Annotated in this window: 48 protein-coding genes (1 of these 48 only partly in view); 21 read left to right on the top strand and 27 right to left on the bottom strand. The window is 46.8% G+C overall.

What is annotated here, in order from left to right; all coding sequences use genetic code 11:
- The 3 genes from AAKU64_RS01490 to AAKU64_RS01480 all read right to left on the bottom strand — a co-directional run.
- Positions 1 to 371, bottom strand: the 5' portion of a protein-coding gene (locus tag AAKU64_RS01490) for a YceI family protein (protein WP_354361114.1). Its footprint begins 199 nt before the window's first position; only the first 371 of its 570 coding nucleotides appear in the window; the start codon lies at positions 369 to 371; its stop codon lies beyond the left edge, outside the window.
- 152 nt (positions 372 to 523) lie between these two features.
- A complete protein-coding gene (locus tag AAKU64_RS01485; protein ID WP_354361112.1) occupies positions 524 to 1,090 on the bottom strand; it encodes a YceI family protein in 567 nt (188 codons plus the stop codon).
- A 52-nt stretch (positions 1,091 to 1,142) separates the two neighbouring features.
- Complete coding sequence (locus AAKU64_RS01480) at positions 1,143 to 1,670, bottom strand: cytochrome b (protein WP_354329461.1); 528 nt, start codon at positions 1,668 to 1,670, stop codon at positions 1,143 to 1,145.
- 275 nt (positions 1,671 to 1,945) lie between these two features.
- Here AAKU64_RS01480 and AAKU64_RS01475 point away from each other — a divergent pair, with 275 nt between their 5' ends.
- Positions 1,946 to 3,139: a sterol desaturase family protein gene (locus AAKU64_RS01475; RefSeq protein ID WP_354361110.1), complete on the top strand. Its 1,194-nt coding sequence runs from the start codon at positions 1,946 to 1,948 to the stop codon at positions 3,137 to 3,139.
- Positions 3,140 to 3,213: 74 nt separating this feature from the next.
- Here AAKU64_RS01475 and purB read toward each other — a convergent pair whose 3' ends face one another.
- The gene (gene purB / locus AAKU64_RS01470; RefSeq protein ID WP_354361108.1) at positions 3,214 to 4,641 is read right to left on the bottom strand and encodes an adenylosuccinate lyase; all 1,428 of its coding nucleotides are present in this window, start codon (positions 4,639 to 4,641) and stop codon (positions 3,214 to 3,216) included.
- A gap of 309 nt (positions 4,642 to 4,950) precedes the next feature.
- On the opposite strand from purB, the gene AAKU64_RS01465 reads away from it, so the two are divergent.
- The gene (locus tag AAKU64_RS01465; protein WP_354329457.1) at positions 4,951 to 5,559 is read left to right on the top strand and encodes a glutathione S-transferase family protein; all 609 of its coding nucleotides are present in this window, start codon (positions 4,951 to 4,953) and stop codon (positions 5,557 to 5,559) included.
- A 146-nt stretch (positions 5,560 to 5,705) separates the two neighbouring features.
- Here AAKU64_RS01465 and bfr read toward each other — a convergent pair whose 3' ends face one another.
- From bfr to hemP, 5 genes are all read right to left on the bottom strand, one after another.
- Positions 5,706 to 6,182, bottom strand: a complete 477-nt coding sequence (gene bfr, locus AAKU64_RS01460; RefSeq protein WP_354361106.1) for a bacterioferritin — start codon at positions 6,180 to 6,182, stop codon at positions 5,706 to 5,708.
- 364 nt (positions 6,183 to 6,546) lie between these two features.
- The gene (locus AAKU64_RS01455; RefSeq protein WP_354361104.1) at positions 6,547 to 7,227 is read right to left on the bottom strand and encodes an energy transducer TonB; all 681 of its coding nucleotides are present in this window, start codon (positions 7,225 to 7,227) and stop codon (positions 6,547 to 6,549) included.
- 43 nt (positions 7,228 to 7,270) lie between these two features.
- A complete protein-coding gene (locus AAKU64_RS01450; protein ID WP_503012684.1) occupies positions 7,271 to 7,558 on the bottom strand; it encodes a (2Fe-2S)-binding protein in 288 nt (95 codons plus the stop codon).
- Positions 7,559 to 7,621: 63 nt separating this feature from the next.
- Entirely contained in the window at positions 7,622 to 7,939 is a 318-nt protein-coding gene (locus tag AAKU64_RS01445; protein ID WP_354329453.1) for a hypothetical protein, read from the bottom strand.
- A 117-nt stretch (positions 7,940 to 8,056) separates the two neighbouring features.
- Positions 8,057 to 8,266 (bottom strand): hemin uptake protein HemP, encoded by a 210-nt coding sequence (hemP, locus tag AAKU64_RS01440; protein ID WP_354329451.1) that lies wholly within the window; start codon positions 8,264 to 8,266, stop codon positions 8,057 to 8,059.
- Positions 8,267 to 8,641: 375 nt separating this feature from the next.
- Between hemP and AAKU64_RS01435 the strand changes: the two genes are divergently transcribed.
- Positions 8,642 to 9,295, top strand: coding sequence for a hypothetical protein (locus tag AAKU64_RS01435; RefSeq protein WP_354361102.1), 654 nt, complete (start codon positions 8,642 to 8,644; stop codon positions 9,293 to 9,295).
- A gap of 283 nt (positions 9,296 to 9,578) precedes the next feature.
- Here the strand turns inward: AAKU64_RS01435 and asd are convergent, their stop codons facing one another.
- The gene (gene asd / locus AAKU64_RS01430; protein WP_354361100.1) at positions 9,579 to 10,445 is read right to left on the bottom strand and encodes an archaetidylserine decarboxylase; all 867 of its coding nucleotides are present in this window, start codon (positions 10,443 to 10,445) and stop codon (positions 9,579 to 9,581) included.
- Positions 10,446 to 10,775: 330 nt separating this feature from the next.
- On the opposite strand from asd, the gene AAKU64_RS01425 reads away from it, so the two are divergent.
- From AAKU64_RS01425 to dacB, 3 genes are all read left to right on the top strand, one after another.
- On the top strand, positions 10,776 to 11,324 hold the full coding sequence (locus tag AAKU64_RS01425) for a peroxiredoxin (protein WP_354361098.1): 549 nt from the start codon (positions 10,776 to 10,778) through the stop codon (positions 11,322 to 11,324).
- Positions 11,325 to 11,410: 86 nt separating this feature from the next.
- Positions 11,411 to 11,929 carry a carboxymuconolactone decarboxylase family protein gene (locus AAKU64_RS01420; protein WP_354361096.1) on the top strand — a complete coding sequence of 173 codons (519 nt, stop codon included), beginning with the start codon at positions 11,411 to 11,413 and terminating at the stop codon, positions 11,927 to 11,929.
- Between the two features lie 364 nt (positions 11,930 to 12,293).
- Positions 12,294 to 13,787 carry a D-alanyl-D-alanine carboxypeptidase/D-alanyl-D-alanine endopeptidase gene (gene dacB / locus AAKU64_RS01415; RefSeq protein WP_354361095.1) on the top strand — a complete coding sequence of 498 codons (1,494 nt, stop codon included), beginning with the start codon at positions 12,294 to 12,296 and terminating at the stop codon, positions 13,785 to 13,787.
- A 40-nt stretch (positions 13,788 to 13,827) separates the two neighbouring features.
- Here dacB and AAKU64_RS01410 read toward each other — a convergent pair whose 3' ends face one another.
- The 3 genes from AAKU64_RS01410 to AAKU64_RS01400 all read right to left on the bottom strand — a co-directional run bounded on the left by AAKU64_RS01410 (position 13,828) and on the right by AAKU64_RS01400 (position 16,711).
- Positions 13,828 to 14,409: an FMN-binding protein gene (locus tag AAKU64_RS01410; protein WP_354361093.1), complete on the bottom strand. Its 582-nt coding sequence runs from the start codon at positions 14,407 to 14,409 to the stop codon at positions 13,828 to 13,830.
- A 90-nt stretch (positions 14,410 to 14,499) separates the two neighbouring features.
- Positions 14,500 to 15,480: a DUF6662 family protein gene (locus tag AAKU64_RS01405; protein ID WP_354361091.1), complete on the bottom strand. Its 981-nt coding sequence runs from the start codon at positions 15,478 to 15,480 to the stop codon at positions 14,500 to 14,502.
- Between the two features lie 25 nt (positions 15,481 to 15,505).
- On the bottom strand, positions 15,506 to 16,711 hold the full coding sequence (locus AAKU64_RS01400) for a TIGR03118 family protein (protein WP_354361089.1): 1,206 nt from the start codon (positions 16,709 to 16,711) through the stop codon (positions 15,506 to 15,508).
- Between the two features lie 129 nt (positions 16,712 to 16,840).
- Here AAKU64_RS01400 and AAKU64_RS01395 point away from each other — a divergent pair, with 129 nt between their 5' ends.
- Both AAKU64_RS01395 and AAKU64_RS01390 read left to right on the top strand, forming a co-directional pair.
- Positions 16,841 to 19,027, top strand: a complete 2,187-nt coding sequence (locus tag AAKU64_RS01395) for a TonB-dependent siderophore receptor (protein ID WP_354361087.1) — start codon at positions 16,841 to 16,843, stop codon at positions 19,025 to 19,027.
- Between the two features lie 91 nt (positions 19,028 to 19,118).
- Positions 19,119 to 20,309, top strand: coding sequence for a PepSY-associated TM helix domain-containing protein (locus tag AAKU64_RS01390; RefSeq protein ID WP_354361085.1), 1,191 nt, complete (start codon positions 19,119 to 19,121; stop codon positions 20,307 to 20,309).
- Between the two features lie 44 nt (positions 20,310 to 20,353).
- Here the strand turns inward: AAKU64_RS01390 and AAKU64_RS01385 are convergent, their stop codons facing one another.
- Positions 20,354 to 21,304, bottom strand: a complete 951-nt coding sequence (locus AAKU64_RS01385; RefSeq protein WP_354361083.1) for a MurR/RpiR family transcriptional regulator — start codon at positions 21,302 to 21,304, stop codon at positions 20,354 to 20,356.
- Between the two features lie 365 nt (positions 21,305 to 21,669).
- Positions 21,670 to 23,289, bottom strand: coding sequence for an FMN-binding glutamate synthase family protein (locus tag AAKU64_RS01380; protein WP_354361081.1), 1,620 nt, complete (start codon positions 23,287 to 23,289; stop codon positions 21,670 to 21,672).
- Positions 23,290 to 23,655: 366 nt separating this feature from the next.
- Between AAKU64_RS01380 and AAKU64_RS01375 the strand changes: the two genes are divergently transcribed.
- Complete coding sequence (locus AAKU64_RS01375; protein WP_354361079.1) at positions 23,656 to 25,383, top strand: methyl-accepting chemotaxis protein; 1,728 nt, start codon at positions 23,656 to 23,658, stop codon at positions 25,381 to 25,383.
- A 231-nt stretch (positions 25,384 to 25,614) separates the two neighbouring features.
- Here AAKU64_RS01375 and AAKU64_RS01370 read toward each other — a convergent pair whose 3' ends face one another.
- Entirely contained in the window at positions 25,615 to 27,855 is a 2,241-nt protein-coding gene (locus AAKU64_RS01370) for a TonB-dependent receptor plug domain-containing protein (RefSeq protein WP_354361077.1), read from the bottom strand.
- A gap of 202 nt (positions 27,856 to 28,057) precedes the next feature.
- Here AAKU64_RS01370 and AAKU64_RS01365 point away from each other — a divergent pair, with 202 nt between their 5' ends.
- Both AAKU64_RS01365 and AAKU64_RS01360 read left to right on the top strand, forming a co-directional pair.
- Positions 28,058 to 28,867: a substrate-binding periplasmic protein gene (locus AAKU64_RS01365; protein WP_354361075.1), complete on the top strand. Its 810-nt coding sequence runs from the start codon at positions 28,058 to 28,060 to the stop codon at positions 28,865 to 28,867.
- A 717-nt stretch (positions 28,868 to 29,584) separates the two neighbouring features.
- Complete coding sequence (locus tag AAKU64_RS01360; RefSeq protein ID WP_354361073.1) at positions 29,585 to 32,833, top strand: alpha-1,6-glucosidase domain-containing protein; 3,249 nt, start codon at positions 29,585 to 29,587, stop codon at positions 32,831 to 32,833.
- 264 nt (positions 32,834 to 33,097) lie between these two features.
- Here AAKU64_RS01360 and mnmA read toward each other — a convergent pair whose 3' ends face one another.
- Positions 33,098 to 34,198 carry a tRNA 2-thiouridine(34) synthase MnmA gene (gene mnmA, locus AAKU64_RS01355; protein ID WP_354361071.1) on the bottom strand — a complete coding sequence of 367 codons (1,101 nt, stop codon included), beginning with the start codon at positions 34,196 to 34,198 and terminating at the stop codon, positions 33,098 to 33,100.
- A gap of 56 nt (positions 34,199 to 34,254) precedes the next feature.
- Positions 34,255 to 34,755: an NUDIX hydrolase gene (locus tag AAKU64_RS01350; protein ID WP_354361069.1), complete on the bottom strand. Its 501-nt coding sequence runs from the start codon at positions 34,753 to 34,755 to the stop codon at positions 34,255 to 34,257.
- Between the two features lie 467 nt (positions 34,756 to 35,222).
- On the opposite strand from AAKU64_RS01350, the gene AAKU64_RS01345 reads away from it, so the two are divergent.
- The 4 genes from AAKU64_RS01345 to AAKU64_RS01330 all read left to right on the top strand — a co-directional run bounded on the left by AAKU64_RS01345 (position 35,223) and on the right by AAKU64_RS01330 (position 38,627).
- Positions 35,223 to 36,338, top strand: coding sequence for a Re/Si-specific NAD(P)(+) transhydrogenase subunit alpha (locus tag AAKU64_RS01345; protein ID WP_354361067.1), 1,116 nt, complete (start codon positions 35,223 to 35,225; stop codon positions 36,336 to 36,338).
- A gap of 63 nt (positions 36,339 to 36,401) precedes the next feature.
- Complete coding sequence (gene panD / locus AAKU64_RS01340) at positions 36,402 to 36,764, top strand: aspartate 1-decarboxylase (RefSeq protein ID WP_354329415.1); 363 nt, start codon at positions 36,402 to 36,404, stop codon at positions 36,762 to 36,764.
- A gap of 94 nt (positions 36,765 to 36,858) precedes the next feature.
- A complete protein-coding gene (locus AAKU64_RS01335) occupies positions 36,859 to 37,182 on the top strand; it encodes an NAD(P) transhydrogenase subunit alpha part 2 (protein ID WP_354361065.1) in 324 nt (107 codons plus the stop codon).
- On the top strand, positions 37,182 to 38,627 hold the full coding sequence (locus AAKU64_RS01330; protein ID WP_354361063.1) for an NAD(P)(+) transhydrogenase (Re/Si-specific) subunit beta: 1,446 nt from the start codon (positions 37,182 to 37,184) through the stop codon (positions 38,625 to 38,627). Before AAKU64_RS01335 ends, AAKU64_RS01330 begins: the two co-directional genes overlap by 1 nt.
- 100 nt (positions 38,628 to 38,727) lie before the next feature.
- Here AAKU64_RS01330 and AAKU64_RS01325 read toward each other — a convergent pair whose 3' ends face one another.
- The 5 genes from AAKU64_RS01325 to ocd all read right to left on the bottom strand — a co-directional run bounded on the left by AAKU64_RS01325 (position 38,728) and on the right by ocd (position 44,295).
- The gene (locus tag AAKU64_RS01325) at positions 38,728 to 39,468 is read right to left on the bottom strand and encodes a hypothetical protein (RefSeq protein WP_354361061.1); all 741 of its coding nucleotides are present in this window, start codon (positions 39,466 to 39,468) and stop codon (positions 38,728 to 38,730) included.
- Positions 39,469 to 39,567: 99 nt separating this feature from the next.
- Positions 39,568 to 40,029: a TssQ family T6SS-associated lipoprotein gene (locus AAKU64_RS01320; protein WP_354361059.1), complete on the bottom strand. Its 462-nt coding sequence runs from the start codon at positions 40,027 to 40,029 to the stop codon at positions 39,568 to 39,570.
- A complete protein-coding gene (locus tag AAKU64_RS01315) occupies positions 40,013 to 41,614 on the bottom strand; it encodes a serine/threonine protein kinase (RefSeq protein ID WP_354361057.1) in 1,602 nt (533 codons plus the stop codon). Before AAKU64_RS01315 ends, AAKU64_RS01320 begins: the two co-directional genes overlap by 17 nt.
- A gap of 596 nt (positions 41,615 to 42,210) precedes the next feature.
- Positions 42,211 to 43,122 carry an arginase gene (gene rocF / locus AAKU64_RS01310; protein ID WP_322119778.1) on the bottom strand — a complete coding sequence of 304 codons (912 nt, stop codon included), beginning with the start codon at positions 43,120 to 43,122 and terminating at the stop codon, positions 42,211 to 42,213.
- A 108-nt stretch (positions 43,123 to 43,230) separates the two neighbouring features.
- Entirely contained in the window at positions 43,231 to 44,295 is a 1,065-nt protein-coding gene (gene ocd, locus AAKU64_RS01305; RefSeq protein ID WP_354361055.1) for an ornithine cyclodeaminase, read from the bottom strand.
- A gap of 245 nt (positions 44,296 to 44,540) precedes the next feature.
- Here ocd and AAKU64_RS01300 point away from each other — a divergent pair, with 245 nt between their 5' ends.
- A complete protein-coding gene (locus tag AAKU64_RS01300) occupies positions 44,541 to 44,996 on the top strand; it encodes an Lrp/AsnC family transcriptional regulator (RefSeq protein WP_322119776.1) in 456 nt (151 codons plus the stop codon).
- Positions 44,997 to 45,177: 181 nt separating this feature from the next.
- Here the strand turns inward: AAKU64_RS01300 and AAKU64_RS01295 are convergent, their stop codons facing one another.
- Genes AAKU64_RS01295 through AAKU64_RS01280 form a run of 4 tightly spaced genes read right to left on the bottom strand, consistent with a single transcriptional unit; the run spans position 45,178 to position 49,510 of the window.
- Entirely contained in the window at positions 45,178 to 46,356 is a 1,179-nt protein-coding gene (locus AAKU64_RS01295; RefSeq protein ID WP_354361053.1) for an FAD-dependent monooxygenase, read from the bottom strand.
- Positions 46,353 to 47,687 carry an aminopeptidase P N-terminal domain-containing protein gene (locus AAKU64_RS01290; RefSeq protein WP_503012686.1) on the bottom strand — a complete coding sequence of 445 codons (1,335 nt, stop codon included), beginning with the start codon at positions 47,685 to 47,687 and terminating at the stop codon, positions 46,353 to 46,355. Before AAKU64_RS01290 ends, AAKU64_RS01295 begins: the two co-directional genes overlap by 4 nt.
- Before the next feature lie 16 nt (positions 47,688 to 47,703).
- Positions 47,704 to 48,450 (bottom strand): N-acetylmuramate alpha-1-phosphate uridylyltransferase MurU, encoded by a 747-nt coding sequence (gene murU, locus AAKU64_RS01285; protein WP_354361049.1) that lies wholly within the window; start codon positions 48,448 to 48,450, stop codon positions 47,704 to 47,706.
- A gap of 19 nt (positions 48,451 to 48,469) precedes the next feature.
- A complete protein-coding gene (locus AAKU64_RS01280) occupies positions 48,470 to 49,510 on the bottom strand; it encodes an aminoglycoside phosphotransferase family protein (protein ID WP_354361047.1) in 1,041 nt (346 codons plus the stop codon).
- A gap of 328 nt (positions 49,511 to 49,838) precedes the next feature.
- On the opposite strand from AAKU64_RS01280, the gene AAKU64_RS01275 reads away from it, so the two are divergent.
- The 5 genes from AAKU64_RS01275 to pgi all read left to right on the top strand — a co-directional run bounded on the left by AAKU64_RS01275 (position 49,839) and on the right by pgi (position 57,284).
- A complete protein-coding gene (locus AAKU64_RS01275; protein WP_354361045.1) occupies positions 49,839 to 52,037 on the top strand; it encodes an LPS-assembly protein LptD in 2,199 nt (732 codons plus the stop codon).
- 109 nt (positions 52,038 to 52,146) lie between these two features.
- Positions 52,147 to 53,541, top strand: coding sequence for a peptidylprolyl isomerase (locus AAKU64_RS01270; RefSeq protein ID WP_503012683.1), 1,395 nt, complete (start codon positions 52,147 to 52,149; stop codon positions 53,539 to 53,541).
- Complete coding sequence (gene pdxA / locus AAKU64_RS01265) at positions 53,541 to 54,569, top strand: 4-hydroxythreonine-4-phosphate dehydrogenase PdxA (RefSeq protein ID WP_354361043.1); 1,029 nt, start codon at positions 53,541 to 53,543, stop codon at positions 54,567 to 54,569. Before AAKU64_RS01270 ends, pdxA begins: the two co-directional genes overlap by 1 nt.
- Before the next feature lie 145 nt (positions 54,570 to 54,714).
- Positions 54,715 to 55,512, top strand: coding sequence for a 16S rRNA (adenine(1518)-N(6)/adenine(1519)-N(6))-dimethyltransferase RsmA (gene rsmA, locus AAKU64_RS01260; RefSeq protein ID WP_354361041.1), 798 nt, complete (start codon positions 54,715 to 54,717; stop codon positions 55,510 to 55,512).
- A gap of 125 nt (positions 55,513 to 55,637) precedes the next feature.
- Positions 55,638 to 57,284 carry a glucose-6-phosphate isomerase gene (pgi, locus tag AAKU64_RS01255; RefSeq protein WP_354361039.1) on the top strand — a complete coding sequence of 549 codons (1,647 nt, stop codon included), beginning with the start codon at positions 55,638 to 55,640 and terminating at the stop codon, positions 57,282 to 57,284.
- Positions 57,285 to 57,671 lie beyond the last annotated feature (387 nt).

The raw sequence follows: 57,671 nt of genomic DNA, 5'->3' as shown, positions 1-57,671 counted from the left end.
AATGTAAATTCACCTTGTACAGAGACTGGTGTATCGCCGTTGAATTTAACAGCAGTACCTTTGTATGTCGCTGTAGGGAATTTTTCTACATTAAACATCTCTGCTGATTTGGCATGACCATTCATTTTCTCATGACCGAAATCGATGGATGTCGTGTCGATCGTGATGTCAACTGCGCCTGTTTTTGCTGCTTTATCCAGAGTGATTTTGCCGCTGGATTTGTCAAATTTGCCGCGCCATACTGACAGACCGCCGAAATGGTCTGCTTCAAAGCTTGGGTAGGTATGGTTTGGATCGATCGTGTAGGTATCTGCAAATGCGGGAGCGGCACAAACGACTAAGGCTGCGGCGACAAGTTGGCTTAATTTCATGGTGATGTCCTTAAATAAAAATACTGGTTTGGGAGTAATAAGACTGCGTAAAACGTAAAACTTGTTCTAAAAAATACTAAGCGAAATGACAAACTTAGTGGTCAATATTAATTGTCAATATTAACGATCAATACAATAAGAATTTCGCAATTTTATTGCGTTACTACGTGAAACTTAATGACTACTTCATCGGCAACCATGCCGGTATCTTTCCATTCGCCTTCACCAATATTGTAGGTGAGGCGTTTGATCGGCAGACTGCCATCAAACACTTGATTAGCACCTTCTTTTTTTACCGTCAGAGGGAAGCTGATGTCGGTTGTTTTGCCTTTGATGGTGAGCTTGCCGCTGACGTTGAGCACGCCATTGGCACCAGCCTTCATACTGGTGGAGACAAAACCCGCTTTAGGAAATTGCGCGGTGTTAAACCATTCTTTTTTAAGCACTTCTGCGTTGTACTGCGGATCACCCAAATCAAAGCTGGCAACATCAATATCGACCGTAGCGGTAGAGGCTTCTGGTTTTGCCGTGTTGTAATCGATCGCCGCCGAGAATTTTTTAAATTGCGCATCGACCGGGACATTCATTTGCTTAAATACAATGGTGACTTTGCTCTTTGCATTGTCGAGTTTTGCAATCGCCGCCAAGGCGGGCAAGCTGGCGGCAAGCAAAAGACTTGCGGTAATTATTTTGGTCTTTTTAGAAAAAGAAATACTCATAGCAGTGTTACCTCTATATGTTTATTTGCTAAATTTTTAGATAAATTAAATATTATTTGCCAGGTAGCATGCGCTGGAAAATACCGTCTTTGTTAATGATCAAATGTTTAAACGCTGCAGCTACGTGTAAGCAAAATACGACGAATAAAATCTTCGTCAAAATCTCATGCAGATCTTTCAAAATCGGTTTGAGTTCAGGGTTAGGGCCAATAATCGTGGGAAGTTGGATTAAACCTAAATACACCACAGGGTAGCCCGCAGCGGATGTGTAGAAGTAACCCGACAACGGAATGGCAAACATCAATATGTACAGCAGACCATGCAAGGCGCTGGCCGATTTTTTTTGCCAGCCTGGCATGCTGTCTGGGTAAGCTGGCACAGTGCTAAAGAGGCGCGTCAATAAACGTATTGCAACTAGACCTAAGATGGTGACACCCAACCATTTATGCCACGAAAAATATTTTAATTTGGTCGGACTAAACGACATGTCTGCCATCACATTGCCCAAAATAAAAGCCGCGATGATCAAAATGGCGACTAGCCAGTGTAAGAGAATGCTAGGACGGCTATAGCGTTGCATTTCTGTTCCCTGTTTAAAAAAGCAATTATGGTAATGGAAATTAGTTCGGACTAGAACTAAATTGGAGCTAATATATCAAAAAAAACCGGAACGTGCAGAACGCTTCAATTATCTTGAGTAGATTAGTCGGCAAACCACTTTTTTTCTATAAATTTTTCTCCTCCTTACTTCTTAAGTCATTTATCATTCCGGCTATATTGTTAATTAAATAATTACGCGTGTCATTTATCATTCCGGCTATATTGTTAATTAAATAATTACGCGTAAATTTAAAGATGAAGCCAAAGACACTTGAAAAAGCAATCGTAGATCCTGCCAGAGCCGTTATTAGTAATCTGAGTGGTGCAGTGAATGAGACAACGGATTTGCTGCATCAAAGCGGTCCTTTAAAACCTGGCACAGGGTTGGCGAGCGGCGTCATCGCGCTGAGCATTGCGTTTTTAAGCTTGCTGGGAGTGATCGCTTTCCATTTTCCTCAATATCTGACGACGCCAGAATTGCGGCGTCAATATTCTCCCGATCTGATCCGGCATATTTTGTTTGCGGGTTTGATTATTTCTGGTGTCATTAGTTTGTTAAATGTCTTGTTCAAGCAGCGACGCGGCCTGAATGCGGTCGCCGGGATATTGGTTTTGATCGCAGTTGCGCTCGGTGGCTCGCATGTTCCTGTCGCTGATTTCCCAGATCACACACCGTATATTGGCTTGGATTGGTTTATCTTAGATTTGCTCGGATCGACAGTGATTTTTGTGGCGATTGAAAAGCTTTTCCCTTTATACAGAGGGCAGATGATTTTCCGTCGTGAGTGGCAGACCGACATGGTACATTTTGCGATGAATCACTTTATCGTTGGCCTGGCTTTGTTGACCGTTAACTTTGCGATTCATCGCTTGTTTGGCTGGATGGCGCATGATTCTGTGCGTGGATTTATTCAGTCGATTTACTTTATACCGCAACTATTACTATGTATTTTGGCTGCAGATTTTGTGCAATATTGGACGCATCGCGCCTATCATGAGATTCCATTTTTATGGCGCTTCCATGCAGTGCATCATTCAGCCAAAACCATGGATTGGTTAGCTGGTTCCCGTCAGCACATCCTGGAGCTGATTGTGACGCGTGTCGGTGTCTTGGGTGCGCTGTATGTACTTGGCTTTGAGAAGACCGTGATGGATGCTTACATCATCGTGGTAGGGTTTCAGGCGGTGTTCAATCATGCCAACGTGCATTTGCCTTGGGGGCCAATTAAATATCTGATCGTGACCCCAGACTTCCATCACTGGCATCACTCATCAGATGATGTGGCGATTGATCGAAATTACGCAGCACACTATGCGTTTTTAGATCATATTTTTGGTACCGCGATTAAGGGGCAGAAGGGTTTCCCGGAGAAATACGGTGTGCAAGGTGACTATATGCCAGATGGCTATGTTAAGCAGTTGATGTTTCCGTTTAAATCTCAAAAATAGTTTTAGAAATTAAATGAAAAAATGGCGCATTGCTTTTGCAAATGCGCCATTTTTTTGCCGTTTGTCGTAATTTTCTAAATCGCTTTCGCCAATTTCGCAGCAATACCAATGTAATTTGCTGGTGTCATTTCTAACAGCAAATCTTTGGCTTCTTGTGGAATCGCCAGACCGGTAACAAATGCCCGCAAAGCGTCTTTAGAAATCCCTTTGCCGCGTGTCAATTCCTTCAATTGCTCGTAAGGATTTTCTACGCCATAACGACGCATCACCGTTTGCACTGGCTCTGCTAGAACTTCCCATGTTGCATCCAGATCGCTGGCTAAACGCTCGTGGTTGGTTTCTAGCTTGTTTAAGCCACGCAGGCAGCTATCGTAAGCGAGTAAGGTGTAACCAAGTGCCACGCCGATGTTGCGCAGGACGGTGGAATCCGTCAAGTCACGCTGCCAGCGCGAGACCGGGAGTTTTTCGGATAAATGTTTGAGTAGTGCATTCGCTAACCCTAAGTTACCCTCGGAATTTTCAAAATCAATCGGATTGACTTTGTGCGGCATGGTGGATGAGCCAATTTCACCTGCCTTGGTTTTTTGCTTGAAATAACCAACCGAAATATAGCCCCAGATATCACGATTTAAATCTAACAAAATCGTATTTGCGCGTGCAAAGGCATCAAACATTTCTGCCATGTAGTCATGCGGTTCGATCTGAATGGTGTAAGGGTTATAAACCAGACCTAGGCGTTGCTCAATTACGTTTTTTGAAAAACTTTCCCAGTCATGCTTGGGGTAGGCTGATAAATGTGCGTTGTAGTTGCCGACCGCGCCATTCATTTTGCCAAGGATTTCTACCTGGGCGATACGTTGCGCAGCGCGTTGCAAGCGGGCTACGACGTTTGCCATTTCCTTGCCTAATGTGGTCGGGCTGGCAGATTGGCCGTGGGTGCGAGATAACATCGGCACGTCGGCGTTGGTATGTGCTAACACTGTTAATCGTGTGATCAGATTTTGCAATGCCGGTAGCATGACGCCGTCACGCGCACTCTTGAGCATCATACCGTGCGAGGTATTGTTGATATCTTCTGAAGTACAGGCAAAATGGATAAATTCTGCTGCCGCTTTCAATTCCTGTGTGATTGCCGCATCAATGGCCAGCGCGCGTACTGGCAGATGGCCGTAGCTGTCTGGTAATGGCAGTCCTACCGATTCTTTCAGCCAATATTCCACCGCTTTCACGTCATGATTGGTAATTGCTTCAATCGCCTTGATACGTGCTGCATCTTCTTCAGAGAAATCGCTGACGATTTTTTCCAACAATGTATTGGCTGCGGTCGAAAATGGTTTAATTTCTGCAAAGCCTGCTTGTGACAAAGCTTGTAACCAAGACACCTCAACTTTGACGCGATGATGCATGAAACCCGATTCGGACAAAGTGGCGCGTAGCGCATTGACCTTGCTTGCATAACGGCCATCAAGCGGGGAAAGGGCAGAGAGTGTGGAAAGAGACATGATTTTGGGATTGAAGTAACGGATTAGGTGAAAAAGCGAAGAATAGGATGTTGAATCGTCAAAAATAGATAATTGCATTGCGCAAAAAACAACAAAATGACGCGCTGGGCGATATGATCCAATTTTGTCATTCTGGTGCCGAAACAGCAGATTTCTCAAGGATTTTTGCTATTTTTTGCGCAGAATGCCCGATTTTACCACTAGCCCGCACTCATTACACTGGTCTTGCAGTCACTGTATATCTGCATCCTTGAGGGTGTAGACAGACCGCAATGCTATAATTTAGCCTAATAAATTCACAAAGTGCCTATGAAACTGATTGGTTCCCTCGGAAGTCCCTATGTAAGAAAAGTCCGCGTGGTGATGGCGGAAAAAAAGCTCGACTACACGTTGGTATTGGAAAATGTCTGGGCAGCAGACACCACAATCCAGCAATCTAATCCCCTGGGCAAAGTACCTTGCCTGTTGATGGAAGATGGCGGCGCTATGTTTGATTCGCGCGTCATTGTTGAATATCTCGATACCCTGACGCCTGTCGGCAAGCTGATTCCGGTCAATGGACGTGAGCGCGCTGAAGTCAAATGCTGGGAGGCTGTGGCGGATGGTATTGCCGATGCAGCGATTTTGGTCCGTCTTGAAAAAACGCAGCGGGCAGAAGCCTTGCAAAGCGCCGATTGGATTGCACGCCAGATGAGCAAAGTGACAGAAGGTTTAAAATCTATGTCCACGGGCTTGGGTGATGCACCTTTTTGTCTTGGTACGCATTTGACCCTAGCGGATATCAGCGTTGCATGCACCTTGGGTTGGTTAAGTTTCCGCTTCCCAGAGATTGACTGGCGCGGTGATTATCCCAACTTAGCGAAATTATTTGATAAGTTGTCGGAGCGTCCGTCATTTAAAGAGTCATTGCCGCAGTAAGCTAGTTTCTAACTTACGTTAAAAAACACGTATAAAAAAGGAGGTAAAAGCGTTTAAGCTTCTACCTCCTTTTTTTATATTTTTAAAAATGTCTGCCGTCGACAAATTTCGATAAGACATCCTAAAAATAACTTATTAAAACTAACTTACTCTGCGTCCAGCATTTGCGCTTGCAGATAGTTTTGCAGGCCAATTTTTTCGATCAATTCTTGTTGAGTCTCCAGCCAATCGATGTGCTCCTCGGTGTCGTCGAGTATCATTTGAAATAAGTCGCGCGACACATAATCGCCACCTAATTCGCAAGTTGCAATGCCTTCTTTAACGGTCTTTTGTGCTGCAGTTTCTAGCTTCAGATCACATTGCAGCATCTCTGGCGTGTCCTCGCCTATCATCAGCTTGTGCAAGGCTTGTAAGTTTGGCAGGCCACCTAACATCAGGATACGGTCTATCAATTTATCGGCATGTTTCATTTCGCCAATCGATTCTTGATATTCCTTCTTGGCGATTTTTTCAAAACCCCAATGCTTGTACATACGCGCATGCAAAAAATATTGATTAATTGCGCTGAGTTCATTGGTTAGCTGCGCATTGAGCAGCTTAATAACCTTGGCGTCACCTTTCATTGGGACCTCGAAATAGTTTGTTTGCGGGAGTTTGCAGTATAAGCGTATGTACAACATTTGTACGCTAGTTCTGATTTTTTTAACCCAGATTTTTCATTGTGACAGTAATAAGTATAGCTTTGAACGATGCATGTCATTTACGTCGCTACGAAGTGATAGCAGTCTAATAGAAAATCTGAATTTTATTATGCTCATGGTGAGTATATTTTAATTGTCCAAATATTATTTGGACGATAAGATGTTTTTATAAAAAAAATGGGGAGTATATGGATATGTAGGAGATTGCGCTGGCGGATATTGGCATGAATATCGGCATTAAACAGATTTGCCGTGATGCAAACCCGACGCGAGGCGACGGCGCAAATTAACTGTTTAGTGAGAAGCTAATCACGGCTGTTGCCAGCATCATTAATGGTTTGCCGTCTTCTACATAGGGTTTAAACAAGGCGCGCGAGATAGCGACGCGTGCTGCTTCGTCAAGGCGATTGGAGCCTGACGATTTTTGAATCTCCACTTTTTCTGCACGCCCTTTTTCGTTCACTAAAACACGTAGAACGACTTTGCCTTCTTCTCCCATTCTTCTGGACAGTGGCGGGTAATCGGCTTGCGGCGCTTGTATATATTCCACCCCGGTGACTACTTTAGGTAATGCAGGTGTCGTCGGAGCGACCGGTGTGCTGGTCTCCACCGCGACTTGGGTATGTTCTTGCGCCGGAGGGATGTTGGTGGTCTGAACGGATGGTGCCGTACTCGTCGCTACCACCACTTCAGGCGTAGGCGCGAAAACAGCTTGGTAGGGCATGAGTTTAGGCATGCTTACTTTAGGTTTCGGTTGCTCCGGTGCTGGCTCATTGGTCGCCACTAGGCTTACCATCAGCTCTTTTGGTAGAATCTGCACCGCGTTATTGAGCAAACCTGCATTCAACGCATAGATTAATCCGAGGTGCGCCAATACGATGCCAAGGATTGGCAACATACGATGGAGCGGTCGTTGACTTGGATTGGAATAGTCCATGGAAACCATTGTTGAGGTATTGCTAAACATTCATATCTCGTTTAATTGGGAATTACGCATTACCGCAGAAATATTAAGCCGCCAGCGCCTGCGGCTGAAAGCGCACTGGATGTAGTTGTTGCGCTTTGTTGATCGAAGAAACCACGCTAGAGGATTGGCATTCACGCAGAATACTGCGCGCGCAACTGGCGCATTTGCCGCAGCAAGTGCCAACATCTAAATGCGTGCGCAGCTCAGACATCGTAGTTAAACCCGCTGCCACTGCATTGCGTACTTTCTTTTCAGAGACGTTATTGCAAACACAAACGATCATGAAAACCTCTGGTAATAAAAATGGTAAAAATGAATCTACTAAGTTCAAACTGTGGCACTAAATCTAAATCTGACTCTCTGCGAATAAGTCGGTAAAAAGTTCTTTTATCTGCTATCTGCTGCCGGCCACCAGACGCGTGAACAAATTCAGTCGTCCTTGCGGTGGCAAACTTCTTTCAACCAAGCCCGCCCATTGCTCTGACAATTGCTGGCAAGTGGCTTTTAATACCGGTGCCAGATCAGGTAATTCTGCCAGCGCCTTTAAATGTCGTTCTATTACTGATGCCAATTTCAGGCACGCACCGCCATCTTTATTTTGTGCTGAACTCACCGTGTAATGCGACATCAGGTGCAACACGGCAGAGACTAATAATTCTGGCTGGGCCGGTTTGCTGGCAATCTCAAAAAAATCTGGATTTATGCTGGACATCAAACGCTCCTCGTAAGGTTTGCTTGGCTTGCTTTGCATGTCATCCGGCATCGCTGGCTAAAATCGAATTAATCTTGAAATGCTGAGTTAGCTATCTACTACTGCCTGATAACTAAATTACGCCGTCAAGATCAATTTGTTCAACTGCGTTACACGTAAGCGATAAATTCTGCCTTCGTGATCAATTTCGACTTCACGCATCTGATGCATGAGTTCCCGACTTTTCAGGCGGACGATTTGTTTGCCATCTGTGCCGATGTTGCCATTGGCGGGGGCAGATGCAAGTCTGTTGTTTTCAGCTTGGTCAGCATAAGAGAATTCAGCCATTTTTTCCTCCGCAAATATTAATGAGAACAATTCTTGTTTAGATTATTGTCCAGCCATTGAGAATTTGCAAGCTTTTTTAAAGAGATTGCCTATCTCAAGCATTGTATTTATTGAAGGCTTACACAAAATCGTCCCAGCAAGGGCGTAGCGATGACGACAGTACTTTGGTACGACTATTCGCTGTAATGCTTTAGGGGGTGGCGTAAGTCCTATGTTGATTAATAACTCAATATTTTGTCGTTCTATGCCTCATATTCCACATTTTGTCGGATGCTGCTCCGATCAATTTTGATGGCTTGTTACTATGTGTTCAACAACTAGCTAGTCTTATTCACATCCTTAGTTTCAACAATAATTTCATTCTCAGGAGCCATCATGTGCCGCCAGTTACTTAGTATTGCCGCACTTACTTTCAGCTTATGTGCTTACTCCCAGGCGACTTGTGCTGCATCGAGCGAGTCTTCTAGTAGCCCTTCAGTCAACATCACGATTAGTAAAGAATTGCTTTCTAAGCATGTCCATATCGAGCATAGAAAAAGCGATTTAAATTTTGCCTTGGTGCGCAACGCAGCTGGAGTTGATTCGATCTTTTATTGCGATTCCAGCGACGTTAGAAGAGTAGAAAAATTGAAGTCATCGAAGAAAATCGACTTCCTCTGGTTTAAACAAGCAGGCAAAACTTATCTGGTACAAGATCCCGCCATATTGACCGCCGCTAACAATGCGCTTAGAGACGTTTATCTATATAGCGGCCAGATGACGCAGTTAGGTCTGGAGATGGGCGCGCAAGGCGCAAGCATGGGCGCTTTGGGCATCAAAATGGCCGCGTCGGTGTTTATGACTGACTCGGGCAAAAAGATGGATGCCATTGGCAAGCAGATGGACGACATGGGTAAGCAAATGGATGCGTTTGGGAAAAAGATGGAGAACTTAAATACCCAGGAAGAAGCTGCCGCCAACGCTGCCGTACCTGGCATGCTCAGCATTATTCAGGATGCACTGGCATCCGGCAAAGCGACTGCTCTTTAAGGTCTTGTGATTATGGTTGAAAGCGTTTAACGAGTTTTGAGTAGCTTAGCGTTAGCAGGATGGTCTGGAGTTTTACATTTTGATAAATATACTCTTAGTGAGTATATTTAATCGTCCAGAGAATCATTGGGCTATAAAGCATTTTATTGAAAATACCAGGGGAGTATATTGATTTTTATTGTTTTACTGCTCGATTTTAACCACTAAAAATAAAAACTCGTTCTGGGCTGACCCCATGAACGAGTTTTTTATTTACATCTTTCATCTTGTAGTCCTTATAGTCCTACATGGGATCGATTGATGCCCTGATCTTATTCCCCATCATTTCTCCCATATGCACCGCGCCGGCAGATTGCCAGTCAGAGTTAAATTCAATCGCATTTTCCGGGAACAATAAGACCACGGTAGAACCGAGCAAAAAGCGTCCCATCTCTTCGCCTTTTTTGAATTGAATATTCTTATCTGCATAAGTCCACTCACGCACTTGTTTGGTTCGCGGCGGATTCACCACACCATGCCAGACGGTGGACATGCTGCCCGTGATTGCTGCACCGACTAAGGTCAGGATAAACGCGCCATGGGCTGATTCAAATACGCAGACGACTCGTTCGTTCCGCGCAAACAGGCCAGGCACACCCGCTGCCATCACCGGATTAACAGAGAACAAATCACCCGGCACATAAATCATGCGCGTCAGGCGACCGTCGCACGGCATATGAATCCGGTGATAGTCGCGCGGGCTGAGATAAATCGTAGCGAAGCTCCCTTTGTTGAAAGCAGCCGCTAATTGACTATCCCCGCCGACTAGCGCAGTCGCAGAATAGCTGTGACCTTTCGCCTGGAAGATTTGCCCCTGCGCAACTGGTCCGAATTGACTGATCGTGCCATCCACCGGACAAACCCAGGTGGCGTCGGCGATAGGACGCACGCCATCACGCAGCGGGCGGGTAAAAAACTCATTGAAACTAGCGTAGCTGCTGATGTCGGGATTGACGGCCTCGCTCATATTCACTTTGTACTTGCCAACAAACCAGCGAATAATGCCTGTGGTGATGCGACCCGCTTTGGCATTGGCAACATGGCTGCCAAACTCGGTAATCGCCTTTTTCGGCAGTAAATATTGTAATAAGACGGCGAGACGATCAGGCACGATAAATCAACCAAAGCAAATAAGATGGAGGATTATAGCGGTGACTGCGCTGTAAGTGAGTATAAAGTGAGTGCAACTTGATCTAAAGCCAGCGTCAGTTGAACGATTATCGATGTGATTTCTTTTCCAATGCCTGAAACAATGAATGCGCTGACGCCGAGAGATTGTCACGCGCCTGTCTTGCAGCATGTCTAATATTGCATACGTTTTAGCTAATTGATGTTTAGTTAAAATCTATTGGATGTTTAAATTTCATAGTGATATGCTGCAACGCATCATGACTAAACCACTTCGTTTAGACATTTTTTCACTACCAATCAGGAGAAAGTTATGAAAACTGTAGGTCAAAAACTCGACGCGTTCAGCGTACCATCCGCTAAGCCAGGTTTTAATCATCATGAAGAAAACGGCGTATCCGCTTTCGAAACGATCACTGAAGCTTCATTCCCAGGTAAATGGAAAATCATCTACTTCTATCCAAAAGATTTCACATTTGTATGTCCGACAGAAATCGTTGAATTCGGCAAACTGACAAATGACTTTGCTGACCGTGATGCGGTTTTGTTGGGCGGTTCTACTGATAACGAATTCTGCAAATTGGCATGGCGCCGTGAGCACAAAGATCTGGATAAATTGAATCACTACTCTTTCGGCGATTCCACAGGTTCTTTGGTAGACATGTTGGGCGTACGTGATGTTAATGCTGGCGTTGCTTTGCGCGCTACTTTCATCGTCGATCCAGACAATGTCATTCAACACGTTTCTGTCAACAATCTGAACGTTGGCCGTAATCCTACAGAAATCCTGCGTATTTTGGATGGTCTGCAAACGGATGAGCTGTGCCCATGCAATCGTACAGTTGGCGGTTCTACACTGTAATTTGAGCGAGGACGTCTTTGTGTCCACGATCATCAATAAAACCCGCTGCGGCGGGTTTTAAAATCATTGAATAATAGGAAAATACTATGGAATTTCTTAATTTAATTAAAAATGCCATTCCCGATTATGCGAAAGACATTCGTCTGAACATTGATGGCACAATCGCCCGCTCCAGTTTGGAAGGCAATGATGCAGTCGGCGTCGCTCTGGCCGCTGCATTTGCTGCAAAAAGCAAGTTCATCATCGATACAATCAAAGGCAGTGGCGCGATTACGCCAGAAGAACTCAATGCAGCGCTGACTGCATCTGCCTTGATGGGCATGAACAATATCTGGTATCCCTACCTGGAGATGGCCGACGATGCAGATTTGAAGACCCAACCGGCACAACTCCGCATGAATGCTTACGCCACCAATGGCGGCGTAGATAAACGCCGTTTTGAAATGTACGCACTGGCAGCCTCAATCGTCGGCAAGTGTCATTTCTGTGTGAAATCACATTTTGAATTGCTGAAAAAAGAAGGCATGTCCGCCGTACAGTTGCGTGATGTTGGTCGCATTGCCGCCGTCATTAATGCCGCTGCTTTGGTGATTGCAGCTGAGTAATTAGTTGGTTTTATACATAAAAAAGGCAGCCGATATGGCTGCCTTTTTATTTGGCACAGGAGTTCTACATACGTGTTATCCCAATGCATCTGGACAGTTGCCAAGCCTTGTTACAAGCAGAATCAAAAAATCCCCATGATTGGAAGGAGCCGTCAGCTTTGTATAGGTAGAATCTGTTTCTCGGCATTTCTGCTAAACGCAGGAGAAATCTGCCTCACCATGTATGTTGATGTTTGAGTTTAATCACCCGATGCAGTTTGTTTTATTTTTTTGAAAAATAAGCTAATCCGATAAGTGAGTCCAATAAGCAAGCCCACGAAGTTAGTCCACGAAGTTAGTCCAACACAGTTCACCACTACCGCCAATGCCAAAGTCTTTTTGTTTTTCGATGCCACGATTATTTAGCCCTGATGCGATCTCCAAGTTAGTAGCAGCGTCACTCGCTTTTTTCTATATTTCTGCAGCGGCGCAAAGTCCCTTGCCTATGGCGGTGGAGCTTGCTTTAAAAAAAGCAGGAATACCGTCGACTGCGCTAAGTATTGTCGTAATGCCTGCCAGCGGCGGCCCGGCGGCGATGGCGCAATTTGCTGATACGCCTGTCAGTCCGGCGTCTACCATCAAATTGGTGACGACACTTGTCGCACTGGAAGAATTGGGGCCGACGTTTCGCTGGAAAACACAAATTCTTAGTGAGACGCCGATCAAACAAAGTGGATTGCCAGGCGATTTAAATGGTGGATTATTTGGTGATATTTATCTGCGAGGCGGAGGTGATCCCAACTTTACCTGGGATAAATTAGCATTTATGTTGCGTAGTTTGCGGTCGCAGGGCCTGCGCAATATCGTCGGTGATATTGTGCTGGATCGCCATTATTTTCAGCCAAGCCGTACGGATACCGATGCAGTGCAATTCGATGAAAAACCGGATACCTATTACAACGTGATACCGGATGCGTTGCTGGTGAATGGCAATTTGTCGACCTTCGATATTGAGTCCAGCACAGACAGCATCAAACTACAAAGCTCACCTCCGATGGCTCAAGTAGTGATTAAAAATCAGCTACGTCTGGACAACAAGCCATGCGCTAGTTGGGACAATACCTGGATGCCGCCTACGGTAGAAACCGATAGTAACTATACGACTAGCATCACGTTTTCTGGAAGTTTTCCACGTAATTGCAAAGCGACCAAATACACCAATCTGCTTGATCGCAATCGCTATATCGAACATCTGATCCGGCAATTGTGGCAAGAGCTGGACGGCACCTGGATTGGCCACGCCAAAGAGGGTATAACGCCAGCCACTGCGAATGTGTTGGTTGAGCGTCAATCAGAAACGCTCGCCGATACCATCAAGATCGTCAACAAACAATCAGATAATTTAATGGCACGTCTGCTATATCTGACTTTGGGGGTAGAGTTTTCTGATGCTAAAAATTATGCAACCAGTGCGCAGGCGGCAGATGCACATATACGCCGGTGGTTTGTAAGGCAGGGTATTGGTACGGAGGGTCTGATTCTTGACAATGGTTCTGGCTTATCCCGCGCAGAAAAAATAAGTCCAAAACAGTTAGCTGACTTATTGCAAGTAGCGGCGCGTAGCAATTGGTTCCCGGAATTTGCGAGCAGTTTTCCCATCGTCGCGGTTGACGGCACCATGCGCAAACGTCTGAGAGACAGCGCGTTAGACGGTAGGGCGCGTATTAAAACAGGTAGTTTAAAAGATGCGGTAGCGATTGCTGGCTATGTCAAAGACAGGCAAGACAAACTATGGATTATTGTTGCCATTATTAACGATAAAAAAGCCGACAGGGCGCGTCCCGTTCTGGATGAATTGATTTTGTCGATTGCGCTGTAAGTCCAAGGTTACGCGAGTGTAAAGTAATTTTGTCGCATCCCTATCCTGCGTGATCGTTTGTTTTAATCGCCACTTCAAACGTTGCTACCAAGCGGCGCACGCCATCTGTCACATGACTGCATGATAGGGTTGCCCCGCTGATATTTTTAATATCCTCGTCTAATTTAATGGGGTCTGCGACGCTTTTTCCAACAAACTGGGCGCGCCAACGTTGATCACGAACGTGTTCGCCGTACAGTTCGCGATAGTCCATAATTTCGACACCGAGTAATTTCCCTTGAGTAGAAATGGCAACTGCATAGGTAATTGCATCATGCTTGCCGGTGACTTCATCAATCAGAATGTAGCCTTGTAAGCCTTGCGCAGAATGCGCCTCCCACAAACGTATTTGTGAATCCCGCACTCGAACATTGGCATTGTTTGCGATTGCTTTACGTTGCGCCTGTGTCAGTAAAAACCCTTTTTCTTTGTACTCAGTGGCGAGTGGAAATAACACATGCTGTACTTGCTCTTGAGTGTGATATTGCACCGCATGTGCAGGCTGAGCAATCGAGGTTATTGCTAGGGTTGGTAGTAGTATCCATTGCTTGGGCGACCGGACTGGCTTCACTATTGTGTTCATTGTTTATTCCGCGCGTCAGCGTTCTAAGATTCACAAACGCTGACGCTTAGATACGTTTTGAAAGTCCGTAAACTTTAAAAGTCAGTAAAATTAAAAAGATAGCCCGCCCATAATGCGAACTATATGACGTTCGCTAGATTTATAAACGCGACCATCAACTAATTCATCCTTGGCGGCGAGGGAATAAGCTGTTGCCCAAGGCATTTGTTGCATGTAACCAGCCGTGACAAAGAATTTCTTTCCTGCGTAGTGAATACTGGGGCCTGCAAACCAGGCAGAATAATCACGTTTACTTTTGCTGAATGTATAGTCACCTTCCCATACTCTTTCATTCCGGATCTCTAGTCCAGCGCGCCAGCCAGGTGCAAATCGATACGACGCTCCTCCGCTGATTTCGAGCTTAGTTTCTTTATCTACGTTCACCCCGGACCATTTTTCGCGCTCCAACTCGACTGCCACGTTGGCGGCAAGAATCAGATCGTCTTCCATCAGATTTTTTTGTAGCAGCAGTTTTAATTCTAGCTCTTCCGTCTTCTCGCCTAATGTTGCTTCTACATAGCCGGCCAAACCAATTCGATCTTTGTAAGGACTTAAAAATTGGTAGATGGACTCTACAGACACACTTTCAAAATCAGATTTTTTGTATAAGGAGGAGGGCAGCGGCAATAACTCGGCAAAAGGTACATAGGGGCCAGCAGTTACGGGCCCACCGCCGGAGACTTCATCGCCATCACCTACCGTCGTATAGTTATTGCGCGAAGCCGTCGAGTTATTATTTTGCGCCTTGACTGAGTAAGCATTGGCATATAACGACACAGTCCACCGGTCAGTCACGCCGTATTCAAATTCAGTACGAGTCTGGGTGAGTTGATAAGTACCTTGTGAGCGTTTAGTGCGGAATGTGACCCATTGTTCTACTTCTTTTGCACCCGCTGGCAAAGTTTCGGCCAAATAAGTATTAGTGAAGATTGCTTCACCAGCGTGAACGGCTGGAGTGACTAAAAAACTGCCTGCGAGGAATGCCATCAGTGTGAATGACGAGGATCGCAAATTATGTTGGAGATTTTTCATATGGGAATTTAAAAGGAGTGTGGGATCAGCCAGCAAAGCGTAAGGAGCCGAATAGGCCGTCGGTTTCATCCGCGGGGCCCGCAGAGAAATACAGTGCATTACTGTCCCCCAGGCTCTGCCCGTTACCGAACAAGATATTCCACAAGCCTTGTATTTTGATGACATTGCCCTTGGTATCTCGCATGTATTCAGTGGCGCGCTTAGTCGTCGTATTAAAGCCAACCAATGTCCCGTCGGAAAAATTACCGACGATGAGTTGATTGGAGAACGGACCAAAATTTGCTGGTGCTGCAACCACCGCCCAAGGGCCGTTCAGCACGCCGCGGTCATCCCAGACTGCAATTTGTTGCCCTGTGACGCTGTACTCCACCAGCCGTCCACGCCCGCGTCCTGAACTCTCTACAGCAGGCAATAACGCACCTTTATTATCGGGATCTTCTTGGGTGTTGACATACGCGATGAATACCGAGGTCTTGCCTGCATATGTCACCGTTTGAATATTAAACGGCACCAGATCGCCGACCTTAAAACCACTTGTTGCAATAAACGGATTGGCAAAACGACCGCCCAATGCTTCTTCCTGGAAGCTGGTGTTGAAAATACGGATTGTCGGGGTGGGATTGGCACCAAAATCGACGACGAACAATTGATCTTCTGCTGGATTGATCGCCAAACCAAAGAAAGAACTACCTTGATCGCCGTAGTCAACCATAGTCAGCGCGTCACCTGAGCGATCAAAGCTGCCATCTGTTAATTTGCGCTCTGTCCAGGCAGATAAGACACCGTTGTCGGACACAAAAATGAATTTGGCCGGGCCTGTAATTGCGCCATTGGGATGATCTTGGGTAATCACAAAATTGTTGCCGCCATTGAAGACGACGCCATTACCTGCGCCACCATTTTCGCCTGATGCGGGTAGGGCAACTTTTTTTAAGCTATCCGTCATTAGGGGTTTGCCGCCTACATCACCTAGATATTCGAAGGAGTTACCCATGCCAGTAACCCAGAAATGACCACCCGCACCCGCCGGGCGAATAGCAAGACCCCAGGCGTCAACCAGCTCTGGCTCGACAATTTGCGGCGCGTATTTAGCCGAGTTGGCAACCAGATTAGTTTGCTTATAGGAGTTTGCGACCGATACGGTTTCGTCGCTGTCACCGCCACCACAACCACTTAACCAGAGTGAAGAACTCACTATTGCACTGGTTTTTAAGAATGTCCTACGTTGCATGTTGTTCCCTTGTCGTTTTGTAATATTAATATCATTATTAAATGATAATCGTTCTCATTATCGTTTACAATTAATATTTGATCTACGTACAATGCGGAACATATTTTTTTACTTTTGTAGGAATTTCTTATGTTTGATAAAGCTCGTAAAGTTCGCTATTTGTCTTCTTTTGCACATCAAAACTTATTTAGCTTGAAACCACTATCACTTGCTCTATCGACGGCGATGGCGCTGACTTACCCGGCGATCGCCTTTTCCGGTGAGATAGCAGATGCTGGTAATCCAGTAACGGAATTGCCCGAAGTTGTGGTTAAAGGGGTTTCAGGCAACGAGCAAAGTACAGAGAAAACCGGTGCGTACACAGCACGTAAAAGTAATTCGGCGACCAGACTTGATTTAACTTTGCGCGAAACTCCGCAATCCGTCTCAGTTGTTACACGCGCCAAAATGGATGACTTTAAGCAAGTCAATATCAACGATGTGCTTGGCAACACGACTGGTGTGTCAGTAGAAAAAGTAGAAACCGATCGCACCTATTACATGGCGCGTGGTTTTGATATCACCAATTTCCAATACGATGGAATAGGCGTGCCATTCACTTCCGGCAATGTGACGGGGGATATCGATACTGCGATCTATGATCGTATCGATATTGTGCGTGGCGCAAATGGTTTGATGTCGGCAACAGGTAATCCATCTGCGACGGTCAACTTTATTCGTAAGCATCCGACATACCAGTTCCAGGCATCGACGGGTTTAACGCTGGGATCGTGGAATACGCGCCGTGTGGATGCAGATATTTCCGGTGCGTTGAATGCCGCTGGTACAGTGGCTGGCCGCTTTGTTGTGGCAAAGCAGGCGGGTGATTCTTACCTAGATCGTTACTCGCCGGAGAAGACGGTTTTTTATGGCATTGTTGAGGCCAATCTGGGCGATACGACGGTATTAAGTATTGGCCATTCTTATCAAAAGAGTGATGCAAAAGGCGGTATGTGGGGTGCATTGCCTTTGTATTACACCGATGGCAGCCCGACGAATTACCGGATTTCTACCAGCACCGCGGCAGACTGGTCGCGTTGGCTGACACAGGACGACCGTAGCTTTGTGGAGCTCAGTCATCAGTTGAATAATGACTGGAAAATTAAGGCGGCATTCAGCCGTAATAAATCGACCGCAGATTCTAAGCTGTTTTACGTTTATGGCACGCCGGATCGCAGCACCGGATTGGGTTTGTATAGCTACCCATCTTTGTATAACTCGGACAATACGCAGACATTGTTTGATGTGGCAGCGTCGGGCAAGTTCAATTTTGCGGGACGTCAGCATGACCTCAGTTTTGGTGTCAACTGGTCTAAATCGAAGATGGATGATATATCGCATTATGGGGTAGGGATTGGAACGGCCTTACCTGATATCAGCAACTGGACTGGCAATTATCCTGAGCCTGCTTTTAATGCCTCGATTGAGGGCAGTGCTTATGAAGATAAGCAGCAAACGGTTTTCCTCGCGTCGCGCATCAATCTGGCAGATCAATTTAAGCTCATAGCCGGTGTCAATGTCACCAAAGCCGATAGCACGGGATTTGCTTATGGCGTCAGCAGTCAAAAATCTGCCCGTAACACGACGCCTTATTTTGGCGTGGTGTATGACATCGCGCCGAACGCATCGATCTATGCCAGCCATACAGAAATTTTTAATCCACAAAGCGAAATTGATATCAATGGTAAGACCCTCGATCCAGTCAAGGGCAAGAGTGATGAGCTTGGATTTAAAACCGAGTTGTTTGATCGCAAACTTAATCTATCTGCCGCGCTCTTCAAGACGCAGCAAAACAATGCAGCGGAGCAGGCGGGCTATATCGGTACTAAAGCCTACTATAAAGGGATTGATGCCGAGTCACAAGGGCTGGAGCTGGATGCGTCTGGTGAGATTGCCAAGGGATGGCAAGTCAGTGCAGGCTACACACAATTGACGCTCAAAGGTAGCGATGGGCAGGATGTCAAAACCTATGTGCCGAGAAAATTATTCCGTGTATCAAGCACCTATCAACTGCCTTTCCTGACACAGGCAAAAATTGGTACCAGCATGAATTGGCAAGCAGATACTTTCCGGGATGAAGGTGCAGGCATTGTGATTCGTCAGGCTAGCTATGCCGTTGTCAATCTGATGGCGCGTTACGACGTGAGCCCTAAGCTGAGCATTTCTGCCAACTTGAATAATATCGGCAATCAACAATATCTGACCAGTTTGTACTGGAGTCAGGGTTATTACGCCGCGCCGCTCAACGGCAGTGTAGCGATTAACTGGAAATATTGAGTCAATCGGGACTCATATAGTTACTCATATAGTTACTCATATAGCGACTCATATAGTTACTCATATAGCGACTCATACTAACGCCATGTTCATGCGACCTTTGTTTGTACTATTGCACCGCTGGTTTGGACTGGCGGTGGCAATTTTTTTATTTATTTCTGGCCTGACGGGTGCTTTTATCTCATGGGATCATGAGCTGGATGCCTTGCTCAATCCGCAATTATTTCACGCCCGTAGCGCGGAGAAAAACGACGGTGCAAAAATGTTGTCGGGATTGGAACTGGCAAATAGGGTAGAGGCTGGCGATCCTGCAATCTGGGTGACGTATGTATTGAATGAGGCAGAGCCAGGACATACCGTACAGATGTCGGTAGAAGGCAAAATTAATCCTGTCACTGGCAAGCCGTATGAACTCGGTTTTAATCAGATTGCGGTTGATCCGGTCAGTGGCGAAATACAAGGCAAGCGTCAATGGGGAGAGATTTCGCTGAGCCGGGAAAACCTCCTGCCATTTTTATACAAACTGCACTACACCATGCACATTCCCAATGTCGGAGGTATAGAGCTAGGTATCTGGCTGATGGGCATCATAGGCATGGTGTGGGTGCTGGATTGTTTTATTGCGCTTTACTTGTCTTTTCCAAACTGGCGCAGCTGGCGCAAATCACTGGCGTTTCGCTGTCGGCAAGGCGGACACAAACTGAATTTTGATTTACACCGCTCTGGCGGCGTTTGGGTCTGGTTGCTGTTACTGGTGCTCGCGATTACCTCGGTATCGATGAATCTCAACAGCCAGGTGGTTCGTCCGCTTGTACAGTTGTTTTCACCCCTGAGTGGAGACGTTTTTGCGACGCGTGTACCACAAGCGCCAGATCGCCCCGTGTTGCCAGTGCTCAGCCGCGAACAAGTCATGCAACTAGCCCAAACCGAGGCGCAACAGCGAGGCTGGACTTTGCCAGCGGGCGGTGTATTTTATTCGCCTGCTTTTGGCGTTTATGGGGTTGGATTTTTTGAAGCCGGAAACGATCATGGCGATGGCGGCCTGGGTAATGCCTGGCTGTATTTTGATGGCAGCGACGGTCATTCAGCCGGAGCGAGAATCCCCGGTAGTGGCAGTGCGGGAGACATCTTCCTGCAAGCGCAATTCCCATTACATTCCGGTCGCATCTTGGGCCTGAGTGGACGCATCTTTATCTCGATCATGGGGCTGGTCGTAGCGATGCTAAGCGTCACCGGCGTATTGATCTGGATTAAAAAGCGACGAGCCAGAAACATCCGGTAGTCATATCCTTCAGTTGATGCAAGGACCCAATATATTTACTTAAATTAAGCCAGATGTTTAGTCGCATCTTTGGCTGGCTCGTCCGCACTAATACTAGGCTTGCGTACTGATGCTTGTGGTTCTTGATACATCCACGGCAGCATAAATTTAGTCATCTCCGATGCGGCATGCACTGGGGATTTTGATTGGTGTGCGACGGCGCTGCAAATTGCTTCGATCAGGCAGAGGGCGGCACCTTCGGAGTTGGGTGATAGCTGGCGGGTAGTTTGCGCAAACAATGTCAGGTTGGCGATAGATGCCAGCGGCGAGCGTGGTGCATCGGTTAATCCTAAAATCGGAACACCCTTTTCGCGCACTTGTTGTAGCAGCGTAATGACGTCTTCTGCATAGCGCGGGAAGGTGATGCCGATTACCAGATCGCGCTCAGTGTATTTAAATAGTTGGCGTGCCACGTGGGATGGGCCGCCAGAGCCAATCGTGCATTGGATCGTTTTACAAAATGGTTCTAGTCCATGTGCCATCAAGCCGCCGAGGAAGGCGCTGGCGCCGTAACCGACGATGTAAATACGCTCGGCATTGGTAATCATTTTGACTGCCTGATTACACATTTCAGGCACTAAAGCGCGGCGCGTGGTTTCCAGATTACTGATGTCTTCATTGAGCGATCTGGCGATGACTTCGGTGCTGGTGGCTGGGCGCTGCACTTCGTTACGCAGATTATCAATCGGTGCCAGCATGGCTTCAAAACCGTATACCAGTTCCGAGCGAAATTGCGGATAACCATCAAACCCCAAAGCACGTGCAAAACGGTTGGCTGTTGCTACCGAAATCCCAACCGCGTTAGCCAGTTCATCAATCGACATCGTCGCTGAGCGAAACACATTCGACAATACATAATCAGCAGTTTTTCTATGCGATTTAGATAAATGCATATACACCTTGCCGATGCGGGTATTAACAGTACCACCTAGTGCTTGAGTGTCAGGACGGTTCATAGTCGGCGGTTATATTTTTAGGGAGTGGAAGATCAATGTAATTTCGTCGATTTAAATTGTAAAGAGATAGATTCGGTCAAATTTGTGTTTCTCTGGTTGAGAGATCAAACAAAGCCAAAATTTTGGTCTTAATCAAATTTAAAGCAAATAAAATTTAGATACTAACGATTCTAACTAAAGTTAGCAGAATTTTATTCTTAAATTTTTAATATATGAAAAATAATATTAATTATTTGCTTGATCGACAAGCTTTGTTTTCATCGCATTAATCGGACATCCTAAATATACTGTCATATGTATACTTAGGATGTCCACAGAATATCTGGAGAATAAGCCATATTTTCTATAAAAACAGGGGAGTATATTTATTTAATAGGATGAAACGACTCCGCCTGCGCCAGTGGCCAGTAGGTGGCAAAGACTTCTGGCCGCTCGCTCAGACGGGACTCATCCAACAGATCGCCTGGGTTTAAGTAAGGCAGTAGCGCTGATACCAGTTTGACCTGATCGGACGACACCCTGCGTACCAAATGATACGGACGTAATTCGGAGGGATGATTTAATCCTGTTGCCGCGATCAGTTCTGCCAAGGCTTTTAGAGTATTTTGATGGAAATGCATTACACGTTCTGCCTTGTCCGGCACAAACAAGGCACGTTGGCGCAGTGGATCTTGGGTGGCTACACCCGTAGGGCAGCGGTCGGTATGACAGCTTTGGGACTGAATGCAACCCAGCGCAAACATAAAGCCGCGGGCAGAATTGCACCAGTCAGCACCCAGCGCCAAAGTCCGCGCAATATCAAATGCGGTGATGATTTTGCCGGAGGCACCGATTTTAATTTTGTCGCGCAAGTTGGTGCCGACCAGCGTGTTGTGCACCAATAGCAGCGCCTCTTGTAAAGGTACGCCGACATGATCGGTGAACTCAATTGGCGCTGCGCCTGTCCCGCCTTCACCGCCATCTACTACAATAAAGTCTGGTGTGATGCCAGTTGCCAGCATCGCCTTTACAATCCCAAAAAATTCCCAAGGATGGCCGACGGCAAATTTAAAACCAGTCGGTTTTCCGCCAGATAAATTGCGTAACTTATCGATGAAATACAGCATCTCGGTCGGTGTAGAAAAAGCGGAGTGCGAGGCTGGCGATACGCAATCCGTACCGGCAGGCACACCGCGTGCCTCGGCAATTTCTATCGTTACTTTAGCGCCGGGGAGCAAGCCGCCATGCCCGGGCTTGGCACCTTGCGACAATTTCAGCTCTATCATTTTGACTTGCGGCAGCGTGGCACTGGCGACAAAGCGTTCTTCCGAAAAACTACCATGCTCGTTGCGACAGCCAAAATAACCCGAACCAATTTCCCACACCAAATCGCCGCCCGGATCATTGTTGTCTGCTGGGCGATGATAGCGGCTGATACTACCTTCACCTGTGTCATGCATAAATCCGCCTTTTTGCGCACCTTGATTTAAAGCGCGGATTGCATTGGCAGACAAGGCACCAAAACTCATGGCCGAGATATTAAAGACGCTAGCCGAATACGGCTGCAAGCGATCGGCACCGATGGTGATACGAAAATCGTAAGAGCCGACTTTGCTCGGCGCGATGGAGTGATTGATCCATTCATAACCAGCCTGATACAGATCGAGTTGTGTACCAAAAGGGCGCTTATCTAAATCTTGTTTTGCCCTTTGATAAACGATAGAACGCTGGTTGCGTGAGAACGGATTGGCAGCGCTATCTTCTTCCAAAAAATACTGACGTATTTCCGGACGGATCGCCTCGAAGATAAAACGGAAGTGCGCAATGATCGGATAGTTGCGCAAGATCGAGCGTTTGGTTTGTACCAGATCGGCAATCCCAACCGCAGTCAGTGCGCCGGACAATATCAGCAGCCACCAACCGGTATGGAACAAATCGATCAACAAGATCGACAACAAAAATACAAAGCTGACAGTAATCAGGGTGAGGTAGCGCGCAAGGTGCATCTTCGTCTCCAAAATGAACTCGGTGGTATCGCATCGGAGTGTACAACGAGGCTTCTGATTTAGCCTAAAACATTAACCTGAAGCGATCTTGAGCCCTTATGTAAAAAAATCACAATAGGTCGCTCCAGTAGAATTGTTTTGGAAGCTGTTGCAATATTGACGCATACGCAATATTTGCCAACCAAGTTAAGCGACAATAAAAATGGATTTTTTTAAATTTTGCCCAGTTCAATTTTTATATCGCTCACTTGGTTTTAAATAAAGATAATTTCAGGTAGATTACTTCTTTAGTAGGCCTAGCCTCAGTAATTTCCAGTGCCACCTAAATTGATTTACCTAATGGCCCACCACTAAAGGAAAAACAAAATGACTATCGCGCAACGCTTATATCTATTGATTTTTTCTGCGTTCTTAGGTTTGGCGGGACTGGCTGGTTTTGGCATATTTCAAATGAATAAAGTTTATACCGCGACTAATTACGGCAACATTAATGCGATACCGAGCATTAATGATTTAAATGTGGCTAATAACGCCATCATGAAATTACAACTGGAAGTCTGGCAGTTCATTGCGACGAACGACGCCGCGCAGCGAGCTGACTTTGAAAAAAGTATGGCTGCGGACTACAACAAAGTCATTGCTACTTTTGCTAAATATGAAAAAGAAGACATCTCCAACGAGAAAGATCAGGCATTACTGGAAGCAGATCGTGTCGCTTTCAAGGACTACAATATTTTGCGAGAAAAAGCATTGGAATTAGCAAAAATCGGCAAAGGTGATGAGGCAAGAGACCTGTTACTTTTGAATGTCGGCACCGTCATCAAAAAACTCTATAGCGCTTTAGATGAGCATTCAAAATTTAATATCGATTTCAGTACCCAGGTCGCTGATGATGGCGCTTCTACGCTAAAAACTGCCAACATGGCGTCTGCCACTATCGCCATATTGGCAATCATCGCCATCATATTGATGGGACTTTTCATCACGAAAAAAATTATCAGTTCTCTGATGGAGGCGATCAAAATTTCAGAAACTGTCGCCGCCGGTGATCTGACGACCGACATCAAAGTTACCTCTAATGACGAAGCCGGCAAGCTGCTACAGGCGCTTAAAGATATGAGCGACAGTTTAAAAAATATCGTCGGCGAGGTACGCACCGGCACCGACATGATTACCGCTGCCTCGACCGAAATTGCGACTGGCAACCTCGATCTGTCCTCCCGCACAGAACAGCAAGCCGGCTCATTAGAAGAAACTGCCTCCTCAATGGAGGAGTTGACCAGCACCGTCAAACAAAATGCAGACAACGCACGTCAGGCAAACCAGCTCGCCGTATCCGCCTCCGAGGTGGCGATTAAAGGTGGCAATGTCGTGTCACAAGTCATCCACACTATGAGCGACATTAACGACTCTTCTAAAAAAATCGTCGACATCATCGGCGTGATAGACAGCATCGCTTTCCAAACCAATATCCTGGCACTCAACGCAGCGGTAGAAGCTGCCAGAGCAGGCGAGCAAGGTCGTGGATTTGCGGTAGTAGCGTCAGAAGTACGCAATCTCGCACAGCGCAGCGCCTCTGCCGCCAAAGAGATTAAATCTCTGATTGACAACTCTGTAGAAAAAGTCGAGGCAGGCTCTAAACTAGTGGATCAAGCCGGTAAAACTATTCAAGAAATCGTAGAGAGCGTCAAGCGTGTGAGCGACGTCGTGAGCGAAATCAGCGCCGCCACCCAAGAGCAAACCGCTGGCATTGATCAGATCAATATTGCCATTACCGAGATTGATGAGACCACACAACAAAACGCCGCATTGGTAGAGCAAGCCGCCGCCGCCGCCGCGTCTATGCAAGATCAGGCGCAGAATCTTTTACAAGTCGTGAGCGTGTTTAAAATCAATGGCATCGGCGCTGGTTCCGCTAGCTTGAATGTCCCAGTCAAGTCAGCACCCAAGCCAGTAGCCCGAACTGTCAGCCCCGCCAGCCCAAATGCCGCCAAAGCAAATCCTGCACTGAAGCGTCCTGCCTTAAGCGGAAAGAAAGCCAGTGAGCAGAAGAATGCAGAGACTACCAAGACCGACGAATGGGAAGAATTTTAAGAAAACCTATATCTTGAAAAAATATACTGGTGATATGTATATTTAAGTTGTCCATATAAAGCTTGGTCTATAAGCCATATTGAGTAAAAATAATGGGGAGTATATTGAATTTCGGCGCATTTTACTGATGCGGTGCCAAATCAATATCTCCCCAATTTTTTATCAGCTTATGACCAGCGTATTATCAACGCACTCCCGTTCCGATTCCAATTCTAGGCAAGCGTACGCATCTTAAAACGCCTGTTCTAAGGTCAGCTTCACGCTGCTTAAGCCCGATGTCGTCGTCGATAACTGGCGTCCACTTTGGCTGTCCTGATAGTTTTCGACATCGAGTTTATTTTGCGGGAATAAGTTGGTCAGCGAGAGTCGTAGTTGCGTCTGTTTTGCCAGACTCCAGACCGCATAACAATCCAGCGTGCGCAAGTTGCCGGTAAAGCCGCTCAGGGTTTGCGAGGTGCGGATGTGGCCGCCACGTTGATAGCCCAGATTACCACCTAAGGTGAGTTGCTGATCCCACTTGTAATCCATCGCCAGATTGGCGCTGAGCGGGGTTTGCTGATCTAGCCGGTTGTCTGGACCGGGAATTTGATCAACGCTAGACCAGTTACGGTTTACATTGGCGCGCAGTTCAATCGCGGGCGCCTTGCTCATCACACTTTGTAATGGCAATTTAAGTTCCAGTTCTATGCCATGCACCTGGGCTTTGCCGCTATTGGTGGGGATGCTGGTCCAGACGCCATTTTGTTGCGATACTTTGTCCAGAATCACATCATCAATCTTGCGTGCAAACACGTTGGCGCTGAACAAACCGCCTTGCCCAAAATACTGTTCAAACGTCGCATCCAGTCCCCATGCCAGTTCAGGACGCAGTTGCGGATTGCCTTGATTATCTGGATTGACTGCGCTGTTGTTGTTATCGACGGTGTAGCGACGTGGAATCAGATTAGTGGTGGTCGGTGCTTTATACGTGCGCGTGAGTGCCAGCCTGAATTGCTGTGTTTGCTTAGGATTAGTAGGGTCGCCATCGAGCTTCCATACGCTTTGCAATAGAGGGCTTAAGACGCTGGATTGGTTGTGCACTGGACTCAACACATTGCCATCAGTGGTCGTTTGCAAACCTTCCCAGCGCAAGCCCAGTGAAGCACTGAGTTGATTACTGATATCCCATTCATCTTGCGCAAACAAGGCAAGTCGTTTGACCTTGGATTGGTAGGCTTCGTTACTATCGGCAGCGTCATTGCCTAGCCCGTCGCTGATATGTTCAATCCGATTTTCATCGCGGCGTATCAGACTGCCATCCCAGCCCAGCACCAACGCATGTTTGTCGATGTAGGGCGCGGTATATTTGCCGCTAAAAGTCGCAATCTGATCGTTCACGCCAGACACCACTTGATGGCGTTCTAACAAAGTCTGCGCTAAGGACATGCCCTCAAAGTCAAAATAAGTGTGGCGATGGCTCAGGTTAACGCCTAAGGTCATTTCTATCTTGGCGCTATCCGATAACTTGCGTCGCCAGTTCAGATCGCTGCGTAAGGCATTGGTATAAGCATCCCAGCTGCCGACGTTGTTGGGGAAATCGGATAGCGTATTGAGTACGCTGGTCTCATGCCGCTCTTTAACATTGTTGATGCGGCTACTGGTCAAAAAGCTTTGTGATGTGAGTGTATCGTCGTCAGAAAACGTCCAGATCAGCCTTGGTGCAAAGCTAAATTCATCTTTCGTAAAACGTTCTTCCAGCTGGGCATGTCGCAATAAATTGATGTTGCCGTTTTGATCGGTACCGACCTCATCCTGGGTGGAAGGCGTATTGCGCTGTTGACGTTGCAGCGCACCTGCGATGGTGTACGCCAGCGGACCAATACGATCGGCGATTTGCAATGAGATATTCGGTGAGATTTTGCCATTGCTCTTACTGCCAGTATCAGCAACGCCAATCTTTAGATCATGCTGCGGCTTTTTGACATTGTTTTTCAGGATGATATTAATCGTCCCCGCAATCGCCTGCGTGCTGTATTCCGCTGTCGCGCTGCGCAATACCTCGATCCGTTCAATCAAATCTGGTGCAATGCTGTCCACCAGAAAACCTTGCGGCGTTGGCTCGCCATTGAGTAAAATTTGAGTGTAGCCACTGCCTAAGCCGCGCATTTGTAGCGCACCGGTGCTGCTAAATCCCAAGCCCGGTACCCGTTTTAAAACATCACTCAGGTTGCTGTCGCCGTAGCGGGCGATGTCCTCCTGATTGATGATGGCTTTGCTGGCGGTTGCCTGTTTGCGTTCATCTAATACGGTGCTGACGCCGCGCACCTCGACACTTTGTACCGGATCTTTGTTGGTGACGGTGGGAGCAACCGTATTTTCAGCCGCCTGAGCTGCGACAATTGCTGAGGACGTTAGCGCGCAAAGCGTCAGACTAGAAATAGTGAGCTTAGAAGCGGTCAGCTTAGAAGTAGTGAACGAAAATATAGAAGACATGCGCAGGAAAATATGATTGACGAGAGATGCGGCACTATAGCTAAAAAGCGGGGGCTAGTGTCAAAAGAAAACCGTGATACAGATGGTTTTGCGTGATTTCGGCGTAGAATAAAATTACATTTAAGAGGCGCGGGTAGCGCCGATTCTGTACTGCAGCGCCAGGTTCGGTTTTTAGCAGGAACAGCCAAGCGGGAGAATGACTATGACCAGACTGTTGAGTTTGCAGGCCAATATGAGACGAAAATTGCTCTCGTTTGTATTACTCTCGCTGCCGACTTTGGCATGGGCTGCAGCAAGCACCGAGAAGCGCAAAGTTATCATTCTATTGGCCGAGTCGAATGTTGAAAAAAATGCGCAGGTGCCGCTCAACGAACCCTTTATCAACACCCTCAATTATGTCGAACAAGATTTAAATATCAACTTCGATCCGCACCGTTATCCCTGGAACCGCTTACTACAAAGACTGGCTGAAGGAGAGGGCCTGGCTTTTGGATTATCCAAGACAAAAGAGCGTATGCAGACCTTGCATTTTTCTATCCCTGCTTTTGGCAACTATATCTGGATGGTGACCCAAAGCGATATGACTTTTCCGTATGCGAGTATCGCTGATTTAAAAACCAAAACGGTTGGCATTGTGCGTGGCTCTAGCTACGGCGAAGAATTTGATAGTTATAAAAGTAAGCTAGCCGGAATAGATGAAGACCTTTTCTCGCTGCCTTCGCGCTTAAAAAAGTTATTGAGCAAGAGGACGGATGTCATGCTGATCGGTCATCGTAGTCCTGATCCGGCTAAGGTGGAGGCGCTGATCAACTCCACCATGGCAGAGGTCGCGCCCGATACACCCATGCCAGCAGGGATCACGTTTAAAGTGCTCAGCAAGCCGCTTGCAATCGACTATATCCATTTCGCCATCCTGGCAGAAAAAGACGACGGCATCATCGATAAAATCAATACGGCATTAAGGCGAGGCAAACGCATAGGTGAATTGCCTTTTGTCGAGCCAGATAAATAGCTGAATACCTCAGATATCTCTCTTAAGACACAGTGCGCTGCTATTGCTAACGACAATAATGATGGCGGATTATTTGTAGTCTCTTAATTTATTTCTCTTTATCTTTAGCACTGATCTTTGCTTGCTATCAATGCTTTGAGTAGCTGCAATCCCTCATCTCCCCCTCATTACTAATTTCCAATCCTCGGTTCGATGGATTGCCTCATCGTCTGGCTTTGATCAGATATTTCTTTGTTTCTATTTTTCCGCTCAAAAGTCTATCAATTTGGTCTGAATACGATACTCATAAAATTGCTGGTTGCTTTGGATAAAATTCGTATGTAGTATTAATACAAATAAAACATAGTAAATTAAAAATAGTAGGAGACAAGGTAATCCAGCGTTCGCGCCATGGCTGTTTTTACCTCGCAGGCCACAACTAGACATCCTCTATTGCATCGTCGTATTTCTTTTCCTGCTGGAATTTTCTGTCAGTCTGGAATTGGACTAGCATTGCTCAGCTGTCATAGCTTTTATCAAATGTTGTTTATTTCATTACGCATAAGGCACTTACTCGCTTGGGGGTGATGCATTATTTCATTTTTAAGTAGTAATGTTACTTTTTATATGACGATTTTGTTGTCATTGTTTTTACCAACGCGCTTGCCAACGCTGTTGCCAAGGCACCGTATCTTTATCCGTATCTTTCTCTGTTTTTTGTTGATTAAGGAGTCTGTCATGCAGTTGCAAAACAGCGTTATTGATCGTCTGAACTGCCGTCTTAACGGTCGTCTGAGCTATCGTCTGAAGATGGTGTTTATTACTTTGATTGGTCTGGGATTACTGAGTGCGTGCGGTGGTAGCAATGAGCCTTCTGCCAACACCACGTCTAATCAAAACACGGCTGTTAGCGCGGCTACTCTTTCTGTCAATGTCGCAAACGGCAATCCAGCTTTATCGATACAGGCGACCGCAAAATTGGGTCAGCCTGCAGCGTCCGCCCCCGCGCCAGCAGCGGGCATCATGCGTATGCATTACCACCGCGCCCAGCACGACACTGTGCAATGGGGCGTGTATTCATGGGATGGTCCGCTGGTGCCTAGCCAGACGTGGATTACAGATCGTTTTATGATGACAAACGCGGATTCGTTTGGTGGTTATGTTGATATTCCAGTCAACACTACAAAGACGGCAATCTGGTTTCTGATAACCGATGGTTCTGGTAATAAAAATTGTGGCAATGACCAGCATGCCGATTTCTCTCCGACGATTGCCAGTACCGGCCAGGAAATCTGGATGCTGGAAGGTGATTGCACGGTTTATGCGTCGCCGTCACCGATCAGCTTTGGTAATCTGAACAATGCCACTGCGCTCTGGTTAGCGCCCGACACAATTGCCTGGCCTGGTGCCGGCAATAGCAATGGCAATAGCGGCAGTAGCTATAAATTATTCTATGCCGCAAACGGTGGACTTGGTTCCAATGCCAGCGGCGTTACCGGAGCAGATGGCAGCATCTCGTTGATGCTCAACAGCACAGGTTTGTCGTCGAGCTTGAGGGCAAAATTCCCTTACGTGAGCAGTGCGACCGCGCTCAATTTGTCTGCTGGTGATGCGGCGAATGTTATCGATAAGATGACAGCTCAATTCGCGATTGCACAATACGATAGTAGCGGCAATCTGGTACAGGTCACGTCCTTACAAATGGCGGGTGTGCTGGATGCTTTGTATGCAGCAAAAGCAAGCAATGCTGAATTAGGCTTGAGCTTCAATCGTTTTGGTGCGGCGACTTTCCGTCTCTGGGCGCCGACGGCCAAGAGCGTTAAGCTCAATCTGTATCCAGATGCAGATATGAATCATGCTGCCGCGATTCAGGTAGATTTGACAAAAGATGCCGCTAGCGGCGTCTGGACTTATGTTGCACGTGATCCGCGCTGGACTAACCGCTGGTATTACACCTATACCGTGAATGTTTTGTCACGCTGGGCGAGTAATACCGTGGTCAGTAATGTCGTTACCGATCCGTATTCGTTAAGTCTTAACGCTAATGGTCAGCGCAGCTTTATTATCAATCTTGATAGTCCAGAGATGAAGCCGCATGATTGGGATTATCAGCGGATTCCGGAGCTGGAAAGCGTCACCGATATTGCATTGTATGAGTTGCATATCCGGGATTTCAGCGCCAATGATGCTACCGTTCCTGCCGCGCATCGGGGTAAATTTTTGGCCTTCACTGATACCCGGTCAAATGGTATGCGCCATCTGAAATCCTTGCAACGTGCTGGGATGACGCATATCCATTTATTGCCGAGTTTCGATATTGCCAGTGTGTCTGAAACTGGTTGTACCAACACCGTGATTCCTAATGCGCCAGCTGATTCCACAGCTCAGCAAGCCGCCGTCGCATCGAATCAGGATGGCGACTGTTTTAACTGGGGTTATGACCCCGTACATTACAGTGCGCCAGACGGTAGCTATGCCACCAACGCCAACGATGGCGCGGTTAGGGTAAAAGAATTCCGTGCCATGGTCAGAGCCTTGCATGAAGAGGGACTGCGAGTCACGATGGATGTCGTCTATAACCATACCAGCCAGGCGCAGCAGGGGCCTTTATCGGTGCTCGATAAAATTGTACCGGCTTACTATTATCGATTGAATGCAAACGGCGGTATTACCAACGATAGTTGCTGCTCTGATACCGCAGCAGAAAACGCGATGATGGGCAAACTGATGATCGATTCAGTCATCAGTTGGGCAAAACATTACAAAGTAGACAGCTTCCGCTTTGACATCATGGGCATGCATCCTTTGTCATTGATTTCCAAACTCCAGACTGAAGTAAATCAGGCGGCACATCGTACTATTTATCTGTATGGTGAAGCGTGGAATTTTGGCGTGATTGCCAATGACGCCCGATTTGTACAGGCACGTCAGGCGAATTTATTTGGCAGCGGGATTGGATCTTTTAATGATCGTCTGCGCGATGCGGTGCGTGGCGGTGGTTGCTGTGATAGCGGGAATAACCTGATCAGCCAGCAAGGCTTTATCAATGGCGCTTTTTATGATCCGAATGCGCAAAGCACCCAGACCAAAGACGATCTTCTCAGAGTCACCGATCTGGTCCGTGTGGGATTGTCTGGCACATTGCGCGATTATCGCTTTACAGACCGGACCGGTATTAATCGCAAAAACTCAGAGATGGATTATTTTGGGATGCCAGCCGGATACACCGCCAACCCGGGCGAAAGTATCAACTATATTGAAGCGCATGATAATCAAACTTTATTCGATTTAAATGCGTATAAATTGCCAGTGGCGACTAATATAAGTGATCGGGTAAGAGTGCAAAATCTTGGTGCTGCGATTACGCTCTTGTCGCAGGGGATTCCCTTCATTCACGCTGGACAGGACCTGTTGCGCTCGAAGTCGCTGGATCAAAATAGCTATAACGCGGGGGATTGGTTTAACCAGCTCGATTTTACTTATCAGAGCAATCATTTCGGCATTGGCTTGCCAATGGCTGCGAGCAATCAGGCCAACTGGCCGTTGATGTCAACTATCCTGACCAATCCTTTGATCAATCCTGGTCCGGCGGCGATCAAAACTGCGCGTGATTATTTTGCCGATATGCTGGCGATCCGCAACGATACGTCGCTGTTCCGTCTGCGTACCGGACAAGACGTGATTGATCGCCTTAGTTTCTACAACGTCGGACCACAGCAGCAAACGGGCTTAATTGCGATGGGGATTGATGGCCAATATCCACGTCGTTATTCGGGAGCAAAATACAAACAGGTCGTGGTGTTATTCAACGTCGATAAAGTCGCAAAAAATCTGACGATCGAGGCGATGCGCGGCAGATCTTTAATGCTACATCCGATTCAACGCCAGTCTGACAGTGATGCAGTGGCAAGGACAGCGACTTTTGATCGTAGTAGCGGTGCTTTCAGTGTCCCGCCGCGCACTACCGTGGTGTTCGTCGAATATTGATTTTTTTAATGCAAAAAAGCCGCATCGCGCGGCTTTTTTTCTTTTGTATTGTTGCTTAGCATCGTTGTTGTTAGATGTCGCTCTACACGCTGCCTTTAACATACTCCAGATAAGTATTTTTAATTGTCCAATGAATCATTGGACAATAAGGGTGTTTTCATAAAAATTGGGGGGAGTATATAAATAGTTTGAATGTAATCCCTACGCGCTGAGCACAAATTTCTATGCCTCAGCGTCAGGCACCGCTTTGCCGCAGAGACTGAATTACCCCGCCGTCGCACCGCTAATAATCCCGCCGCCCAGACAGACGTCGCCGTCGTATAACACGGCTGATTGTCCCGGCGTGACTGCCCATTGCGCCACATCAAAATGCAAGGCAAAACGATCGCTGTCCGCATGCAGCGTACAGGCGATATCGGCCTGACGATAACGGGTTTTGGCAGATAACTGAGTTTGCGCCGGTGCGTGTCCGGCGATCCAGCTATTTTGTCCTGCCTCTAACGCCGACGATAACAGCCATGGATGATCATGACCCTGCACGACGTACAAAGTATTGGCGACGATATCTTTCTTTGCGACATACCAGGCATCGCTGCTGCCGTCCGCATTTTGATGTGACTTGATGCCGCCGATGCCGATGCCTTTGCGTTGTCCCAAGGTATAAAAACTCAGACCGACGTGTTTGCCGACAAGCTCGCCTTCAGGTGTTTTCATCTCGCCTGGTTGATAAGACAAATAGCGGTTTAAAAATTCGCGGAAAGGCCGTTCACCGATAAAACAGATGCCGGTAGAGTCTTTTTTCTTGGCGTTGGGTAGCTGGATTTGCTCGGCGATTTTGCGGACTTCAGTCTTTTGAATTTCGCCTAGCGGGAACAAGGTTTTGCACAATTGCGCTTGATTCAAACGATGTAAAAAATAGCTTTGATCTTTGCTGGCATCGAGTGCTTTGAGTAATTGAAATTCGCCATTCACCTCACGCACACGGGCGTAATGGCCGGTGGCGATGTAGTCCGCCCCGAGCTTCATCGCGTGATCGAGAAAGGCTTTGAATTTAATCTCGGCATTGCAGAGTACGTCCGGGTTGGGTGTACGGCCAGCCTGATATTCACGCAAAAATTCTGCGAAGACGCGGTCTTTGTATTCGGCCGCAAAATTTACCGCCTCAATATCAACGCCCACGACATCGGCGACGCTGACGGCATCAATCCAATCCTCGCGGGTGGAGCAGTATTCGGAGTCGTCATCGTCTTCCCAGTTTTTCATAAACAGGCCGATGACTTCGTAGCCTTGCTGTTTGAGCAGCCAAGCGGACACCGATGAATCTACACCGCCGGACATACCTATTACTACGCGTTTCTTTGCCATACTTGTTCTTCTCTCTTATTCCTGACCAAACTTACTTTGTGCTGCGCTTACTTTTTTTACTTGAGTTGGCTGGTCACTAATGCAGACGGATGCGTAAACAACAGCGACAGCGGCGCGCTTTGGCCTGCCAGATAGTCATTTACGCATTGCAACACCAGGGGACTGCGGTGGCGCTCTTGTGACGCCAGCAGCTCAGCATGTGTCATCCACACGGTACGCAAAATGCCGTGATCAAGGTCACGCTGGTGTACTTGTCCCAGCTCACCACTAAAGGCAAATCGCAGATAAGTTACTTGCTCTCCGTTGACTGGCGATACATAGCGCGACAGATAAGATCCGATCAAGGCTGTGGGCGTGAAATCGTGGGCGGTTTCTTCCAGTGTTTCGCGTGTGACTGCCTGTTGCAGAGTTTCGTCAGGATCAAGATGACCGGCAGGCTGATTGATCCGCACGCCTTCGTCAGTCTCTTCTTCTATCATCAAAAATTGCAGATGTTGGTCGTGCTGGCGAGTGATAACGGCCGCAACGGTGACCGAGGGTTTCCAGACTGTAGACATAGCGCCTCTTTCTATAAGTTCGCTATTTTACTTTGCCATCAGATATTGTGTGGCAAACCAGCAAATCTGAAGGTGAATTAGCTAATACGAATTTTGTCTATAGAGCAGTGATGTAGCTGAATTTAGGATTCTGTCTTTGCTGGAAATCCTTCATTTATTTTCAGTTATTCTCCCGCAAAGGCTTATAGCGCGTGGTTTTTCATGCTAGTGTATCGGACGCAATTTGCACGGCAATGGTGCAGCCACAAGCAGCATTCTTAGCGAAAAGACAAAAAAAGAACGGTAATGCCACACAACATTTTGCGTGTAAGATCGTTGTCGAATACGAAAGAATACTAAATTCGGGTGACGGCGCTGACGATGCTTCCAGCTTTCTTAAGGAGTTTTCTTAAGTAGCAAACTGGCGCCATCGTTTCATCAGCGTGTGCCCGGTCAGAATTTAAAACAAGCAAATCAAGGAGTAACCTATGAGAATCGGCATCCCCGCCGAATCACGGCCGGGTGAGACGCGTGTAGCGGCGACCCCAGAGACCATCAAAAAATATGTAGCTGCAAAACATCAGGTCATCGTGCAATCTGGCGCCGGTATCGCCGCCAGTATTACTGACGAGGCGTATCAGGCAGCAGGTGCGCAAATCGGTACTGCGGCTGAGGCATTTGGTGCAGAGCTAGTGTTAAAAGTCAGAGCACCAGATGCAGATGAGCGTGCATTGATCAAATCGGGCACGACGCTAGTTGGCATGCTCAATCCATTTGATGCAGAGAATATTGCCGCCATGGCAGCGCATGGTATTTCTGCATTCGCATTAGAGGCCGCGCCACGTATCACTCGTGCGCAGTCGCTGGACGTATTGTCGTCGCAAGCGAATATTGCTGGCTACAAAGCAGTGATGCTGGCGGCAAACACTTACCAGCGCTTTATGCCGATGTTGATGACCGCTGCCGGCACAGTCAAAGCTGCCCGCGTCCTGATCATGGGTGTGGGCGTAGCTGGTTTGCAAGCGATTGCAACAGCCAAGCGTCTGGGTGCAGTGATTGAAGCATCTGATGTACGTCCGCCAGTGAAAGAGCAAGTCGAATCCTTGGGGGCGAAATTTATCGACGTCCCTTACGAGACAGATGAAGAGCGAGAAATCGCCAAAGGCGTTGGTGGCTATGCTCGTCCGATGCCCGCCTCATGGATGGAACGTCAGGCGGCGCTGGTGCACGAACGTGCCAAACAAGCCGACATCATCATCACTACGGCACTCATCCCTGGTCGCAAAGCACCGACGCTGATTTCAGAAGAAACTGTTAAGGCGATGAAGCCGGGTTCCGTAATCGTGGATATGGCGGTCGAGCAGGGTGGTAATTGCCCTCTGTCTGAGCTAAACAAGACAGTCACCAAATACGGCGTGCATATTATTGGCGAACCAAATTTGGCAACGCTGGTGGCTGCCGACGCCTCTGCTTTGTATGCTCGTAACGTATTGGATTTTCTGAAATTGATTATCGATAAAGACGCTGCTTTAGCGATTAATAAAGAAGACGAGATTGTAGTCGCTACGCTGATGTGTGCTGGCGGTGAAGTTTTAAGGAAATAAGGATAAATAATCCTAAGCTAGTAGCCAGGATTTTTAGTCAATGTAATTGAAAGAAGAATGACAATGCAAAGAAACATGCTCCGCGCCAAAATTCATCGCGCATCTGTGACCCAGTGCGATCTCCACTACGAAGGTTCGTGTGGTATCGATGAAAATCTGCTCGACGCCGCTGATATCAAAGAGCACGAACAGATAGAACTCTACAACGTCAACAATGGTGAACGGTTCTCCACATATGTGATTAAAGGCAAACGTGGTAGCGGCGAAATCTCCTTGAATGGCGCGGCAGCGCGTCGGGTACAACTGGGCGACTTGATGATTATCTGTACCTATGCACCGATGACGGACGAGGAATCCAGTAGCTTTAAACCGAAAGTGGTTTTTGTCGACGGGAAGAATCAAATTACCAGTCTTAAGGCGTATTAAGAAAGTTATTTAAATAAGACGGTATTGACCATACCAAGTTTTTTTCGACAGTTTGCTTTGCATGTCTCACCCTAAATAAAGAAGAGAGGACATCATGGAAGTTAGTCACACCCTTACCAACTTGATCATTTTTGTACTGGCAATTTATGTCGGTTACCACGTGGTCTGGACAGTTACGCCTGCTTTGCATACGCCTTTGATGGCAGTCACGAATGCAATCTCAGCCATCATCATCGTCGGTGCCATGTTGGCAGCAGGTTTGACGGAAGGTCTATTAGCCCAAGTCATGGGCACGGTCGCGGTTGCCCTTGCCGCGGTCAATGTGTTTGGTGGATTTTTGGTCACCCAGCGCATGCTGGAAATGTTCAAGAAAAAAGAGCCCAAAGTGACGCCTGATGTAGCTAAGGAGCACAAATAATGAGTATGAATCTGGTCACGATGTTGTACCTGATCGCCTCGGTATGCTTTATTCAGGCGCTTAAAGGTTTGTCGCATCCATCGACTGCAAGACGCGGTAACAGCTTTGGCATGATTGGTATGGCAATTGCGGTAGTGACGACGATTGCTTTGATCGTAAAGCTGAAAAATGAGGCCGCTGGCTCGGGTCTTGGCTATGGATTGGTGATATTCGGTGTCGTCGTTGGCGGCGGTATTGGCGCCACGCTGGCTAAGCGAGTAGAAATGACCAAGATGCCAGAGCTGGTAGCAGCGATGCATTCATTGATCGGTCTTGCGGCAGTGTGTATCGCTGTATCTGTAGTTGCTGAGCCCTGGATTTTTAATATCACGGCACGCTATGAGGCGATCCCTTTCGGTAATCGTCTGGAATTATTTATCGGTACTTTTGTGGGTGCAATTACCTTCTCGGGTTCTGTGATTGCGTTTGGTAAATTGTCTGGTAAATATAAATTCCGTTTATTCCAGGGTGCGCCTGTCAGCTTTCAGGGGCAACATTTTCTAAACCTGATACTGGCAATTTTTATGGTCGGTCTAGGTTTGATTTTTTGCTTCGCACCGGGCACTGCGCCTGCTTGGATTCCCTTTGTTTTGATGACGGCGATTGCTTTTATTTTGGGTGTGTTGATCATCATCCCTATCGGTGGAGCGGACATGCCAGTTGTGGTTTCTATGCTGAATAGCTATTCTGGCTGGGCCGCGGCGGGTATTGGTTTTTCACTCAATAACTCGATGCTGATTATTGCTGGTTCGCTGGTCGGATCTTCCGGCGCGATCTTGTCTTACATTATGTGTAAAGCGATGAATCGCTCTTTCTTCAATGTGCTGTTAGGCGGCTTTGGTGGTGCACCGACCGAGGCTGCGGTTGGCGGCCAGGCGCAGCGTAATGTGAAGTCCGGCTCTGCTGATGACGTCGCTTTTCTGCTAGGTAATGCAGAGACAGTGATCATTGTGCCTGGTTACGGTTTAGCAGTTGCCCGCGCTCAGCATTCATTAAAAGAGCTGACCGAGAAGCTCACGCATAAAGGTATTTCTGTCAAATACGCGATTCATCCTGTAGCTGGTCGTATGCCAGGACATATGAACGTGTTACTGGCAGAAGCCGAAGTGCCTTATGACCAAGTGTTTGAGATGGAAGACATCAATAATGAATTCAGTCAGGCCGATGTGGTATTGGTCTTAGGGGCAAATGACGTTGTTAATCCAGCGGCCAAAGACCCTAAATCACCGATCGCCGGAATGCCAATTCTGGAGGCCTATAAAGCTAAAACAGTTATCGTGAATAAGCGTTCAATGGCATCGGGTTATGCCGGTCTGGACAATGAATTGTTCTACATGGATAAGACGATGATGGTGTTTGGCGATGCGAAGAAAGTGATTGAAGATATGGTCAAGGCAATCGAGTAATTTAGATTGAATTGATTGGTGCTTAAAATAAAAAACCACATATTTTTATGTGGTTTTTTATGACTTGAGCATGCTTAATGACAAGACCTGACGAGTATCTCTAATCATTGACCCGGATTGGTTGCACGAACCAAGCGATTATCCCAAACAGCAGCATCATGCCAGACAGCCATACTAATTGGCGCCATGGTTTTCCGCCGCTTTTAATAATCTCAAAACTGTCTACAAATACGGTTTCGCATGCGCCGTTACCGGTGTCCGTGCGGGTGATGCTTGTACCGCGTTTAAACGCAAATCCGTGATGATGTGAATACTCGGCTAAGCTACCGCGAAAATGAATTTGATCGCCGACTTGCACGCTACGCATAATTTTTGTTAGCTTGGGGTTGTCGCTCAGTAAGTGATTATTAGAGATTGCAGTTTGATCGAAAGCAGCAAATGCAGTATCTGATGATGTACTGAAATTACAGGTGAACTGACCACTTGAAAAGTTAATTTCGTTGTAGATATTAGTCTTTACATTGTTGCCCCAGACTACACATAGATCAACGATATTCAGGCTATCATTCCATTCGCGATGAATGTAATCCCACCATGTATCGGCATCATGCTTGCTCACGACTAATCCGACCAGATCGTAGTGATACAGCGGTTGGACGGTATATGTCACACCATTACTAATCGTTTCAAACTTGGCTTCCTGTATTGCTTCTTGCTTGGGCTCATCAAGCAATGAGATGGATAGCTCAGAGGGGTTGGGTAAGCTATGCATTCGCCATAATGACGTCAGCAAAATAATGAGGCTAAGTATCAGTAACCACTGAATGAATTTTCTGATCATTGTTAATCGTCAATCTTTAAGAGTTAAGCATGGCGATTAATACAGACAGATCAAACTCAGATTAGGGCCTGTTAAATAAAAAAATGAGCCGGAGCCAGATTACTCAGCAATCACTTGTTTATAAACCGGGCCCCAGACAGGATGACCGATTTCACTTTTGCTCAGTTCAAAGGCTGGGTCGGCCAGGCGCGCCGAGCGAAAGGATTGTTTGCAGGCGTCAATTCTCTCAGTCGTGCAATAAATAAATGCCAGATATTTATGCGCAAGCGCTGCATCTTTCTTTACTGTGAATCCTGTTGATAAAGCGAGACTGAGAGATTTTTCTGCATCGGCATATTGTGCTTCCTCGTATGAACGTATGCCTGCAAGCAATGCTTTTTCTCCAGGTCGCGCAGACAAGTCGGACAGGCCAACCTGCTGTTCTGGTGCTGCGCAGCCACCAAGTAAAATAGCGGTGCTTAGCACGCCCGAGGCACCCAAGCCGACAAAAGCTGACAATACTTTACGTGTTTTGGATGCCGCCAAAGACATACCTGATCGCTGATTAAAATTGGTGGCCAACTTTGTTCTCCTTGTCTGCACTGACTTCTATGGTGACGGCATAACTATCATCGCCGTTACGAATTTCTATTTTATGTTTGCCGGTGGCCAGGCTCAGACGAGCCAGCGGTGGTGTTACACCTTTCGCTTGTCCGTCGACAAATACTTCACCCCATGGCGACACCGCCAATTGCACGGAACCCTTCACGATTGGGCTAGCGACCGGACCAACTACTGCATTGGAGGCCTTATTTTTTGACGACGCTTTAGCCGCATCTATTTTTTTATTGGCGGGTATGGTGGCTGAGGTTGGGCTCGCTTCTGTTTTAGTGGAAGTTAATGGCAGGTTAATGATTTCTTCTGAGTCATTATTAATAGCAGCACTGGCAGCTACAGGTGTAGTATTTATTGCTGGAAGAGTTGCAGCTACTTTTGGCGCGTTGCTCTCTGTTTGTGGCAAAGTTGGCAGCACGGTCGGGGCTATTGGCTCTGCTGATTGCTTAGATTTATTCCAAACCCAACCCGCGATAATGACGATTAATAAGGCTGCCGCAGCGATCAATAACTGCGTCGTCCCTAACTTCACTGAATCTGATTTTCTTCGACGATCGGTTTTAGCGGCCGTACTTTTGTTTGTGCTGACACTTGCAGCTGCAGTATCTTTTTCTGTTGACGGTTGCTGTATCTGGGCGATGATGCGGTCGGTTCTCTCTTTGGATAAAAACCGATTTAAATCGCTCGCCATATCTGATGCGCGGGCATAACGATCGGCTGGTTTTTTGGCGAGAGCCTTGGCCGCAATACGAGCTAAACGCAATGGCACATCTGGGCGAATTTCTTGTGGCGGAATTGCCGGATCGCGGGCGATTGCATCAAGTAATTGCTTGATACTGTCACCCTTGAACGGCAACTCTCCGCACAATAATTGGTAGAGTACGACGCCTAATGAAAAAATATCCGTACGTGCATCAATGGTCTCGCCCCGGGTCTGTTCTGGCGACATGTAATTGGGCGTACCTAATAGTCTTTGCTCAGACACATAGTCATGTCCCAGGGTTGCATCGGCATCTGATATTTGTCGTGATGCGCTAGCGATACCAAAATCCAGTACTTTAGGCGTGGAATTATTGTTCGTGATGAAAATATTCGCTGGCTTGATGTCACGATGTATCACGCCGTGTTCATGCGCGTAGTCCAGCGCGTTGGCAGTGCGCGCAATCAACTCTGCAATTTGTTTATAACTAAATTGGTGACCGCTTGCCAGCACGTCGCGCAGCTCTTTGCCTTCCAGATATTCCATGACGATATACAGCAGATCACCTTCTTTGTCCGCGTCATATACCGTGACAATATTCGGATGGTTTAGGCGTCCCGCCGCACGGGCTTCTTGGATAAAGTGCTTTTCAAATAGCTGTCGCTGGTTCGCTGGCAGCTGTGGATTGAGAATCTTGATGGCGACTTTACGTCCAATTAATGGATCGCGAAACAGGTAGACGATGCCAACCGATCCTTGCCCAATTTCACTTTCATAGACAAAACGACCGATCCGCCCTTTGGGCACAGGATTGGCATTTGGAAGGGGCGTGCGCAGGGTGTCAGCAGTCATGTTACTAGCATAACGCTAAAACCTGATAGTTTCTAGCTGGCAGGTGATTTATGCTGTGTTTGTGTGGCATAAATAATAAGTCCTTGAAATTGTCCGTCAATTACATCTATATATTCAATTATCGCTGTCGCGTTTGCAGTCAAATCGAGACGATATTATTTCTTGGGGCACTGCATATAATCGGTGTCGATACAAGGAGATGGCGACCTAATGTAAAACTTGGACGAAAGCCTGATGAAACATTTTTTCAGTTTATTTGAAAGGGAAACCAGCAGTTCACGATAGGCTTCTCAAGTATGCAGTTTGCTCACAATTCATAGAGCAGGTTTCATTGTTTATTCATATACTCCAGATAGGTATATTTAGTCGTCCAAGTTAATACTGGCCATTAGGCCGTATTATTAAAAATAGAGGGGGAGTATATTTAAATTGTCTATGCTAAGTGCTTGCATGGTGTGCGGGGAAAAAGCTTCAGCATGCCAGCATAGACATTAGTAAAATCTTTTTTAGTTTGCTTTTAACTTTGGCTACCGCGTATAAAAAAAGCCACATGAATAATCATGCAGCTTTTTTTACAATTCAATTGCTTTAAAAAATTACATCCGTACTAAAGTCGATTTACCAAACAAGCTCTCAATCAAATCTACTGCCAGAACTGCAGTCTGATTGCGGATATCGAGTGCCGGATTGAGTTCTACTAAATCGAGTGAGGCGAGGCGACCGCTGTCTGCGATCATTTCCATACAGAGCTGGGCTTCGCGGTAAGTCGGGCCGCCTAATACCGCTGTTCCTACGCCCGGGGCGATATCTGGATCTAAGCAATCCATGTCGAAACTGACGTGCAAATGCGTGTTGTCATCCAACCCTTCCAGCGCACTTTTCATAACGCTGCGCATGCCATGCTCGTCGATATAGCGCATGTCAAACACTTGCATGCCCATCTCGTGAATGAATTTTTTCTCACCTGCATCGACGCTACGGATACCGATCAGACGGATTTCGTCAGGACTCATTGCTGGTGAGTGATCTGCATAGTGTGTTAGCGATTCTGGGCCATGTCCCATCAGGCATGCGACTGGCATGCCGTGGATATTTCCTGTCGGGCTGATGGTGGAGAGATTGCTGTCAGCATGGGCATCAAACCACAATACCCGTAATTTTTTACCATTCTTTTTGCAATGATTGGCAATCGCGCTGATGGAGCCGATGGCAAGGCAATGATCACCGCCTAGCATCATGGGCATCTGACCATCAGTCAATGCCTGGCTGACTGCGTCATAGACTGCCTGATTCCAGTCAATCGCTTCTTTTAAATGACGTAAGCCGTTTACTGGTGCCTGCCAAGGATTGGCTGGCCCATGCAAATTGCCGTGATCAATTACCTTTAATTGGCGCGCCTCCAACGCTTCTACCAAGCCTGCAACGCGCAGCGCGTCTGGCCCCATGCCAGCACCTTTGACGCTTGCTCCGACATCTGTCGGAGCACCAATTAAGGAAATAGTTTTCATTCGTTTGAGTGATTTGATTTAATATAAATTAGTGAATCGTATTTAGTGCATCTGCCATGTACTTCAACAAGACCTGATCAGCGGTAATGACTGAAATCAGGCAATGACTTAAGCACTGATCGATACGACATTTTCTGCCATGGAGCGCTGTTGTGCAACTGGTGTTACAGCCATTCCGAATAAGTCTTTTGGATTCAGCAGTTCTGGGATTAAATCCAAAATCCGCGTGTCCTTTTGCACCACATATTTTTCTAGATAACGCATGGCAGAAAAATCTTCTAACGCAAAACCGACAGAGTCAAATACGGTCACTTGCTTTTCATTATGGCGACCAGCAATCTGGCCTTCCAGAATCTGCCACAACTCCGTTACCGCGAAATCAGCTGGCATTTGTTGCAGTTCACCTTCGATGCGGGATTGAGGTTCGTATTCCACGACGACGTTGGCATTTTTCAAAATATCGCCATGCAATTCAGTCTTGCCCGGGCAATCGCCGCCAACGGCATTAATGTGAGTGCCTTCGCTGATCATTTCCGGCAATAAAATCAATGCATTGGTTTTGTCTGCGGTCACGGTCGTGATGATGTCTGCGCCTTTGACTGCTTCTGCCGTCGATGCAGCCCGAATGATACGCAAATTAGGATAGGCGCGCAGATTGTTGATGAGTTTGTCAGTCGCTGCCGAGTCTACATCGTAGACGCGCAATTCCTGTATGCCCAAGATGCAATGGAAAGCGATCGCCTGGAATTCGCTCTGTGCGCCATTGCCGATCAAGGCCATGCTACGGCTGACTGGGCGCGCCATATATTTGGCGGCTAATACCGAGGTCGCCGCCGTGCGGATCGCGGTAGTCAATGTTAATTCAGACAACAACTTAGGATAACCAGTATCGACATCGGCTAGCAAACCAAAAGCGGTAACTGTTAGCAAACCCTCTTGAGTATTTTTTGGATGACCATTCACGTATTTAAATGAATATTGCTTGCCGTCGGAAATCGGCATTAATTCAATCACGCCCACATCTGAGTGGCTGGCGACGCGGGCGCATTTGTCAAACTGGCTCCAGCGTAAATAATCCTCCTTGATCATGTCAGCTAAACGCGCAATCGCGTCTTCTACACTGACTTTTTTCAAGTGGGTTTGCATTTCCTGTGTACCGATGAAGGTAACCATGGTGATCTCCGTTGATTTTTGGGTCTTGCTAATTGGTATTGAATATTGCTGAAATGTTTGCCGCCAATGGCGCCGATATTGCTTTTGTTCTGCTATAAATTGTAGCGGTTTCGGCTGGAAATTAGATTTCTAAATACGATGAATAAAACGCTAACAATGAAATATAATTTCTATTTAGTCTCAATTTGGCATTTATATTTCGTAATATACTAAATACATAAAATATTTAAATTTTAGGAGATGGCGTGGATAACTATGATCGCAGTATTTTGAAACATCTGCAGGACGACGGCCGGATGAGCAATTTGCAGTTGGCAGAGAACATCCATTTATCCGCCCCGCAGACCCTGCGACGGGTGCGGGCGTTAGAGGAAAAACGCGTGATTCGCGGTTATGTCGCCCAGGTTTCTGCCGAAGCAATCGGTTTGGGTGTGATCGCGTTTGTGAGTTTGTCGCTGGACAGGGAGCAGTTTCGCAATGTGCGTGAGGTCGAGCGCAATATCATGGCCTTCCCTGACATTATTGAATGCCATACGATTACGGGCGATTTTGATTACATTTTGAAAGTCGTCGCGCCGGATCTAAAAAGCCTGTCGCAGTTTTTAACCGACAGATTGATGCAAGTGCCGGGCGTTGCATCCCTGCGTTCCATGATTTGTATGGAAGAGATTAAGCCGGTCAGTAGCTTGCCGATTGCCTAGCTCGGTGAATAAATCAGCGAATAAGCCAGTGAATAAGCCAGTGAATTTATTACTTCAATAAAAAATATACTGATATAAGTATATTTTAATGTCCATATAATAATTGGACATTAGGTACTATTTCTTCACATACTCCCTTTATTTTTGTTTTTTTTAGATATATTTAAATGCGTTGGAGAGTTTAGCGCCAGCCAAACATCATTTGTTCTGCAAGCAATTTTTTTGCTGGCTGGACAATATCTAGTAGTCCCAAGCCCAAGCCAAATATGGATTGTGTGAGTGCGCCATCTGGTGCGCTGGCAAATATTCTTGCCATGCTATCGGTTAGCCGTATGGTGGTATTGCGGTCAGTTTGTCGTTGTTTTAAGAAAAACTGCAATTGTTCGGCGACTTGCTGAGCAACAGGCTGCTGATTGAATTCATCTTGCAGTGGTGTCTCCGCCAGCGTACTTGCCAAGATTTTGGCGTCGCGCAAACCAAGATTTAAACCTTGTCCTGCAACCGGGTGTAGAGTTTGTGCCGCGTTGCCAATGGTGACGATCCGCTTAGTTGCTTGTGCCTGCGCATTCAAGCCTAAGGGGTAGGAATGGCGTGACGATGCGGTCAAAATCTGTCCCAGTCGCTGACCAAATGCTTGCTGTAAAGCAGCTTTAAAATCGTTATCGTCCAAGCCCAAAAGCTGCTCTGCGCTTGGGGGGCGAACACACCATACCAGCGCATAACCATCCTCTTGCGGCAGCAGCGCTAGCGGGCCTTGTTCGGTAAAGCGTTCAAACGCCCGCTGTGCAACCGACTGGCTGACCGTGATGTGCGAAATGATTGCCGTTTGCTGATAGTCGACACTGCGCGCTTTTTGCGTCTGATTACCAAAGGTGCCGCCTTCTGCCTGCACCACGATGGTCGCGGTGATCTTCTCACCATCTTGTAAAGTCAGCGTGACTGCATCGTCGCTTTCTTCTAACGCGGACACTGTTGCCGGACGTTTGATCTGTACGCCACGCTGTTCTGTTGCCCTTTGTAAAGGCGCAATGATATCGCCGTAACGAGCGACATATCCTAGCGCCGGAATGGCGTAATCCTTGCAGTCAATCAAGCTACGGCCAAAATGTCCGCGGCGCGATACGTGTATCTGCCGGATGCTGGTCGCCTTGATCGGCCATGCACCTGCATTCGTGAGAATTTGCTGACTGCCATAGGACAGCGCGATTGAGCGCACGTCTTGTTCGGCTTGCGCACTGGTTTTGGCATCCAGCAAAAGGATGCGATCAGCGGCAATCCCCTGCTTGCAAAGCAACAGGGCTAAGCATTGTCCAACCGGACCTGCGCCGCAGATGGCGATATGGAAATCAGCAAGTTTCATCGTTTCATGACACTTTCGATTTCCGCCACGGTTTTTGGCGTGTCGCGGCTCAGATTGAGATGGCCTTCTGGTGTGATCAGGATGTCGTCTTCGATACGGATACCAATATTCCAAAATTCTTCGGGAACGCCTTCTGCCGGACGTACATAGATCCCGGGTTCTATAGTGATTGCCATGCCAGGTTCCAGCTGACGATAAGGCCTTTCATCTCCTACCTTGTCTGTTTCACGATAGGAGCCTACATCATGTACATCGAGTCCTAGCCAGTGCCCCGTGCCATGCATATAAAACTGGCGGAATGCTAGGTTGCTGATGGCATCTTCAACATTGCCAAGCTTATTTTTATCCAGCAAACCGGTATCGAGCATACCTTGCGTTAATACTTTTACAGCGGCGTTGTGACCGTCCATATAGCGCGATCCCGGACGGGCGCAGTCCAGTGCTGCCTGCTGGGATGCAAGGACGATTTCATACAAGGTTTTTTGTGCTGAACTGAATTTGCCATTGGCAGGAAAGGTGCGTGTGATATCGGAGGCGTAGCTATCAAATTCACAGCCAGCATCAATCAAAATCAAATCACCGTCTTTAATTTGTGCATTGTTACTGCTGTAATGCAAGACACACGCATTGGCACCAGTTGCAACGATGGATCCGTAAGCCGGTGCTTGCGATCCTTGGCGGCGAAATTCATGATGTAGCTCCGCTTCAAGCTCATATTCATAACGACCTGCACCTGCGATCTGCATGGCTCTTGTGTGAGCAATACCAGATATATTGGCCGCTTTTTGCATCAAAGCTACTTCAGAGGCATCTTTACGCAATCGCATTTCATCTAGCAAGCCACGCACGTCGATAGTAGTATCTGGCGCGCTGATGCCGCTACGAGATTTTTCACGTAACGCTTCTATCCAGCTATGCAGGCGTGAGTCGAGTTGAGTGTCGTTGCCCGTGCTGTAAAAAAGTGTAGGGGCATCCGCTAGCAGATGCGGCATTTCTGTATCTAGCGCATCTATCGCAAAGCTTGCGTCAAAACCAAAATGCGCTTTGGCAGCAGCGGGGCCGAATCGATAGCCATCCCAGATTTCGCGTTCCAGATTTTTTTCGCGGCAGAATAAGATACTGCGTTGCTCATGGCCGTTGGCGATGAGGACGATGAGCGCTTCTGGCTCTGTAAATCCTGATAGATAATAAAAATAACTATCGTGCCGGAACGGGAAAAAATTATCGCTGTTACGCACCATCTCATAAGCAGTCGGGATGATCGCAATACCGCCACCACGTGCTTGCATTTGTGCAAGCAGTTGCTGGCGACGAAGCAGAAAAGATGGCATGCTCATACGGATATCCTTATGATTTTTTTACTGTGTTAGCTGTAGTGAAGGGCTCATTTAGCTGGGCTAGTTGCTCTGGCGTACCGACATTGTGCCAGTCGCCACGATACAGCTCACCACCGAGCTGACCACGATTAGCAATCTCGCGCAGTAAGGGACCGAGTTTGGCGTAACTGCCTGGTTCTATATCAGCAAAAATTTCTGGGCGGTACACACCGATATTGCCGAAGGTCATGCGCGGCGATCCATCTGCACTGTCGTTGACCAAGCCCATCAAGTTCATCGCAAAATCACCATCGGGATGGAAGGACGGATTTTTTACCATATATAACCAAGCTAAATCGCGTTTATCTAACGGATGCGGATTACCCCACATATCATTGTCTTCCAGCGTATTTTTACATTCTTCAAAATTGAAATGAGGGATATAAATATCGGACGATATGACGATAAACGGTTCATCCCCGTTCTCGGTCAACAAGGGCAGGGCTCTTGCAATCCCGCCCGCGGTTTCCAGCGCAGTTGCTTCTGCCGAATAACGGATATGCGCCCCAAATTTGCTGCCATCACCCAGCGCATCAACGATCATCTGACCAAGATGCGCATGGTTAATGACGATATCGGTGATGCCGGCTTTAACCAGATTCAAAATATGCCAGACGATCAGTGGACGACCGCGCACTTTCAGTAAAGGCTTTGGGCAAGTATCCGTGAGTGGTCGCATACGCTCGCCGCGACCTGCTGCTAATAACATGGCTTTCATTGGGGGGCGTTCAATCTGATTAAAACGTGTAGCCGATTTGCGGTGCCGTATCTTCCAGTACGTCCAACAAGCGCAATAAGGGAATCAAGATGTTGTAACGCTGCGCAGTCTTGCGCACATATGTCATCACCAGTGGCATATCTTGCAGATAGGCGTTTTTGCCGTCGCGATGAGCAAGACGGGCAAAAATACCGAGAATCTTTAAATGCCGTTGCAAGCCCATAAATTCAAAATCACGATAGAAGCTATCGACGTCAGGACTAACGGGCAGTCCGGCAGCACGGGCTTTTTCCCAATAACGGATGGCCCAGTCGATTACCATTTCTTCATCCCATTGCACATAAGCGTCGCGCAACAAAGAGACCAAATCGTAAGTTAATGGACCATACAAGGCGCCCTGAAAATCCAGAATGCCGGGATTGCTTTTATCCAGCACCATTAAGTTGCGAGAATGGTAATCGCGGTGTACATACACTTGTGGCTGCGCCACAATATTGGCGAGCAATGCTTCGAATACATTATTCAGGCTGGTACTTTGCTCTGCAGTTAATGTTAAGCCCAGATGTTTGCCGATATACCATTCGGGGAAGATCATCAGTTCGCGCAGTAAAAATTCTCTGTCGTATTCTGGCAATATATCCGCCTGGCTTTGTGCTTGCATCAGAATCAAACTATCGATCGCATCCAGATAAAGTTTGTGAGCGGTATCGTTATTCAGCGCATTGAAATAGGTTGTCGTACCTAAATCAGTCAACAGCAAAAAACCTTGTTCAACATCTTGCGCAAGAATATCCGGTACAGATAAATTTATTTTTGTAAATAATTCTGCAATCTTGATGAATGGACGTACATCTTCTGCTGGTTGTGGCGCATCCATCACGATATAAGTTTTACCATCCTCACCGTCAATACGGAAATAACGACGAAAACTGGCATCTGCCGAGGCCGCGCGCAAGCTCGCCACTTTTAAACTTGGACTAACAATACTTGTAAGCCAGGTATGAATAGCGGACATGCGCAGATCTTCTGTAACTGAGTTGGACGAAACGGGTTGGGACATAGATCAATTCTCTTGGGTAGCGAGTTAATTTTGGATGGATTACTTGTGAATTACTTAATACTTATCTGGCGATCGGCTCACACATCAGCCATGAGACGCAACACAGAGTAGTTTTGCAGGCAATTTTGGGAGATATTTCCCCTATAATAGGCGCTTGATTTCTGGTGGGGTGTCAAAAAAGCTAAGAAATAGGCTTTTCAAATGACATCTGAACCAATAGCTATAGCAGCTAATTGCAACAGCTTAATACCGAATAAAACGCCTAAAACGCCAACTACTGAAATTACACTACATGCGCCGGAAACCCGTATTATCTCATCCGCAGCCTTTGTTTCCCACTATCTTGGCGATTCTCATTTCTGCATTATTCCCAGCGCAGATTTTTGCTCAAGTAGCACCATTCAATCCAGTTAGTTCAGCCACACCTGCCAGTGCTGCCAAGCCATCAGAAGTAGTCATTAAAGGCGATAAAGAACAGCCAACAGTGATCCGTGCGGAGACCATATCTGGCCGCCCCGAGCGCTACGTCAACTTTGACAATGATGTTGAAGTCACCAAAGGTGACACTAAGGTTAATGCGGATAAGGCAACTTATACTAATCTTGAGGATGAAATAAAGGCGAGTGGCGACATCCGTATGTTGCGTGCGGGTGATAGTTATTTCGGCGATTCAATGCGCTTGCAGATGGACACGGGTATTGGGTTTATTGTTAATCCGATTTATCAGCTCGTTAGAAACAATGCTCATGGCAAAGGCGAGCGTATTGATTTTGAAAGTGACGAACAATCCACTATTGTTAATGGCACTTACACGACCTGCGTCAGTGATGATCCCGACTGGTTTTTAAAATCAGACTCTCTGTATTTAGATACGGAGTTAGATCGAGGTGTCGCGGGTAAAACGATCGTCTACTTTAAAGGTGTTCCGATTCTGGCGACACCTTCGTTGACTTTCCCCCTTTCAGGTGCCCGCCATTCAGGATTTTTACCGCCCATCTGGGGTGGTTCGTCTAGAGGCGGTCCAGAGTTTTCGGTGCCGTATTATGTCAATATTGCACCGAATCGCGATTTAACCCTATATCCTAAAATTATTACCAGACGTGGCGTGCAATTGGGTGCCGAAGCTAGATATATGGGTGATGGTTACTCCGGCATCACTAATATTGAGGTGCTGCCAGATGACAGGCAAACTAATACAACCCGCTACGCTATTTCTTCCATACACCAGCAAAAGCTCTTGCCACAATTAGACTTTGCATGGAACGTGAATGCCGCGTCGGATGATAATTATCCTAGTGATTTTGCTAGCTCAATCACTAAAACAGCCGAACGATTGTTATTGCGTGACACCAGTTTGACTTACTCCGGCTGGCTGGGAACAGCCACTTTAAGAGCATCGAATTATCAGGTGCTGCAAGATATTAATGCGCCGATTGGCCGTCCTTATGACCGCTTGCCGCAATTGGATTTGCACTCAGAGCGTCATGATGTCTATGGCTTTGACTGGTCCGTAGACACGCAACTTACCCGATTCTGGCATCCCACTTTAGTTCGTGGCGATCGTGCGGTTTTTAATCCTCAGATCTCTTATCCGATTGTTCAGCCGGGTTACTTTATTATTCCTAAAGTTTCTCTTAATGTCGCAAGCTATCATCTGACTAATGTCGATCCGACACAGGAAAGCGATTTTCATCGTTCTGTGCCAACTTTTTCTTTAGATAGCGGGCTTATCTTTGAGCGCCCATCAACATTGTTTGGCAGGGCAGTGACGCAGACATTAGAGCCGCGGGTTTTTTACGTCAATACACCTTATCGCGATCAAAGTCAGTTCCCTAATTTTGACAGCGGCCTTGCCGATTTCAATTTCGCTCAGATTTTTAGCGAAAACCGATTCACCGGTTCCGACAGGATAGGCGACTCCAATCAAATTACCGCTGCATTGATTTCTCGCTATATCGAAACTAATGGTGAGGAGCGTTTTAAACTAGCGGTAGGGCAACGCTTCTACTTCAATACACAAAAAGTTACCTTAGATAACACTACGACAACTCAAAGCCGTTCTGATTTATTGCTAAGTGGTTCCGGTAAATTTTCTGACAAACTTAGTGCAGATGCTACTTTGCAGGTAAGTCAGTCAGATCGGCGTGCGGTGACATCTAATTACGGCGTCCGTTGGCAACCTGCGCCACAAACAGTATTTAATGCTGAATATCGCTACCAAAGAGACACCTTGGAACAGGTAGATTTGTCTACCCAATTGCCAATTAACAAGCGTTGGTTTGTCGTTGCCAGAAGTAACTATTCTCTTCAAGACAAAAAACTGGTAGATGGTCTTGCTGGATTTGAGTATAAGGATCCTTGTAATTGCTGGTCATTCAGAATGGTCGCGCAGCGATTCGCTACCTCATCAATAACAAGTAACACCTCCTTTTTTATACAACTGGAATTGAACGGTCTGTCTAAAATAGGATCGAACCCGTTGGATGCTTTAAAAAAGAATATTTCGGGTTATCAGCCGATAAACTAGCGTATATTTCAGCTTTTGCTAAAAGTTAGCCATGGTAACGATGGAGATTGTTAGTCTCTTCTTGCCATTTTTAATATGAATTTGGATCACTATGCGACACAACTTGCACATGAATCAACGTAATCTCTTTTCGATGTTGGCTATTTCAGCTTCGTTATTAGCAGTTTCTCCAGTGTGGGCACAGGCTAAAGCGGGCTCCGGTATGGCTCCCATCGTACCAATGCGTCCCGCTAGCTCTGCTGCTAATGCCAATCCCAATGAAAAAGGGCAGTTGGTAAATAAAATTGTGGTGGTGGTGAATGACGATGTCATTACCAGCCAAGAATTAAATGATCGTTTGAAGGCAGTAGAGAAGCGGCTCACAGCGCAAGGTACAGCCTTGCCAAGCAGAGCTGATCTGCAAAAGCAATTACTAGAGCGGATGATTGTTGATCGCGCTCAACTACAACTGGCCAAAGAAAACGGTATGCGTGTCGATGACATCATGCTGGATCGCTCTATGCAACGTCTTGCAGAGCAAAACAAAATGTCTCTGCAAGAGTTTCGTAATCAGGTTGAGCGCGAAGGCACGCCTTATGTACGTTTCCGCGAAGAAGTTCGCGACGACATCATGATGCAGCGTATTCGTGACCGCGAAGTTGATAGCAAGATTCAGGTCTCAGAATCTGAGGTGGATAACTATATCGCGCAAGAGGCTGCACCAGGTAAGGTCGCGCAAGAATTGAATCTGTCGCACATTTTAGTAGTCATTCCAGAGAATGCATCTGCGGAGCAAATTGCGCAACGCAAAGCCCGTGCAGAAGAAGTCTTGAAAAAAATAAAAGCAGGCGAAGATTTTGCCAAACTGGCGGTCACTTATTCTGACGCCAGCGAAGGTATCAAAGGCGGTGACATTGGTTGGCGTGAGCAAGATCGTTTGCCGCAATTATTTTTGGATTCAATCAATAAGATCAAGGTAGGCGAAGTTACTGAAATTATTCGCAGCTCTAACGGCTTCCATATCTTAAAGTTGACGGGCAAACGTGATGTCGGCAAGAGTAAAGCGGATAGCACTGTCGTTCAACAGACGCATGTACGTCATATTTTGATCAAGCCAAGTCAAATCGTGACAACGGCGGAAGCACGTCGTAAATTGGTTGAATTAAAACAACGTCTGGATAATAAGGCGGCTACATTTGAAGAATTAGCAAAGTCCTTCTCTAACGATGGCTCTGCTGCTAAAGGTGGTGATCTGGGTTGGATTTATCCCGGTGATACCGTGCCTGAATTTGAACAAGCGATGAATAAATTGGCGATTGGCGAGGTGAGTGAGCCAGTCGAAACACAATTCGGTTTGCATCTGATTCAGGTAACTGAGCGCAAATCAGACGACGTTTCTAAAGAGCGTCAACGTTTGCTTGCTCGCCAGGCCGTGCGTGAGCGCAAGTCGGACGAGGCTTTGCAAGACTGGCTGCGTCAGTTACGTGACCGCGCTTATGTTGAGTTCCGTCTGGACGATAATTAATGACAAAAATTGCCATCACAGTAGGTGAACCGGCGGGCATTGGCCCAGAAGTTTCTCTACTGGCAGCATGGCAATTACGGTCAGAAATTCGTCCTGTCCTGATTGGTGACGCTGCTTATTTATCCATGCTGGCAGGAGAAATTGATCCTGCTATGCAGTTGATGGGCGTGTCATTAGAGGCTCTTCGTTACACCGGTTTGCCAGCCTGCGGCGTAAATCAAATTACCGTAATTGATTGTCCTCTAGCAGCTCATGTAATAGCTGGACAATTAGATCCTCGTAATGGCCGTTCGGTATTGCATACGCTGGATGTTGCTATAGAAAGCGTGCAGCAAGCCTGGTGCGATGCGATCGTTACAGCACCCCTACAAAAAAGTACGATCAATGATGCCGGTGTTGCTTTTAGCGGACACACCGAATACTTCGCTGAAAAAACAAATACTGCGCAAGTTGTCATGATGTTGGCATGTGAAGCATCCGATCATTTACCACAAGCTTTGCGAGTCGCTTTGGCGACCACGCATCTTGCATTAAAAGATGTGCCTGCCGCGATTACTTTTGATCATTTACTTAAAACGCTGCAGATTATTCATCAAGACTTACAAGTTAAATTTGGTTTACAACAACCGCGTATTTTCGTTACTGGCTTAAATCCCCACGCCGGTGAAAACGGTTATCTTGGGCGTGAAGAGATTGACATCATCACTCCTGTGATTTTGCATGCACAAGGTTTAGGGATGGATGTGCGCGGTCCATATCCAGCAGACACGCTATTCCAGCAAAAATATTTGCAAGAAGCTGATTGCGTGCTGGCGATGTACCACGATCAAGGTTTGCCTGTACTAAAGCACGCTAGTTTTGGTTTAGGGGTAAATATCACTTTAGGTTTGCCGCTGATACGAACCTCAGTAGACCATGGCACTGCGCTTGATTTAGCTGCGCAAGGCGTAGGTAAAGCAGATGTCGGCAGTATGCTGGTAGCGATACGAGTTGCAGCTGGTATGGTGAAGGCGCAATCTCAGCACTAGCTTGCCAGAAGTATTAAGCGTAAATAAAAAACTCAGACAACGAAAGCATTTCGCTGGCAGTCATTGATGATTGCTTACGATCACAGCTTCTATCTTACTTGTCACACATGTTCTACAATCGTGACATTCAGAATACCCAAAAATCATGAAACACATACCTCGTAAACGCTTCGGCCAAAACTTTTTGACTGATCAATTGGTGCTCAGTCACATCACCAGTGCCATCAATCCTCAGCCTGATCAAACTATGGTTGAAATCGGCCCAGGTTTGGCTGCTATGACTAAACTCTTGTTAGAAGGATTAAGTCAACTGCATGTAGTTGAGCTGGATCGTGATTTGGTAGCGCGTCTGAAAAAGAATTTTGATCCTGCTAAATTGATCGTCCATGAGGGCGATGCTTTGCGGTTTGATTTTTCGACGATCCCAGTGCCGCCGGATAAAAAGCTCCGTGTCGTTGGTAACCTGCCTTACAACATTTCTAGCCCTTTATTATTTCATCTGGCCGAGATTGCACATCTGGTTGAAGATCAGCATTTTATGCTGCAAAAAGAGGTTGTGGAACGTATGGTTGCAGAGCCCGGTGGCAAAGCATATGGTCGCCTGTCCGTCATGCTGCAATGGCGCTATCACATGGATTTATTGTTTATCGTACCGCCGACAGCGTTTGATCCACCACCTAAAGTAGAGTCTGCGATTGTCCGTATGATCCCGAAGGCGGAACGTCTGGAATGCGATATTCATAAATTGGAACAAGTAGTGACTAAGGCGTTCTCACAGCGCCGTAAAGTGGTACGTAATTGTGTCGCCGGAATGTTTACTGAGCAGCAATTGATTGATGTTGGTATCAATCCGCAAATGCGACCAGAAACGATTCCGCTCGAACAGTATGTCGGTCTTGCTAGGTTACTCGCAGAACTGAAGCCCGATGTACCTGCAGATTGATTTGTAATAAATAGGGCTTACGCAAAACCAGCCCTGTAAATAAGCTTAGTTGCTTTAGCCTAGCAATACCGTTTGCCTGGATACTGATTTTTCTTATCTCTATCGATTTTTCTCCGATTGCAAATATGAACATTACTACTACGCCAGAATGGCAAACCTTGCTAGGGCATCAAACCCGTTTAGAACACGTGCATTTGCGCGATTTGTTTGCTGCTGACCCACAACGTTTTCAACATTTTTCTCAAGAGCTGGATGGCTTGCTGGTAGATTATTCCAAGCAAAGGATAGATGCCGAAACATTGCAAAGTCTAGTTGCCTTAGCCAGATTATCGAAGGTAGAAGACTGGCGTGACCGCATGTTTTCGGGTGAGAAAATTAACATCAGCGAAGACCGCGCTGTACTTCATACTGCTTTGCGGCACTCGGCTTTTACACCGTTCCCAAATCCAGAAGCCGACGTGATGCCTTTGGTACGCGCTGTGCGTAAACAAATGCGCGATATCGTCGAACGGGTGCGCAGCGGATTATGGCGCGGCTTTAAAGGTGATGCGATTCAAAATGTGGTGAATATCGGGATTGGTGGTTCTGATCTCGGCCCTAAATTGGCGACGCGCGCATTGTCGGCAATGCAGCATCCTAGCCTGAGTTTTTATTATGTTTCTAATTTAGACAGCGCCCATCTCGCGCCTTTGTTGGAGACCTTAGATCCGCGTACGACCTTGTTTATTGTCGCCTCCAAGACGTTTACCACGCAAGAGACCAGTATTAACGCCAACACGGCACGTACCTGGCTGATGGCCGCGGCGATGGAGGAATGGGCGGTCGCCAAGCATTTTATTGCCGTCACTTCCAGCCCCGATAAAGCGCATGAGTTTGGTATTCCTGATGCCAATATTTTACAAATTTGGGACTGGGTCGGCGGGCGATATTCTTTGTGGTCGGCGGTAGGTTTATCCGTTGCACTCGCAATCGGGATGAATGGCTTTGAGCGCTTGCTAGATGGTGCCGAGGCGATGGACAAGCATTTTTGTAAAGCGCCGCTAGAGCATAATTTGCCGGTTTTGCTGGCGTTGATCTCCGTGTGGAACACTAATTTTCTTGGTGCTGAAACGACCGCAATCTTGCCTTATAACGAGTCCTTGCGTCACTTGCCAGCCTTCTTGCAGCAATTAGAAATGGAATCGAATGGCAAAACGGTAGGACGTGACGGCGAGCCTTTGACTTGTCGAGCCAATCCGATTGTGTGGGGCGAAATTGGCGTCAATGGCCAACATGCTTTTTTCCAGCTTTTGCATCAGGGCGGCTGGTTGATTCCATGTGATTTCGTGGTGGCTGCTTCCAGTGATTATCCTTTGCCAGGGCATCAGGCGCCATTATTAGCCAACTGCCTGGCGCAAAGTGCTGCTTTGGCTTTCGGCAAAACTGAAGAACAAGCACGCATAGAATTGTCTGCCGCAGGTTTGAGTGAGAGCAAGATCGCTGCGCTATTGCCGCATAAAGTATTTGCAGGCAATCAGCCATCCACGAGTATTCTCATCCCTAGCCTTGATCCTTATCAGCTCGGCATGTTGCTCGCTTTGTATGAGCATAAGGTGTTTGTCCAAGGCGTGATCTGGGGTATTAACTCTTTCGATCAGTGGGGCGTTGAGTTGGGTAAGCAGCTTGCCAATCGCTTATTGCCAGCGATCAAAGGTGATCAGGCTTATGACGTTCAACTGGACACTTCGACCACGGGTTTAATCGCTTATTTCCGTCGGCATGGGCATGTATAAGGCAAATCAACGGTTTTAATTTTGATAGGACTACGCAAAAACTGTCCTAACTGCGTTGCAGCTCCTAGCTGTACCGAGACAAATCAAAGGTTTTATTTCGGATCATGTAATGGAGATAAGCTTTAACAAAAGTTGACACAAATTGACCGTCGGGTTGAAGCAAACTGAATATAATTGATTTAAGGCAATAAATTAATTGACTTGCAGAGATATAAATCACAACACTACACAATTGGCGGATCTATCATGTTGACAGGAATTATCAGTGTTCTCACCTTCGCCCTCATTGTTGGTGTGATCGGCTTGATTAAAGTAATGAACAAGATTGCAGAGCAATCTGATCAGCCACAATAAAAAAAGCTGTCTCTAATCTAAACAGATCACAGA

This window comes from Undibacterium sp. GrIS 1.8 (assembly GCF_040544445.1).
Classification (GTDB): domain Bacteria; phylum Pseudomonadota; class Gammaproteobacteria; order Burkholderiales; family Burkholderiaceae_D; genus Undibacterium.
This window is presented reverse-complemented; position numbering and strand designations above follow the sequence as displayed.

Excerpts from the sequence above, each read along its gene's own strand:
- AAKU64_RS01485 (WP_354361112.1), bottom strand. The coding sequence starts at position 1,090 with ATGAGTATTTCTTTTTCTAAAAAGACCAAAATAATTACCGCAAGTCTT.
- AAKU64_RS01480 (WP_354329461.1), bottom strand. The coding sequence starts at position 1,670 with ATGCAACGCTATAGCCGTCCTAGCATTCTCTTACACTGGCTAGTCGCC.
- AAKU64_RS01475 (WP_354361110.1), top strand. The coding sequence starts at position 1,946 with ATGAAGCCAAAGACACTTGAAAAAGCAATCGTAGATCCTGCCAGAGCC.
- purB (WP_354361108.1), bottom strand. The coding sequence starts at position 4,641 with ATGTCTCTTTCCACACTCTCTGCCCTTTCCCCGCTTGATGGCCGTTAT.
- AAKU64_RS01465 (WP_354329457.1), top strand. The coding sequence starts at position 4,951 with ATGAAACTGATTGGTTCCCTCGGAAGTCCCTATGTAAGAAAAGTCCGC.
- bfr (WP_354361106.1), bottom strand. The coding sequence starts at position 6,182 with ATGAAAGGTGACGCCAAGGTTATTAAGCTGCTCAATGCGCAGCTAACC.
- AAKU64_RS01455 (WP_354361104.1), bottom strand. The coding sequence starts at position 7,227 with ATGTTTAGCAATACCTCAACAATGGTTTCCATGGACTATTCCAATCCA.
- AAKU64_RS01445 (WP_354329453.1), bottom strand. The coding sequence starts at position 7,939 with ATGTCCAGCATAAATCCAGATTTTTTTGAGATTGCCAGCAAACCGGCC.
- hemP (WP_354329451.1), bottom strand. The coding sequence starts at position 8,266 with ATGGCTGAATTCTCTTATGCTGACCAAGCTGAAAACAACAGACTTGCA.
- AAKU64_RS01435 (WP_354361102.1), top strand. The coding sequence starts at position 8,642 with ATGTGCCGCCAGTTACTTAGTATTGCCGCACTTACTTTCAGCTTATGT.
- AAKU64_RS01425 (WP_354361098.1), top strand. The coding sequence starts at position 10,776 with ATGAAAACTGTAGGTCAAAAACTCGACGCGTTCAGCGTACCATCCGCT.
- AAKU64_RS01420 (WP_354361096.1), top strand. The coding sequence starts at position 11,411 with ATGGAATTTCTTAATTTAATTAAAAATGCCATTCCCGATTATGCGAAA.
- dacB (WP_354361095.1), top strand. The coding sequence starts at position 12,294 with ATGCCAAAGTCTTTTTGTTTTTCGATGCCACGATTATTTAGCCCTGAT.
- AAKU64_RS01410 (WP_354361093.1), bottom strand. The coding sequence starts at position 14,409 with ATGAACACAATAGTGAAGCCAGTCCGGTCGCCCAAGCAATGGATACTA.
- AAKU64_RS01405 (WP_354361091.1), bottom strand. The coding sequence starts at position 15,480 with ATGAAAAATCTCCAACATAATTTGCGATCCTCGTCATTCACACTGATG.
- AAKU64_RS01400 (WP_354361089.1), bottom strand. The coding sequence starts at position 16,711 with ATGCAACGTAGGACATTCTTAAAAACCAGTGCAATAGTGAGTTCTTCA.
- AAKU64_RS01395 (WP_354361087.1), top strand. The coding sequence starts at position 16,841 with ATGTTTGATAAAGCTCGTAAAGTTCGCTATTTGTCTTCTTTTGCACAT.
- AAKU64_RS01390 (WP_354361085.1), top strand. The coding sequence starts at position 19,119 with ATGCGACCTTTGTTTGTACTATTGCACCGCTGGTTTGGACTGGCGGTG.
- AAKU64_RS01385 (WP_354361083.1), bottom strand. The coding sequence starts at position 21,304 with ATGAACCGTCCTGACACTCAAGCACTAGGTGGTACTGTTAATACCCGC.
- AAKU64_RS01380 (WP_354361081.1), bottom strand. The coding sequence starts at position 23,289 with ATGCACCTTGCGCGCTACCTCACCCTGATTACTGTCAGCTTTGTATTT.
- AAKU64_RS01375 (WP_354361079.1), top strand. The coding sequence starts at position 23,656 with ATGACTATCGCGCAACGCTTATATCTATTGATTTTTTCTGCGTTCTTA.
- AAKU64_RS01370 (WP_354361077.1), bottom strand. The coding sequence starts at position 27,855 with ATGTCTTCTATATTTTCGTTCACTACTTCTAAGCTGACCGCTTCTAAG.
- AAKU64_RS01365 (WP_354361075.1), top strand. The coding sequence starts at position 28,058 with ATGACCAGACTGTTGAGTTTGCAGGCCAATATGAGACGAAAATTGCTC.
- AAKU64_RS01360 (WP_354361073.1), top strand. The coding sequence starts at position 29,585 with ATGCAGTTGCAAAACAGCGTTATTGATCGTCTGAACTGCCGTCTTAAC.
- mnmA (WP_354361071.1), bottom strand. The coding sequence starts at position 34,198 with ATGGCAAAGAAACGCGTAGTAATAGGTATGTCCGGCGGTGTAGATTCA.
- AAKU64_RS01350 (WP_354361069.1), bottom strand. The coding sequence starts at position 34,755 with ATGTCTACAGTCTGGAAACCCTCGGTCACCGTTGCGGCCGTTATCACT.
- AAKU64_RS01345 (WP_354361067.1), top strand. The coding sequence starts at position 35,223 with ATGAGAATCGGCATCCCCGCCGAATCACGGCCGGGTGAGACGCGTGTA.
- panD (WP_354329415.1), top strand. The coding sequence starts at position 36,402 with ATGCAAAGAAACATGCTCCGCGCCAAAATTCATCGCGCATCTGTGACC.
- AAKU64_RS01335 (WP_354361065.1), top strand. The coding sequence starts at position 36,859 with ATGGAAGTTAGTCACACCCTTACCAACTTGATCATTTTTGTACTGGCA.
- AAKU64_RS01330 (WP_354361063.1), top strand. The coding sequence starts at position 37,182 with ATGAGTATGAATCTGGTCACGATGTTGTACCTGATCGCCTCGGTATGC.
- AAKU64_RS01325 (WP_354361061.1), bottom strand. The coding sequence starts at position 39,468 with ATGATCAGAAAATTCATTCAGTGGTTACTGATACTTAGCCTCATTATT.
- AAKU64_RS01315 (WP_354361057.1), bottom strand. The coding sequence starts at position 41,614 with ATGACTGCTGACACCCTGCGCACGCCCCTTCCAAATGCCAATCCTGTG.
- rocF (WP_322119778.1), bottom strand. The coding sequence starts at position 43,122 with ATGAAAACTATTTCCTTAATTGGTGCTCCGACAGATGTCGGAGCAAGC.
- ocd (WP_354361055.1), bottom strand. The coding sequence starts at position 44,295 with ATGGTTACCTTCATCGGTACACAGGAAATGCAAACCCACTTGAAAAAA.
- AAKU64_RS01295 (WP_354361053.1), bottom strand. The coding sequence starts at position 46,356 with ATGAAACTTGCTGATTTCCATATCGCCATCTGCGGCGCAGGTCCGGTT.
- AAKU64_RS01290 (WP_503012686.1), bottom strand. The coding sequence starts at position 47,687 with ATGCCATCTTTTCTGCTTCGTCGCCAGCAACTGCTTGCACAAATGCAA.
- murU (WP_354361049.1), bottom strand. The coding sequence starts at position 48,450 with ATGAAAGCCATGTTATTAGCAGCAGGTCGCGGCGAGCGTATGCGACCA.
- AAKU64_RS01280 (WP_354361047.1), bottom strand. The coding sequence starts at position 49,510 with ATGTCCCAACCCGTTTCGTCCAACTCAGTTACAGAAGATCTGCGCATG.
- AAKU64_RS01270 (WP_503012683.1), top strand. The coding sequence starts at position 52,147 with ATGAATCAACGTAATCTCTTTTCGATGTTGGCTATTTCAGCTTCGTTA.
- pdxA (WP_354361043.1), top strand. The coding sequence starts at position 53,541 with ATGACAAAAATTGCCATCACAGTAGGTGAACCGGCGGGCATTGGCCCA.
- rsmA (WP_354361041.1), top strand. The coding sequence starts at position 54,715 with ATGAAACACATACCTCGTAAACGCTTCGGCCAAAACTTTTTGACTGAT.
- pgi (WP_354361039.1), top strand. The coding sequence starts at position 55,638 with ATGAACATTACTACTACGCCAGAATGGCAAACCTTGCTAGGGCATCAA.